Raw genomic sequence first — 57671 nt, forward strand, 5'->3', positions numbered from 1 at the left:
TTCTCTTCAGATGACAATTATGAAGGCAATGAATTTGAGTCAGCAATAGTGGTAAATGCTTCAAGCCAAGAGGAAGAGGATAAATTAAAGAAACAGGCTGAACTTTTTATACATAACAAAATAAAAGAAAACAAGGGTGGATTTGCAAATTACAAAGAGCTTGCAAATGTTTATTTTGGTGCAATTAATCAAGTCAACGATCAAAAGGTCGGGAAGACTGGTACAACATTAATATTAACTTTGGATGGAATTGAAGAGATTGAGCACTGTTAAAAATATATATCAATTGTATCTATAAAATACTTTATCAAACTTTTTATTAGGGAGATTAAAATGAGTTATGTAGATTATAAAAGAATAGAACAACTTGGGGAAGGGGGAAATGGTTGGGTATTTCTAATGTGTGATAACTCAAATTCCGAAGAATTTGCTGTTAAAGTCTCGAAGATTAATGAAGCTACTGGGGAACATTCAAAATTAAAATTAGAAAGATTTAAAACTGAAGCAATGAAAGTTCATGAACTTTATAAAGCTGGGCAAAAAGGAATAATACCTGTACTAAAGTACGAGTTACCTTGTAAGGATTCAGGACAGTATTTCTTTGTAATGCCTAGAGCAATCCCTTTAAAGGAAAAAGTGCAAAGTTGCAAGGAAATTTATGAACTAGTAGAAATATTTGAGAAACTAGCAGAAACATTAGTGGAACTCCATGAAAAGAATATCACACATCGAGATATCAAACCTGAGAATATTTTATATTATGATGGAACATATTGTTTTGGAGATTTTGGGCTTATCGATTTTCCAGAAAAAGAGGATTTAACAAGAGCTAAAGAAGCGCTAGGAAACCGAAAGACTATGGCTCCGGAAATGAGAACACCTAATTTGGTTGATGATTCTAAACCAGCAGATGTATATTCATTTGCAAAAACTTTATGGATTGTACTTACTAATGAAGAGTATGCTTTTGATGGTCAATTTAATTATTTTGAGAATCAAAAATTGCAGAATAGATTTCCTCATCAACATTTCGTTGAATTATATAAACTGCTTTCCGACGCTACAGCTGAAAACCCAATAAAAAGACCTACAATCCAGGTATTTCTTAATAGGTTATTAGAATGGAGAGAAATTACCAAAAATCGAGGAGCGGCTTCAAGAAGTTTATGGAGATTTATTGAAGAAACAGTGGTCCAACAAAATAATCCTAGTACCGTAATATGGAGAAATAAGGAACAAGTTGTTGGGATAGTTAAACAACTATCCAAATTGAATTTTAATCATACTTTTATTCACGGCTCTGGAGGAATGGATTTATATGATATAACAGAAGCTGATTGGGTAAATGAACGAGATATTCTAGCTATAGATTTTGGTTTTAATCATACAGAACTATTCAAATTAAAGCGATTGATTTGGGAAATTCCAAATGATGATCCTGAGTTTAGTTATTTTCGTTTAGAATTCGATCGGTTAGATCCAGTTTATCCTGAAAGGATTGCAGAGCTAGAGAAATGGATGAAATTACAGGATTTTATTGATAATTCACTATTAATAAAAGAAGATTTAATTATAAACGAGGGACAATATGAACCTTACTATGAATCAGATGATATAGCATCTTATGTTACTAGATGGACGGATGGGGTATTTTTAATAGTCCATAAATCGTCTATCTATAATAGAATACAGGCTACATATGATGGAAGACATTCTAAATTAAATACAGAAGAATTCAGAGAGTATATGGTGATATTACAATATATATATAATCATCTGATGCTTAATCCATATTTTTGGAAATTAGCACATGATGATCCCTCAGAAGGCAATGTATTTCAAAAATTAAAAAACCTTGTAAAGTTGAATAACAAACAATTAGAGGAGATACTAGGTAAAAAATAAAAGGTGATGAATAATCGTGTTTGATAAAAATCATTAAAATTAATTATAAGAAAAAAAGGGATGGAAGATTCCCATCCCTTTTTAGTTATTATAGATAAGCAATTGTAACAATTTATGAAAAAGATGTACTTAAGCTACTGGTACTTTAATTAAATAAGGAATCTGGAAACATAAACTAGCAAATTCGCCCCTACTTGGATAATATTTTAAATTGTCATAAGTAAATATTTATTCTAGAATGGAGACTGTAGAGGTTGAGGGAAAACGGTCTAAAAAACTATCAAGAGACTGCCGAGACCCCTTGATATTAATGGGGAATCTGAAGCTGAATGGGGTACTGGTGTCCTCCACAGTCTTCAAAACTGCTTGAGACCTGCGTGCCAGGTCTGGTGGGTTCGATTCCCACGCAGTCCCGCCTATACTGACTTTCTTGTCAAACGAACAATTTCAAACACACACAGTCTTTTGGTCATTTTAAACGAAACTGTGTGAAACCGAGAATACGAAACTGTGTGAGTTCAGAACCTTCAAATACTATTTATTTGGAGGTTTTTTTGTATGAGAAAAGGTGTTAGAAAACATGGTCGTGTTACAGCAACTAGAAAGGTCACGGAGTCGTTTACAATGGTTGAAATGTTTGAAAGGTTCATGTGGTTTAAGAACTCTGAAGGACTAGCTCCAAAAACTGTGGAAGAATACGAAATTCACTTTCAATGGCTGTGTGATTACTTTGGTAAAGACTTATCACGAGAAGAAATCACAACAGAGGCTTTTCTTGGTTGGGTTGACTTCATGGTTCACGAGAAACAACTGAAACCGAACACGGTTAACATAAGAATTAGGACAATGAGAGCTTTCCTTCGATATTGCTTCATGGAGAACTTGATTGACGAGCCAATCCATGAACGCTTTAAACCAATCAAGGTTGCAGAGGAAGTAATTGAAGCTCTTTCCGTTGCAGAAATTAAGAGTCTGTTGAATGCTTTTGACGAGTCAACTTTTGCTGGGTATCGTGATAAGGTAATGACTATGGTCTTACTTGATACAATGGTTCGTATCTCGGAACTACTTGCAATGAAGCGTTCAAATGTAGACTTTAAAGCTGGTACTATCAAACTAGAAGCAATGAACACTAAGACTCGTAAAGCTCGTGAAGTACCACTATCAACAAAGACCATGAAACTCTTAAAGGAGTACATGGACGAGTCCTCGGACTTTGGTGAAGACCTTTTATTCCTAACTTATGACGGACGTGAAATGCTATCGAATACATGGTGAACACGACTTCATGAGGTTGCTGAATTGTCTGGAGTTAAGAAAGCTGTTCGTCCTCACATACTAAGACACACTGGAGCTTTACTTTATATTACAAATGGAGGAGACCCCTTCAGTTTACAAAAGATTTTAGGGCATACAGACATGTCAATGACTCGCAAGTATGTGAACATGACCAACATGGACGTAAAGCGTCAGCATAATTCATTCAGCCCATTAAGACATGTTTTTCGTTAAGCTTTCCCTTGGTGGAGAGCTTTTTTGTATTATGTATTCCTAGCCATGTCATATTATGGAGAATATTTGTAATTTCGTGGTATAATTGTTCTAAAAAAAGTAAGGAGACTAGCCTTGGGGATAATTGATATTTTTTCTAAAAGAAATAACAACAATAAAAAATCTATCTTTAAATACGACGTAATACCTCAACCATTAAGAGTACAAGTGGCTCATATCTGGAGAGACGCAATGGGTCAGTATGACTCTGGGAGATACTATTATAATAGTAGCAGTTCCTCTAACGATACTTGGGACTACATTCATAAGTCATTATGCAAAGAATATGGGTTAACTAGCTTGAGTGAAATGGGACGTAACTCTATCGAGAATTGTTTTGCTTTTTTACAACAAGAGAAGTCAGTCGAAAGAGTACTCGATATTATCGAACTCACTTTCAAAATAATAGATACCGAAATAAGAAGAGAGCGTCGGAACTGGGCTGATAAAGGAATAACTCAATATCCAGACGACGCAATTAACGAACTAAATAAAAGGTTCCAAGAACACGGAATTGGTTATCAATATCTTAATGGGAAGATAGTCCGTGTAGACTCTGACTATATTTATCGAGAAGCCGTTGAACCAGCTGTTGACCTTATGTTCGGAGAAGGCTTTAAGGTAGCTTCAGAGGAGTTTATGAACGCTCACGAACACTTTAAGAAAGGCAGAGATAAGGAAGCTATTGTTGAAGCTGGGAAGGCTTTTGAAAGTGTCTTGAAGTCGATATGCTCTAAAATGAATATCAAGCTCACTGGTAAAGAGACCGCAAACCCATTGATAAAGCTTTTAATTAAAAATCAAGTGATACCAGAGTACCTTGAGAACTCCCTAATGGGTCAACCAGTTTTAAGAAATAAACACGCACACGGTCAAGGAGAAAAAACGGTTCCACTTCCAAGATTCACAGTCGCTTATGGCTTACATTTATGTGCAACCAACATTGTGTTCCTTATTGAAGCTTATAAAACAAAGAAATAACGACAAGCTCTCCGACAAGGGAGCTTTTTCTTTTTGCCAATGTAACACAACGATCGAAACTTGTTCATTCAGAATTACTCCGAAACTTCACTCAATCTCTCTGCTTCAAAAACTCCCTCTCTAAACAAATTCTAAAAACAGCTTCAGACTCAATGTCCTCGCTTGGACTTGGAACTTTCCTCGAACGCTTCCATCAATTCCCGTAAATCTTTGATGGCTAGTTTTACACTCTCTTTTTTATTTTCATGCACTCCAGTTCCTAATAATTCATCGTGTTGAGGGAAGGAATTATTCGCTAAGCTTTTGTAGCCCTCTGGTACTGTGAATATTTCTACAGTAATAGTAAATCCCAGGCTTATATAGATTTTTATAATTTCTAGTTCTTCATTTTTAACTTTTGTTACAATTCTCATACGATAGTCCTCTCCAGATAGAAAGCAATCAAATTCATAATTTAGATTTTATATATTTATATTTACTTAAACTAGTATACGCTTAAATCCTACCCTATTTCCAGTGCCTGTTATGCCCTGATATTTGTTGAAGACTGCAAGTGGCCAGGGTTTTGGTTGTTGATTTAAAGAGATAAGATATTGTTATCTCAAGAAATAGTTTTAGGGAAATAAACTTTCCTAAAAAAAGAAAAACTTTCTGTTGCATTTGTAAATTTGAGGTGTTATGATAGATAAGTTGCTTTTAACGGCGGTTTTAATAGTTAAAAGTGAAAACAAAAAAGTTGTATTATTATATTGACATAGTAATTGAGATTTGATATGATAATAAATGTCGCTTCTGACATGACAGATTGTTCTTTGAAAACTAAACAAACAAAAACGTCAACAAACAATCAATTAATCGTGTTTCTTCTATTAATATTAAGAACACGAGCCAACGTAACAAAATGAGCTAATCAACTTTCTTGGAGAGTTTGATCCTGGCTCAGGACGAACGCTGGCGGCGTGCCTAATACATGCAAGTCGAGCGAATCAATAGGAGCTTGCTCCTGTTGGTTAGCGGCGGACGGGTGAGTAACACGTGGGCAACCTGCCTGTAAGACTGGGATAACACCGGGAAACCGGTGCTAATACCGGATAATCCTTTTCCTCTCATGAGGAAAAGCTGAAAGTCGGTTTCGGCTGACGCTTACAGATGGGCCCGCGGCGCATTAGCTAGTTGGTGAGGTAACGGCTCACCAAGGCGACGATGCGTAGCCGACCTGAGAGGGTGATCGGCCACACTGGGACTGAGACACGGCCCAGACTCCTACGGGAGGCAGCAGTAGGGAATCTTCCACAATGGACGAAAGTCTGATGGAGCAACGCCGCGTGAGCGATGAAGGCCTTCGGGTCGTAAAGCTCTGTTGTTAGGGAAGAACAAGTACCGGAGTAACTGCCGGTACCTTGACGGTACCTAACCAGAAAGCCACGGCTAACTACGTGCCAGCAGCCGCGGTAATACGTAGGTGGCAAGCGTTGTCCGGAATTATTGGGCGTAAAGCGCGCGCAGGCGGTCCTTTAAGTCTGATGTGAAAGCCCACGGCTCAACCGTGGAGGGTCATTGGAAACTGGGGGACTTGAGTGCAGAAGAGGAAAGCGGAATTCCACGTGTAGCGGTGAAATGCGTAGAGATGTGGAGGAACACCAGTGGCGAAGGCGGCTTTCTGGTCTGTAACTGACGCTGAGGCGCGAAAGCGTGGGGAGCAAACAGGATTAGATACCCTGGTAGTCCACGCCGTAAACGATGAGTGCTAAGTGTTAGGGGGTTTCCGCCCCTTAGTGCTGCAGCTAACGCATTAAGCACTCCGCCTGGGGAGTACGGCCGCAAGGCTGAAACTCAAAGGAATTGACGGGGGCCCGCACAAGCGGTGGAGCATGTGGTTTAATTCGAAGCAACGCGAAGAACCTTACCAGGTCTTGACATCCTCTGACACTCCTAGAGATAGGATTTTCCCCTTCGGGGGACAGAGTGACAGGTGGTGCATGGTTGTCGTCAGCTCGTGTCGTGAGATGTTGGGTTAAGTCCCGCAACGAGCGCAACCCTTGATCTTAGTTGCCAGCATTTAGTTGGGCACTCTAAGGTGACTGCCGGTGACAAACCGGAGGAAGGTGGGGATGACGTCAAATCATCATGCCCCTTATGACCTGGGCTACACACGTGCTACAATGGATGGTACAAAGGGCTGCAAGACCGCGAGGTTTAGCCAATCCCATAAAACCATTCTCAGTTCGGATTGCAGGCTGCAACTCGCCTGCATGAAGCCGGAATCGCTAGTAATCGCGGATCAGCATGCCGCGGTGAATACGTTCCCGGGCCTTGTACACACCGCCCGTCACACCACGAGAGTTTGTAACACCCGAAGTCGGTGGGGTAACCGTAAGGAGCCAGCCGCCTAAGGTGGGACAGATGATTGGGGTGAAGTCGTAACAAGGTAGCCGTATCGGAAGGTGCGGCTGGATCACCTCCTTTCTAAGGATAAAGCTGGACCTGTGAGCCAGACAAAACAGTTTGTTTGATCGACGTTTCTTGTTTGTTTAGTTTTGAGAGTGCAATTCTCTCAGAACTTTCGTTCTTTGAAAACTAGATAATCGTAATGAAGAAGTCAATGTAAGAACCGAGTCAATGCCATTTTAGTTTTCTCTCTTATGTAAGTAAGAGAATAACCTTTTAGGTTAAGTTAGAAAGGGCGCACGGTGAATGCCTTGGCACTAGGAGCCGATGAAGGACGGGACTAACACCGATATGCTTCGGGGAGCTGTAAGTAAGCTTTGATCCGGAGATTTCCGAATGGGGGAACCCACTGTTCGTAATGGAACAGTATCTTTACCTGAATATATAGGGTATTGAAGGCATACCCGGGGAACTGAAACATCTAAGTACCCGGAGGAAGAGAAAGCAAACGCGATTCCCTGAGTAGCGGCGAGCGAAACGGGACATAGCCCAAACCAAGAGGCTTGCCTCTTGGGGTTGTAGGACACTCAACATGGAGTTACAAAGGAACGGAGTAGATGAAGCGATCTGGAAAGATCCGTCATAGAAGGTAAAAACCCTGTAGTCGAAACTTCGTTCCCTCCTGAGTGGATCCTGAGTACGGCCGGACACGAGAAATCCGGTCGGAAGCAGGGAGGACCATCTCCCAAGGCTAAATACTCCCTAGTGACCGATAGTGAACCAGTACCGTGAGGGAAAGGTGAAAAGCACCCCGGAAGGGGAGTGAAATAGTTCCTGAAACCGTGTGCCTACAAGTAGTTAGAGCCCGTTAATGGGTGATAGCGTGCCTTTTGTAGAATGAACCGGCGAGTTACGATCCCATGCAAGGTTAAGTTGAAGAGACGGAGCCGCAGCGAAAGCGAGTCTGAATAGGGCGTATGAGTATGTGGTCGTAGACCCGAAACCAGGTGATCTACCCATGTCCAGGGTGAAGTCCAGGTAACACTGGATGGAGGCCCGAACCCACGCACGTTGAAAAGTGCGGGGATGAGGTGTGGGTAGCGGAGAAATTCCAATCGAACTTGGAGATAGCTGGTTCTCTCCGAAATAGCTTTAGGGCTAGCCTCACGTAGTAAGAGTCTTGGAGGTAGAGCACTGTTTGGACTAGGGGCCCTCATCGGGTTACCGAATTCAGACAAACTCCGAATGCCAAAGACTTATCCGTGGGAGTCAGACTGCGAGTGATAAGATCCGTAGTCAAAAGGGAAACAGCCCAGACCACCAGCTAAGGTCCCAAAGTATACGTTAAGTGGAAAAGGATGTGGAGTTGTTTAGACAACCAGGATGTTGGCTTAGAAGCAGCCACCATTTAAAGAGTGCGTAATAGCTCACTGGTCGAATGACTCTGCGCCGAAAATGTACCGGGGCTAAACGTATCACCGAAGCTGTGGATTGACATCTTAGATGTCAGTGGTAGGAGAGCGTTCTAAGGGCGTTGAAGCTAGACCGTAAGGACTGGTGGAGCGCTTAGAAGTGAGAATGCCGGTATGAGTAGCGAAAGATGAGTGAGAATCTCATCCACCGAATGCCTAAGGTTTCCTGAGGAAGGCTCGTCCGCTCAGGGTTAGTCGGGACCTAAGCCGAGGCCGAAAGGCGTAGGCGATGGACAACAGGTTGATATTCCTGTACCACCTCTTTATCGTTTGAGCAATGGGGGGACGCAGGAGGATAGGGTAAGCGCGCTGTTGGATATGCGCGTCTAAGCAGTTAGGCTGAGAAGTAGGCAAATCCGCTTCTCGCGAAGGCTGAGCTGTGATAGCGAGGGAAATTTAGTACCGAAGTTCCTGATTCCACACTGCCAAGAAAAGCCTCTAGCGAGATAAAAGGTGCCCGTACCGCAAACCGACACAGGTAGGCGAGGAGAGAATCCTAAGGTGAGCGAGAGAACTCTCGTTAAGGAACTCGGCAAAATGACCCCGTAACTTCGGGAGAAGGGGTGCTTTTTGAGGTGAATAGCCTCGAAGAGCCGCAGTGAATAGGCCCAGGCGACTGTTTAGCAAAAACACAGGTCTCTGCGAAGCCGCAAGGCGAAGTATAGGGGCTGACGCCTGCCCGGTGCTGGAAGGTTAAGAGGAGGGGTTAGCTCACGCGAAGCTCTGAATCGAAGCCCCAGTAAACGGCGGCCGTAACTATAACGGTCCTAAGGTAGCGAAATTCCTTGTCGGGTAAGTTCCGACCCGCACGAAAGGCGTAACGATCTGGGCACTGTCTCAACGAGAGACTCGGTGAAATTATAGTACCTGTGAAGATGCAGGTTACCCGCGACAGGACGGAAAGACCCCGTGGAGCTTTACTGTAGCCTGATATTGAATTTTGGTACAGCTTGTACAGGATAGGTAGGAGCCTGAGATACGTGAGCGCTAGCTTGCGTGGAGGCGTCGGTGGGATACTACCCTGGCTGTATTGAAATTCTAACCCGCACCCCTGATCGGGGTGGGAGACAGTGTCAGGTGGGCAGTTTGACTGGGGCGGTCGCCTCCTAAAGAGTAACGGAGGCGCCCAAAGGTTCCCTCAGAATGGTTGGAAATCATTCGCAGAGTGTAAAGGCACAAGGGAGCTTGACTGCGAGACCTACAAGTCGAGCAGGGACGAAAGTCGGGCTTAGTGATCCGGTGGTTCCGCATGGAAGGGCCATCGCTCAACGGATAAAAGCTACCCCGGGGATAACAGGCTTATCTCCCCCAAGAGTCCACATCGACGGGGAGGTTTGGCACCTCGATGTCGGCTCATCGCATCCTGGGGCTGTAGTCGGTCCCAAGGGTTGGGCTGTTCGCCCATTAAAGCGGTACGCGAGCTGGGTTCAGAACGTCGTGAGACAGTTCGGTCCCTATCCGTCGTGGGCGCAGGAAATTTGAGAGGAGCTGTCCTTAGTACGAGAGGACCGGGATGGACGCACCGCTGGTGTACCAGTTGTTCTGCCAAGGGCATCGCTGGGTAGCTATGTGCGGACGGGATAAGTGCTGAAAGCATCTAAGCATGAAGCCCCCCTCAAGATGAGATTTCCCATAGCGCAAGCTAGTAAGAACCCTGAAAGATGATCAGGTTGATAGGTCAGAGGTGGAAGCGCGGTGACGTGTGGAGCTGACTGATACTAATCGTTCGAGGACTTAACCAATTTTTAAGGCGAACTTGTTTTTACACACTTCTTCTGCATTATCTAGTTTTGAGGGAATGATTCCTCAATAAAATAGTCTGGCAGCAATGGCGAGAAGGTCACACCCGTTCCCATACCGAACACGGAAGTTAAGCTTCTCAGCGCCGATGGTAGTTGGGACACGCGTCCCTGTGAGAGTAGGACGTTGCCAGGCTAACCCTCTAGGGTTATTTTTTTTGTTAAAATTTGTTATGGCCCCTTGGTCAAGCGGTTAAGACACCGCCCTTTCACGGCGGTAACACGGGTTCGAATCCCGTCATCCTCCACCATTTATTTTTTTTGCTTTTTTGAGCCATTAGCTCAGTCGGTAGAGCATCTGACTTTTAATCAGAGGGTCGAAGGTTCGAGTCCTTCATGGCTCACCATCTTAATATTGCGGGTGTGGCGGAACTGGCAGACGCACAGGACTTAAAATCCTGCGGTAGGTGACTAATGTACCGGTTCGATTCCGGTCCTCGGATACCAATTTATAAATTAATGCGCCCGTAGCTCAATTGGATAGAGCGTCTGACTACGGATCAGAAGGTTATGGGTTCGACTCCTTTCGGGCGCGCCATTATTATTGCGGGAAGTAGCTCAGCTTGGTAGAGCACTTGGTTTGGGACCAAGGGGTCGCAGGTTCGAATCCTGTCTTCCCGACCAGACGAGAGTTTGCATTAATAAAATGGGGCCTTAGCTCAGCTGGGAGAGCGCCTGCTTTGCACGCAGGAGGTCAGCGGTTCGATCCCGCTAGGCTCCATCATTTTTAAAAAATGGCGGTGTAGCTCAGCTGGCTAGAGCGTACGGTTCATACCCGTAAGGTCGGGGGTTCGATCCCCTCCGCCGCTATATATGATATTAATGCTAATGTTGTATTAATGTTAGTGGTATTGGCCCCTTAGCTCAGCTGGATAGAGCATACGCCTTCTAAGCGTACGGTCAGAGGTTCGAATCCTCTAAGGCGCATCTTTAAAAGGGGCGTTAAAGCCCGTCAAATCAACCTTCTAGAACGCTAAATGAAACGGTCAGTGCATCGGTCAAAAGCCGAAATACACCCGATATTTCATTAACGTTTTAGGAGGTTTTTTACATGCCGAAAAAGAAAAGCGTTTTTACTATTACGGAAGATTTGAACAATCTTTTTATTGAGCGTTCTGCACAGAGCAAATCGAATCCTGAGGGATTAACCATGGTTAATGCACTAACGTCTATTACTCGCCAAATGGAGATCAGTGGTAATCGCCCAAGGACAATTAGCGATTATTCTATCCAAGTAAATCATTTTGCTGAGACGACTAAAATTACTTACTTAAGTGACATTACTGTTTTTACATCTGATGTTGGAAATGACCAAGTGTTTGTACGAATTGATTTTATATAAGCAAGTGCTCTTTTATTATCGAGTCTGGGAGATAAATAAACAATGCATCGGATTAGAGAGCTAATGAAGCAATGAAACGTTTGACCATAACCCTATCGAAAAAGCAGAGGAAATTTTTAAAGGATATATCCAAAGCAGCCAAGCGCTTTTTCAAAAAAGCCTTGGCTGTTTGTCATTCTACAACACCACGTGTCGTAACGGTTGATGAAAATCCAGCGTATCCTTTAGCCATTGAACAGTTAAAAGAGGAAAAGCTGATGCCTGAAGGCGTCAAAATCAGGCGAATACGGTATCCTAACAATATAGTGGAGATCATCGTTTCATTAAGAAACGTGTGCGTTCTATGTTGGGATTTAAGTTGTATGAAACAGCCACTTCTATATTGAGTGGCATTGAAGCGATGCATATGATGAAAAAAAGACAACTTCACCAACAGGTGAGGTCTGTTCAAAATGAAGTCAAATTCATACATAAGTTGTTTGGATTGGCATCATAAACTGTCATTGAACAGGTCATTAAGTTCTATGTCTCTATCAAATGATTTTTGCACCAGAACCATCTTTTTGACTATCTTCAATCTAAAACCTCACACCTAGTAAACTTAAAATAATTATATAACAGTTGTTGACTTTTAAAATCTGTTATAATACAATCAATCTAACAAATATATCCACTATTTCAGGAGGTCATGAAAATGTTAACTTTAGAATTCTACCGTAACTTACCGGAAAAAGAATGTCGTGAATGTGGAGACACCATTGAGGAGCAACACGAATCTTATTTATATGAGTGTGAGAGATGCATCGGAAATCATGAAGCCTAAGGTAACGAATATGATTAATCGTGCTAGATGATTGCCCTGTTCCTTTTTCACAACTATAGGTCAGATAGCAGGGGGGCTATCACGGTATACAGCGTAGGTGGGGCTCATACCAAGAACAGGGCATGAAGATAGTGCAAAAACTAGCTTCCTATGAATAATCTTTCAAAAAGTCACAGGTACAGAACGAAAGGAGAACAAGTAAAATGGGAATGTATGAACAAGCCTATAGCAGGTATATGGAGAAATGTGAGGAATTTGGAATTAAGGCCATTGATTTTATTGAGTTTATTCGGAACTTAACGACAGAACAAATTCAAATGATAGTAAGTAACTAATCAGACTTGAACATAGTATCCTCTTATTAGTTTAGTCTATTTAACTAACGCCTACATTCCATAGGTTCCTGTTCCATTTACGGCAGGCTGCCGTACCAAACGAGTCGAAAATCTTAAAGACCTTGGGCTTCTCGCCCAAACCTATCCAACGGTAGCCCGTTGGATCGTATTTACGGCCCCTATTAATCTCCTTCTTTGTTCTATTTATTGTAATCGTTTGCTCATAAGGGCGGTCAAGGGTGCTACGCTAGCGCTTCGCAAAGTTTGTGAACTTTTTTAAGAAGGGCGCTTAAAAAACTTCACAAACTTGAAGCCCGTTGACAGCCCTTTTTGCAAAGATTGGGAGAGGTTAAACAAAAAAGGTGTGATAGAGAATGGAAACAAGTTTTCATGGGTTGAAGGTAGCAAAATCAAGCACAGGTTATTTTGTAGGTAGATTTTGTCAGGAAGATGAGGCTAGCACAAAATTTGTTCGACTAACCGATGAGCAGCAAACAAGAAGCCATCCAGTGGATCGAAGCCATGATGGAAGATGTAGCAGAAAGGAAAGAGGGGTAGATTCATCAAGACTAAAGGTGAAAATTCATTGATTTTAAAAGGCTCTTACATATTAGATATGTATAATATATGCCCTTGACTTTGAACCTTGCAGGGTCGTGTTTCTCTTGGAAAGGGAGCAAGTTGCCTCTACTCCAACACCTATCAAGGTTACACGATCCTTCTTCAAAGTAAAGGGACCGCTAACGCTCATATATTATACATAGTGGACATAATTAATTTGGTCCGTTTAATGTGTAAAAGATGTTGAAATTTCACCAAAAAGGCGTACATATTAAACATAATGTACGCCTTTTTTTATGGTCTAGTTAAAGTTCCTCCCTCTTCTTTGTTATTTTTTATTTTTGTGTGATTTCGTCTTGTTTGGAGGCAGCGAGCCCCAAACAAGACGGCATCATCTATGCTGCGCATGGATGCAGCATAAATAACAATAAAAAGTCGGTTTTAAAATGGTACTGTTCCAGAATCTCATTTTTAATAATTTTAAAGGAGACTGTAAAGTAAAAAAATGTACGCGGATCATTTTTCTAACCCTCGAAGATAAAATATTGTTGAATTATTTGTAAATATTAAATAAAATCGACAAACATTTTACAAATGCTTATATATAATGGGGTTAAGGTGATGTTTTTTGTCCAAAAAGGTTTTCCTACATTTTTATTAGGGGAGATGTGATTAATGGATTTTTATGAAAAGTTACCTGCTGATTTTTTAATTGCTTTTTATGATGAAATGATGAATAACATTGAAAAAGGATTATTAACGAAAAATATGTATTATGAATTAGGTTTACTGATTTCAGTTGCTACTCAAAGGGGCATTACATTAAAGCAACCATGCGACTTTGAACAGATAGTCAATCCAAAGGATCTGGATGATTTCATTCAATTAACGCAAAGCGCAACGTAATTAATGATTTTCGTAACCATCTTGTGCACTTTAAACGATGTAAACTTCAAAAGAAAAATCAAAAAAAATTCCCATATTCATCATGTGACAATACAGGACTTTTAATCAAACTTTTTTATATTGTTCATTTTTACTTATTTGATACATCGTGATGAGATCGTCTAATTTCTGACTGTATCGAAGGGTTTCATTGCTTTTTAAGCCGGTTGCTTTTGCAATTTGGATCAATTCTTCTCTTAATTGATTGATTCGATCTTCTAATTTCTCGATCTCGCTAACCATCATCCATTCCCCTATTTTTCTTTAACTGTTTAATTCGATAAAATCGATTTTCTACGCAATTATTATTATGCGAAAAATTTCACACAATTGGAATACATATGACAAAACAACCTAAAAAGTTACAAAAAATGAAGAACTAAGGACTAAAAAGAAGGAAACGAGAGCCCTTTTTAGTTGGTACTTGTCGGCTTCTAGCGGTTTCCACCTGCGAAAATACTGCCTGTAAGTCTAGTTGCTGTTTAGCGATATATGTCATTCTATTTCGTGCTTTCAAGTGATTATGCAATGCCAATGCTAAGTTATTTCAGCATGAAAGCTGAAGGTAAAATGTAGATTCAAAGGAGAAGGAACCCTCTCCTTTGTTTTTTTCATATTTTGTATGTTTCCTCTTATTTAGAGCATCGATCCCAATAAGACGGCTGCATCTATGCTGTGCATGAATGCAGCATAAAAACAATATATGGACTGTTTTGATGTTGACTAAGTCAACGTTTTATTTTATGATTGTGTTGACTAAGTCAACAGGAGGGGATAGGGTGAAATGCTCCACTAAACGAATCATTGAAACGTTTCCGAAATTTAAAAGTAAGTTAAAAGCTTATGAGAACATCTTATTGGTGGAAGAAGCAATGAAAGGATTAACAGATGTTGAAGCTGTATTCCTCAAATTAGCTTGGTTTTTTGAAGCTCCTGAACAGGAAAGTTTTAATATTGGATTGTTGTATCACCATTTAGAGAATGATTGGCTTGAACTCGCGTTAGAATTAGTGACCCAGTTCTTTCAAGAAGATACGTATTTAATTCAAAAACCTACCCATTCCATTCTTCGAGAAACGCCGGATGATTATTTTAATCAAAAGCAGTTTGCTGATTTCTTATCAGAACATGGCTTGAATTATGATAAACGGAAATTAAATGTGTATTACAGTCGAGGAAAAATACCGAAAGCGGATGTTGAACTTGCAGGTACCCCCTATTGGAGTAAATCTACAGTCGAAACGTATTGCGAACAGGAGAAGAAACGAACGAAAAAGGAATAAGGTAGGAGCTGTTAACAGCAATGTAGCTTGGGTTTCCAAGCTGTTTTTTTCTTTATATTGTATTGTGAATGAGTCGGTGAACTTTTTGTGAATAAACCAGGGATTTCATATACGGTTTACTGTTTGGTAAGGATGAGAATACACAAGTTAAAGTAAAAGACGATATTCCACACTTTTTCTTCAATTATTTCGCAATTCAAAATAAAACCTACATTCTATCTATCTCAATATCCATAATTTTGGTAAAATACTTATAAAAGCTAGTTTGAAAGAATCGTAATTAATATCATCATTATGGGTTCGTCATTTTTGATATTTTGCCAATAGGTTGCATTATCAAAAGGGGATTAATACATGTGGATTTGGATTATTGTTTTTGTTCTGTTTATCGTCCTATTGATCGTGATTAAGGAGGCAGGCTATTATCTTTTTAATCAATATTTATACGGGTCTAAATATGAAAAGCAACTAAAATGGAAGAAAAGAATGATGACCCTTTTCACTTTATTTAAGAAAAAATTACAAATAGATATACATCAAACGAAGAGAGCAAGAGTTCATAAGGAAATCATGTAAGAAAGAAAAAGTAATAGGCTAACTGTACTTTTCTGTGGAGGGGAAAAATGATATTCAAGGCAAAAGAAATAGCAGAAGTGGGAAATCATATTCTTTTTAAGAAAGCAATCAAAGGGATTGTTGAGAAGGTAAATGAAAATTCAGTCATTGTGAATATAACCGAAAATAAGACGGAATTGAAATTTGAAGGAAATAGAACCGTTGTGGCACATAAAAATTACAAGATTTTGGTTGTGCATGATGTGAATGAAAACGTCATATATACTCAATTTTAAATGAATGGATTCCTTTTTTGGACAATAATTCGGTTTTTCCAGAGAAGATAAAGGGAGGATTTTGCCCATTTAAATTAACAGTAAATATATAACTATAAGAAAATTATTCTGAAAATTCAATTTAAATTTGAAAATGTAAGCGTTTTCTATTATAATAAATAGTGGGTTGGATGGCATGCGTGGCCGTCAGCGTATCTGGCGTAGGTGGGGCCGATACTAGGGACAGATGTAGATTGTCCTTATAATAAAATACTTAAATGTTCGTTAAATATGTGGAAAATGGGTGAAGGAGAATAATAAGAAAAACTTCATATCAATAATACGTACTGGATCGATTAAATCGCTATCCAGTTTTTTATTGGGAATTAATACTTCGATATTTCGAAACGACTATTACGACACCGTTCATTCTCTAAAATTTTAAAGATATGAAATGGGAAACGGTTGAAATGATTACCCTCTAATTGTGGATCATATTTGTTATGTTTGCACTCGTACCTATAACAGCCCTTCACAGCTTAAGCGTAGCTGGAAGGGCTAAGTATTTTGAACTAGCGGAAACACTGAAAACTGTTCACCGTTACATTCGTTGTATTTCATTCATTGTTTCGTTTTGTTCCATTTGATTTAATTCACTCCTTGTGTATCTATTGGAGAAAAATAACACTAGGATGAAAAAAATCAAGCAACCACCCATTACCAACAAGAAATATTGCAACCCTAAAACGAGAACTGAAAACTCCATTCAAATCCCCCTCGTATAATGACTTGTCTTCTATGTATTTCTATGAATCTGAAAAAATCCCTTCTATAAAGCGCAATAATGTAAAGGTTTGACCTTTTTATGGTAAGTATTTATTTGACCATTACATTGGTTAAGGAAAAGAAATCAAGATTGATGGTGGATCTCAGTTCATCCTGAATTTGAATTTTTTTCTTTAGAGGATCTATTTTTGTTACAAATCCAACGCGTGAAGTAAAAAAGCCGTTTGTCCATGTGGTAATTTCTAATAGCCTTTTGGTGGCCATGCCTTCAAATAATAGCCGTTCCATCTCTTCAATTTTTGTTTCATCGAGATGTGGCCTAGGAGTTTTTTGATCATCCTCCCAAAGATCCTTCAACATTTTTATGGTTTCGGGCATGAAAAAACCATTCCATTTTTTCATACCACGATCTTTATGATCTCTATTCATTAAAAATTCCTCTCTCTATATATTATAGGAACATTCGTTCTTATTGTTCAAGGGGTATGTTACAAAATTTTAGATATTCCTACATCCCCCTACAGATTTTTGCCAGTCAGGCAGCCTTAAGGCTGCGATTTTTCTTTAGAAATAAGGACTTTATAATCTTAAGGTTAAAAGCATACAGAACGACTTTGGGCGGCAGCACTACGGACTGATCAAAAAGGAAAAAGCACCTTTCTGTCATTCCGTACGTGTCGCTTCGGCATTAAATGGACCGATAACCACGGTCTGTAAGGCTCACGCCTACATTCCGTAGGTTCCTGTTCCATTTACGGCTTAAACCGCCATACCGAACGAGCCGAAAACCGGAAAATCAAAAGATTGAAAGATCAAAAGAATATAAGACAAAAGGAGAGCAGCCGAAACGGCTGCTTTTGTTGTTTATTTTTCCCTTTTGCCTTCCGAATCGTAAAACAGCGCAAGCCTTCTAAGCTTCCAGCCGGCAGGACACCCGAACCTTTCCGGCTAGAAGCTAAGAAGGCTAGTCAATCGGTCAAGGGGCAAAAAACTTTTTTGCATAAAGGAGCTATCGCAACAGCAAAAAACTTTTTGTGCGAAGAGCACCCTTGACCCATTGCCTATGCGTGTTTTTCGTTCTACTTGCAAAAGGGGAAAAATCATCCCCCTTTGGGGAACTTACTCGCTTCGCAAGTCAAAAGGGAAAAGAAAATCATTAGACCAAACATCAAAAATCTAAAATCATTAGCAAATCAAAGGAGGAAAAACAAGATGACAAAAAGCGTGTATGAAATCATTACGGAAAAAATCATCGGAAAATTAGAAAAGTGCGTTGTACCGTGGCGCCAACCATGGACCAATTCAAATGCGGTCAATTGGAAAACACAAAAGCCATACCGGGGAATCAATATTTTCCTAGTGGAACCAGGGGAATATGCTTCCAAAAAACAGATTTTAGATGCGGGTGGACGAATTAAAAAAGAGGAACTAAAAAATTCCCATATCATTGTCTATTGGCTTTGGAAAGAGAAAGAAGACGAAGAAACAGGGGAAAAAAAGACCTTTGCCAAACCCTTTTATTATCGAGTTTGGGAGATTAATAAACAGTGTACCGGCTTAGAAAGTAAAAGAAGCAATGAGTATGACCCTATCGAAAAAGCGGAAGAAATTTTTAAAGGATATATAAACTCACCAGATTACACGTTTCAATCGGGTAAAGCAGTCTATTTCCCGACATAGGATAGAATCAATTGCCCACCTATCAAAGATTTTAACGTTCCGGAGGAATTTTATTGTACTTTATTTCACGAAATGGCGCACAGTACAGGACATCAAAGCCGTTTAGCCCGCCCGGGTATTATGACTGAAGGAGTGGCATTCGGGGATGAGATTTATTCCAAAGAGGAATTAGTAGCGGAAATGGGTACGGCGATGTTGTGCGGAGTGTCCGGAATTGATAACAGTACCATCGAAAATAGCGCGAGCTATATCGATTCATGGTTACGAGCTATAAAGAAAGATAGTCGATTAATTTTACAAGCAGCTGCTCAAGCACAGAAAGCAGCCGATTATATTTTAGGAGAAACAAATGCACATTCGATAGAAGAAAATTAAAAGGAAATAATCACTTATTAAATCATAAGCACAAATTTCACCGGCTGCCAAATCAGCCGGTGAAAGGATAAATCTATATCCATAGTAAACTAATAAAAGGAGTGAATGAATATGAAGGTTTTTCAAGTAGTTTATTTTGCAAAAGGCTTACAAAGGGTATCGATTATCGTTGCCAAAAACCAAGAACAAGCAGAAGAAATGGTTTCTAAAGACCTTGATTTGAAAGATTACGAATTAAATCGTATCAAAGAATGTGAACTGAACGCTAGAAATATTATCCATACGGAAGTGATTGAAGTTATTTGATACAAATATTAAGAACCCAGATTCCCTGGAATACTTGTCATTTTAATCATATAAGAGACCAACACCGGCTATATTGTTGCCGGTATTGGTCACGGATGGAGGAAAAAAACATTCGTTTTTTTCTCTTGATGAAAGCAGGCATCGAGCCCTGCTGGATGGTTGCTGCAGCAACCTAAAACCTTTCGTAGATGATTCGGGGGAGAAGGAGATGTTTGGATGTAGGTTGGGCTGAAATCCTTTAAAATTAAGAGATTAAAAGAATAAAGGGTAACAGGAAAACTGATTATTTTCGTACTGTTACATCTGTTCGTAAATGGAGCAATGGATTTCTCATTGGGGTAGAAAGTTCAAAAACCAGGATCAAAGGAGAGGATCTGTATGAAAACTTGTCCATATTGCGGCAGTCATATCGAAAGAATGGATCATCAATATTACTATTGTGATTTTTGTTGCATGAATATTGATATCAGGATTGTTAAAGAGAATTGCGAAAGACTAGACGTTCGATTTCGTGATTTTGTTTTGGCTGCTCAGATCGATAAGACGACACCTGAAATCATGACATTATCCACCTTTGAGATTCTGTATTTGCTTAAAATGATACGGAAAGAGCGAAATGACATGTATCATTATATGCATGTGTTTCGCCGTGCTGGTGAAGAAAGCAATGATTTTAAAGAAGCTGAAAAGGAATCAGGCCAGGATTACATGTATTTCACAAAAAAGGCGTTCGTCGTGGAAAATATCATTCGGACCCGTTTAGGGTATGTGCCGGAACGGATCACGGAAAATTATCTGGTAAATTATCTGCAAAACATCAAAAATGACAAAAAAACCGGTCCTATGATTATTCGGACACAGCGGAAGGAAAAAAAGGTCAATGAAAAGGGGTAACGGAGCTTTAAATATAGCGGGAAGTCGGGTATACCTATTTTTGTATACAGCCATGCAAAAGTGCCACCTCTGCCATTTTCCAGTGCCACTTCGGACAGATTTTAGAGCCACCTCTGGGATGACGAGAGCCACCCTATGATACGTTGACGGACTAGACGTGCACTTTACATGGAGAGGCGGGCATGATAGCCTTGTTGGCTTAGCCAGCCTTATGAATGCTGGCTTTTTGGCTGGGAATCCATGCCCGTAGAGGCTCCATGTAAAGTGACAATCTGGTACCACTGACTAATTGCAGAACCCTTTTTTATTGGTGGCTGTCCTACTGGCACTTGTGGCTCTCAACTTTGGCATTAGTGGCACCGAGTCATGGCAATATTCAATTTTATAATACTTTTGTACTTGAGTATTGTAGGTTACTGCTATTGCTCTGGCTGATCCCCGTTTCCGTGAATAAAGATATATAAAAAAAGCTGATTCCCTTAGCGTACGAGAAATCAGCTTTTTTTTTCCATTTAGTAATTAGTGTGAGTTGCACGTCAAAATGTTGGAGGTACCCCTAGCGTAAAAAAATCAGGGTTTTATCTTCTGAAAAATGTCTAACATACGATATCCGCGTTTTGTCGGCAGGACTCCTTGTTGGATGACAATAGAGATGTTTCATTACAAATAAAGTTGTTACATTTACAATAAAGGTGTTTAAAAACGCCAGTCATGTTATTCCATTAAAGGGCCATTATATTGAATAAGAGATTGCATAAACTCCATTTTTTTATGCAGCCACCAAGCTTCTGAAGAAGCCGAAAACGTTGATGTATCAACGATGTATAAAAAACATGCATAAACGATAAAAACGAAGTGACGCCAAACCTTTGGTACATATAGGTTTGGCGTTTTTGCGTACTTCTTAAAATTGTGTTTATGTTAACTAGCTTTATATATGATATACATGTTGTTTACCAGCTAAACAAGTTATTTTTAATTATTATCTTTGAAATTTTGTGAGGGAACCATTAGATGAAATTTAGGTTTAATTATGATCACAATAAATTTGTTGATCTTTATCTATACCTTTTATATCTGCATACTTATTACCCCATTCACACATTGTGTTTAATACTGGTACAAATGATCTTCCTAGATCAGTTAAGCTGTATTCTACTTTTGGTGGTACCTCTTTAAATATTTCTCTTCGTACAAGTCCATCTCTTTCTAACTGTTTCAATTGATCTGTTAAGACTTTTTGTGTAATTCCAGGTATTAATTCGTAAAACTCTTTTGTCCTTACTGATTTTTGACTCAAGAAAAAGAGTATTAAACATTTCCATTTTCCACCTGCAATGTTCATAAAAATGTTGATTCCAGTATTATAGTTAACCATGTGCTGTCCCTCCTGAATATGCACTTAAAAGTGGCTATACCACATTTTTGTACGTTATTTTCTTATTTATTATTGCTTACTATAATTAAAGGAGCGATAAATAAAAATTTCGGAGTTGTTATAATGAGTGTAAAAAATATTTTGGAAAAAAGACGTTCAGTTAGACATTATGATTCAAGTTATAAAATAAGTTCAGAAATTCTAACCTCATTAATTGAAAGTGCAAGTAAGTCACCTAACGGAAATAATATTCAAGCAACTCGATACCTAATTATTGATGATCTAGACTTAAGAAATTTATTGCTACCTATAGCTTTTAATCAACAACAAGTGGTAGAAGCTTCAACTTTAATTGTTATGTTGGGTGATTATCAAGCATTTGATAAAGATAATATTATTAAGATACATGAAGAAGGCTTTCAAGCAGGTTTTTTTGATGAATCGCTAAGAGATTATCTAGAGAATGCTGCAATAAAATATTATGAAAATAAATCAAATGAAGATTTAAAGCTAGAATTAACTAGAGATGTAAGTCTTGCGTCAATGTCATTAATTTTGTTAGCAAATGAAGCAGGTTTTGAAACAATTACTATGTCAGGCTATGATTCTAAGAAATTAAAAGCAACCTTAAATATTTCTGAAAGGTATTTAGATGTTATGCTTATAGCTATTGGTAAAGGTGCTAAAGCCGGTCATAATACCGTAAGGCATAATGTAAATAAGGTAATGTATAGAAACAAAATAATTTAGTGTTCTATTATCAGATGTTAAAGATGAATACCAAAAAATATTTATCATTGGGTTTAGTGTAGGGGCAACTGTAGCTTGGTTATGTAGTGAGGAAGAATGTGTCGATGGAATAGTTGGATACTATGGTTCACGTATTCGGGATTATGTAGAATTAACACCACAATGTCCTACTATGCTATTCTTTCCGCAAGAAGAACAATCATTTAATGTGGACGAGTTAATTTTAACTTTAGATAAAAAGAATATCGAATTACATAAATTTAACGGAACGCACGGATTCAGTGACCCCTACTCGCCAAAATATAATGTAAAATCTGCACAAAAAGCATTTAGCGAAATTGGTGAATTTTATTGTGAAACATTAATTAAATTAACTAAGGTGTTATTAAGCTAACGGGTGCAGTTCTACAATGAGAAATTCCAGTTGGACAGAGATTGAACAAATGAAAGTCGTATGGAATATTGTTGATACCGAATTGTTACAAAAGACAAAACCTAGAACACAAGAAAGAAAACGGGTAATTGAAGGCATTGCAAAAAAGTTATTGGTAGATCCTGATTTTAAATAGACTAAAAACAGATGTCCCGGAAAGGACAATTAAACAACATATTGGGGTGTGGATTAGCTATTTAGAGGGTAGATCACCGAGACCGCCTCTAATTAGATAGATAAATCCATGTTGAAGCAGTGACACAATAATAAATTTTGAAACAAAGAGTCCTTTTCCAGGGCTCTTTTTATTTTACCCACAGGAGGTATGGAAAGAATTGGGAGGTCTTTTATTTGACTTCATTAAACCGTAGTTAAACCAACTAGACAAAAAGAAAGGCACGTTATTCGGAAAGCCTAGGCAGCTGAATAATGCACCGAAACGGTTGCTTTTTACGAAGAGGTAAAATTGACGATTGGCATGATATACTTTAATAGGTTTAACTTTTCAATATGAAAGGATGACTTATTAATGTTAAATAATTTTAATCCCGACCAATATCTTTATCATTTTACAACGTATACAACTGCACTTGAGCATATCTTACCGAATCAAACAATTAGGTTTAGTCCTTTTGAAAAAACAAATGATCCAAGAGAAAGCAAAAATTGGAATTTCACTTTGATATGTCCGACCGATACTAATATTGCTAGTAATGAATCTTTCTTTGAATTACAAAAAGAAGCAAACTGCATCTTAAAAGAGAATACTAAATTACTATGTTTTACTCGGGATGTGGTGTTACCCTCGGATCCTTTAAGCTTTATTAGGGGAAATGGTTTTTCACATCCAAGAATGTGGGCTCAATATGCCGGTAACCATAGTGGTATTTGTTTAGTATTTGATAAATCTAAATTAACAAAAATAATTAATGATACTTTTGCTGAAAAAGGAACCATTTATCAAAATCATGTTTCTTATGATTCATTCTCAGAGAAACATGGAATGGCTTTTTATTTGAATTATGATGATGTGGAAAATAATGGAATAAAATTAAGTGTAAAAAACCACTTAGATAAGTATATTAACGAATTGTTTTTTGTGAAAATGCCTGATTGGAAAGATGAATGGGAACTCCGTTATGTTTTATTTTCTAATCAGGATAAAGAATATGAACATGTGAAATATGAAGATGCGTTAGTTAGGATAATTATTGGTGAAGATTTCCCAAATGTTTATGAAACTTTGATTGTCGAATATTGCAGGAAGTATAATATTTCTGCTAGTAAAATGGCCTGGAATAATGGGATTCCTGGATCAGTGGGAATTTATGACCATAAATCTGGCATAAGTAAAATAAGAAATCCATTTTAGAAAAGTATCATGATATATAGAGTCCTTATGGGGCTCTTTTTATTTTACCCACAGGAGGTATGGAATGAATTGGGATGCTTTTTATAAATGGAATAATTACAGTTCAACCTCTTTATATAGCTGATTTTACAAGGGTTTTAAGTGTTGGTCAAATATTAAATGGAGAGATTAATGCAAAGAATTAATTGTCTTTTTTTATGTCAATATAGGTCAAAAGGTGGTATAATTTGGTTGATTATAGTCATTATGGAGGATTGCATGGGAGAAAATATTGAAAAGGACATAATATTTTTTAATTCTAAAGAAGATGCTGAAAATAGTATGAAAGGAATGTGGTTTAGACCAGATGGTTGCCCATTTTGTCAACATTCTATTTCTGCTGAATACATACTGCTGTATAACAAACAATTTTAGGAAAGGATTACTTGGTGGTAAAGAATTACTTTGCAAATGTCCAAGAAATTCATGTGAATCCTTATTTTTTGCTGTTTATGAGTTTGACAATCATCCACATAACTTTAAAGATAATGATGGTAATATTCAAATGGTTTATGTGTATAAGTATAGCTATCCAAAAGGAAAAACAAAAATAAAGTTTCAAGAAGAAATTCAGGATATATCACAACAATTTGTTGATGTATATAACCAAGCAAGTATTGCAGAGCAAGAGGGATTACACCTTATTTGTGGTGTAGGATATAGAAAAGCATTAGAACATTTAATTAAAGATTTTATTATATCTTAAAAGCCTAGTGAGGCTGAAAAGGTAAAGGGAACTCCCTCCATTTCTTTTTGTATTAAGACATATATTGAGAATCAAGACATAAAAGAAATGGCAGAAAGAGCAGTATGGTTAGGTAATGATGAAACTCATTATGTTAGAAAATGGGATGATAAAGATTTAAAAGATTTAAAAAATCTAATAGATTTAACAGTGTATTTTATTAGCATGACAATTAAGGCGAATAAATATAAAGCTGAAATGATTAAAAGCTAATCATCTTATTTTATAGCTTACTATGTTTTATCTTGAATTATGTAGGAGGAGAAATAAATTGAAAAATATGTTTCAAGGTTTTTTTAAATATACACAGGAAGAATTTAATGAACTATGGAGGGATGCAATTTTTGTTGTTGATACAAATGTATTGATAAGTTTTTTTAAATACACAACAAAGGATACTTATAAGACCTTATTTGATATTCTAAAAGACCTAAAAGAAAAAAACAGGCTATTTATACCTCATCAAGTAGCATTAGAGTATTTTCATAACTATGAAGGTAACATGAACAGACAAAAAGATGGTTTAAATCTACTGGCAGGTAAGTTAAAAAAATTAAAAATAGAAGCTAATAAAATCTTTAGTACAGTTGAGAGTGAACATCCCTACATAATAAATAAAAATTTTAAATTTATTCTTAATGATTTGGAGCAATCCAATAAAAAAATAGATGAACAGTTAGCTACTGAAATTGAATCATTGCCAGATGTAAATGAAATACAAGAGAACATACTAGAGCTAATGAATTGTATTATTGGTGAACCATATAAACAAGAAATGATTGATCGCATAGAAAGTATTGGTAAGGAAAGGTACCTTAATGAGGTACCACCAGGCTGGGAAGATGCAAGTGAACCTAAAAAACATACTTTTAGAACATATGGTGGTATAAAGTATCAACAGCTTTATGGAGATTTGATTATGTGGCATCAGATGATGGAAAGAGCTAATAAAGATAAGGATAATCCAAAACCAATTATTTTTATAACAGAGGAAAAGAAAGAAGATTGGTGGGAAAAAGAAGGTACTGCCTTTAAAAGACCTCAACCCCATTTAATACAAGAATTTCTAGAGAAAACATCTCAAAAATTCTACATGTACAGAGTAGATAGATTTGTAAAGTTAGCAAAACAACATTTAGATGCTGATGTTTCTGAAGAACAGATTGAACAATTTACTACTCAGACTGAGCAAATTAGAAAGGAAGATGGACAGTATGAGGTTGATTACAGAATTAATGTAGATATTAATAAGGTAACAGAATACTTAAACTCTGCTGAAAAAGTTGTTTTGGACCAGATGTTTGAATCAGCCTATAGCTTAGACATAGATGGACCAGAGGCTAATTATAAATTTAATAGAGCCATTGAATGGGCAATAAAAGCAGCATTACCTAGAATGGAAAGCACACTTAGAGGACTTGCTCATGAATTAGCCCCTTATAATCCAGCAAATGCTAGAGGAGCTATTTATACTCTTGAAAATTTACCAATTAGAATTGATGTAAAGGCTAAAATTATTTTAAGTTCCATAGAACATGTAAGAGAAAAGCTTGATTTTTATCAGGGTCAAGGATATTAATTCATTCTAAAGGTATATATCTTAATCAATTTTTCCATTTAACACTTATTGTTAGGAGTATTAGCCATGCCAAAACCTCTTCATTTAGTACTCAAGTTTCCTGTGGATTATAAAATTGCTGGAGGTGCCACAGATACAATCACTGAGCACAAGCTAGTTTGTGATAGGAACAATAGATTAATATGGGGACAAGGCTCTCAAAGAACCTCAGAGGGTGTCTCAGATAAGAATAAAAGTAAACTAATTGATCAAATCACTAAAGGTGTTAATACATATACACTCTTCTTGGCAAATAATAAAGGCAATAAAGAGCTGTATGTAGGTAAAATGTTAAATATATATGGTAGAGGAAAAATACCATTTGGCAGTCCCTTAACAAACTTCATCCCAAGTTATTATGCCTCTACAGTAGGAACCCCTGCAGACATAAATAATGTATTTGTGGATGTTTGTACTTTTTTTAGGATTGATGACAAATATATTGGTGATATTACTCTAGAAAAAAATGGTGATAGAGTAATTGATGTAAAAAATTCAAGTTCAGTTTTCTTAGTAAACATTACAGAGGAATTAAAGAATTTTATTTCTGATATGCTCTCCAATCCTGAGACAAACTTTCAGTATCAGGTAGAGCAAGAGGATGTCCCTGATGATGTAACTGTAGAGGACAAACCTAAAGGTAAACCTTCTAAAACATCAGGAAGTGGAACTAGTTCATATAAAAGGGATTCAAAAACATCTAAAACAGCAATTGTTACTGCTAAATATAAATGTGAGATTGATATTACTCATAAGGACTTTATCTCAAGAGTAACAAAGAAAAATTATGTTGAGGCTCACCATCTAATCCCAATGGAGTACCAAGATGATTTTCCAACCAACAGCATTGATGTTGAGGCTAATATAGTTTCATTATGTGTAGGCTGCCACAAAAAACTTCACCATGCTGAATATGCAGTCATTGAGCCATTAATTGAAAAATTATATGATGATAGAATTGACAGACTTAAGGACTGTAATATAGGGCTACCCAAAGCTAAATTGCACAGCTATTATAAATAGTACCATTATAGATATTAAGGATATTATTTGTATTAAGGGTGAATTAAATGATTTTACTATTGATATGATAAATAAGTCCTTATACTTTGGAAAATCAATTACAGTCATAGATAAATAACAAGCAAAGCTATGACCTCAGCCATACAGCATATGCCTGATTGGTTGAAAGAATATAAATTGTTTCTTAACAGGAAAGGGAGCTGAATAAGCTCTCTTTTTCTTGTATATATGGTAAAATATTCTTGTTAGTATATTTCTTGAAATGAGGGGATACCAAATGGCAGTAGTGGGAGAAAGCATTGAGTTGGTAAACATCTTCAAGGTAGGAAATCAGGAAGAATTAGTTATTAGGCTGATGTTTGAACAGCCTGATGAGGTAATCAAAGCAGTTAATAATTTAGCAGTTGAAGAAAGAGACTTTAAATTATATAAGAAACAGCAGGGATTTACTCTTGTTGAGGGTAAGAAAAAGGTAGCAATCATCAGGGATACTACAGGTGAGATAAACTATATTGATGCTGATATTATGGATGCAATAAGAAACCCTTATTTTTAAAATACAGGAGGAGCAATTAAGCTCCTCTTTTTATTTTGTCTTATACTCTTTCAGTGCTTTTCCTAATTGAGATGAAATATCTTGACCAATTGGAATTAAATCCTCTGCTGTTTGGATTGAAATGTATTGACTTGTGATAATAGAATTTATTTGATAATAAAAATACTCCAATTTTAATAAAAGAGATTGTGCCTCCCAAGAAAAATCATTATCATCTTTCTTTTCACTAATATCAAACTTCTCAATAAATTCAATGTTATCACTATGTTTTACCCATTTATCCTGTTTAATTACTAAAGGTATTGGGTGAGTTTTAAAATCCACTTCATCCATAGTAAATTTCTTCATTTTCTTTTTTAAATTTAAGAGCTGAAGAGAGTTATAATCAACCTCTTTCATTACTGAGTTAATAGCTATTCTCTCATTCTTACTTTCCTGTAATTGCTCTCTCCTTCTTTGCTCATTGAATGTTCTGTTGAGGTTAAACCAAGCAACAATACCTCCTACAGTAGCTCCAAGTAATGCAGATGCCATTGGTATATATGTAGTTAATTGAGTTAAAGGGTTAGGGTTAACAGGCATGGTCTTTGCTCTCCATTCACAATAATGTCCATGTAATTATAGCTAATAATACAGAATACTGGAATACATTTACATACAGGTAAAAGAGTAAAAGTTAAAGAGAGGTAGTTTACTGAGAGCTAATGAGGCTCTCTTTTGTTTATTTTCTAAGATACTTTAATTTGATCGCTCAAAGCTCAGCTATATGTAGCTAGATTTTAGCTAATTAAAATCAGGAGGTATCTGCAATGAGTATCAATTACAAATTTAATCAATACAGAGTATCAGGAGAGGCTACAGAGGAAGGGTCTGCTATGGCTTACAGACTTTGCTCTAAGAATGTAACATCTGAGCATATCAGTGGTTATAGAGTAGGTCAGTTTTTGTATCTGCATCATATTAAAGGGATGACAGCTCAGGACATAAAAAAGACTCCTGTAGGCTATGGCATTGCTACAAATATGATTAAGTCCATTCTTAAAGGCTTTGGCAGACAGTCAGGTACAGAGTCTGTAGAGGCATATGAGATTGCTTTGTATATGATTGAGTGTGAGCCTAGATTAAAGATGAGGATGTATCTGCTCTAGTTAAAGCAACTCTAGCAGAGTCTGATTACTTGTATCAGGGTACAGAAAAGACTCAAGGCAGGACTGCTATGTATATGGAGCTAGACCTAGAGGATAGCTTAGTAAGGTTGAAACATGACAGCAGGGATACTGATGTATGGTCTTTGGAATGGAGTTATTAATCCTCAATATGTAGAAATGGCTCAGTCATTAAGAGTCTTAAAGATGGCATCAGGACTGGAGTTAGATACTAAAGTATCCTTAAAAGACTTTGAGGTTATGGATGGAAAGCCTAAGCTTAAAAAGCCTGTTACTGAAAAGCTCAGAAAGGACTTAATAGACTGCTTTGGTCAGGAGGAAGGACATCAGATGTATTTACAACTATTGGCTGCAAAGGCAGATGTAGATGCAAGGACAACTATTACATTACCTCCATATGAGGACATTAGAGCAGATTATGATAAGCATCTGAGATTATTCCCTCAGCTTGAGAAAATGCCTTTAAATATTTTCCTATCTAAATTGGATGGAGATGCAGATAAAAACTATAAAGAAAAATACCAACAATATCTAAATACTAATCAGGAGGAGAATGAATATGAATAAGACAATGATTAAGGAAATGACAGTTAAGGTTAATGAGGTAATGGATGCTAAAGTATCCTTTAATTCTGCTAAGCTAGTATTTACTAAAATGTAGTTATCTACAGTCCTATACAAGAATACTGCTGACTTGTGTGCCTTAAACATCTCCTCAGCCTTATCCTCTAGCTGTCCTTTCATGACATTAACCTTATTAGCTGATACCTGCTTTAATAGCTCCATATCCTCCTCTAGAGCTTTAATCTCAGCCTGAGCTAATCTCATCTCTCCAATATCAGTAACCATCTTTAGAGCCTCCTGCTTAGATACTATCTGCTCCTCTAACTGAGTTATCTGCTCCTGACCTGCTGATACTGTCTCCTCAATCTCATCTAAGAAAGCATTTACTGCATCTTTAGCATCCATATGGAGCTAATGGGAGGCTTTGCTCATTCCTTAAATGGAACTTTTGCATCAGTAAGAGCTATCCTATTAGATGAGCAGATTGTAGCTCAGGCTGACCAAAATAGGATTTACAGAGGCATCCATTTAGGAGCTAGAGGGGTACAGTCTGAGCTTATTAATTTTGAATATGAGGTTAGACCTTATATCCAAAAGTTAAAGTCATAGGTATTGAGATTAAATAAGGATTTAATGAGGAAAGAGAGCCTCTTTAGGAGATGTAGAAAATGGATCAATACTTTTAAGGAGGACTCTGCAAATGCTGATTTTAGAGGTAGTAGCAACAATGATACTAGCTTATAAGGTTATCCCTTTTATGTTTAATGACAAAAAATAAAATTTGCTTGGGAGCTGAGGCTGATGCTTTGGCTCTTTTTTATTTGAGGAGAGGAGGTCAGAAAATGGACAAAAACTTAGCATACAGTAGTTTATATCTATACCATGCTAAAGAATTGAAACTGTCAGAGGTATCTGCAAGGGTAGGACTTAATGAGAGAGTAATTAGAGCAATTGTTAAAGGAGTTAGGATGCCTGAGGTCTGTAATGATTTCTTTGCTGATAGAAAGTCAGGAGACTATAACAGGACATATCCTAAGCCTGAGTATAACAAAATGAGCAAAGCTGATTATATTGCTTTAGAGAGCAGATATATGAGCATAGTTTACAAAGGATTAGTATCTCTAAATGAGGTCAGGTCTTATCTGTTGGAGGATGATGTAGAGCCTACACAAGCATATAAACTGTTTAAGAGCCTGGAGGTTTTCTAGAGGAGAAAAAGTCTGAGATGTTAGATGCAAGGCTTAAAGCTGTATTAGATGTCTTATCAATGCCTACTAAATGGAGGATGACTGATGAGGGATTGCTGACAGTTTATCCTGTACCTGTACTTGATGAGCAGCTCAGAGTCAAAGAGGTTAAGTATCAGGAGCATAGGAGCTTTTATATCCCTGATGAGCTTTGAGTAGATTGACTAAATAAATAGTAAATGATGAGGAGTTTATCTAATGGATAATAAGGGGATTGCAGAGTCTCTGAGAGCAGGATTAAACAAGACTCAGGGTAATAAGTCATCAGGATTATTAAAGCTGACAGAGGCATTTAAAAAAGCTCTCTGAGGCAGAGGCTGATGAAAAAAGAGAATAAAGATAGTGAGTAGGAGATGTCTGAGGCTTTCTCCTGCTTTTTCATTAACTGATTTTCAGGCTTTCATGTCACAGTTTTAAAACCAGCTCTAATTATAGTAATGGATAACTAAATAACTGAGGAGGATATGACCATGGATCAATCAACAAATAAAAAAGAGGTTATTACTTTTAAGACTAAAGAAAAAGTTACAGTTTATGTACATGGTAAGCCTAACTTTAATATGTGGGCAAAGAAAATGATAGAGTTGTACAATCAAAAATTAAATACATCAGCTAGTTAAAAGGAGGAGCAAAAAGGCTTTTCCTTTTTTTTCTTTTTATGCAGAGATAAAATAAATGTAAAAGATAAAACATATTAAGGGGATGATTATTTGTGAGCTTTAACCAACTAAAGGTAAATGATATACAGGAAATTTATTTAAAAATTTATAAAAATGCCTGTGAACTGATTGAGGAAGCAGAAATTTTATATAAGTATGAAAAATATGCAAGAGCTTATTTGTGTGCCCATATTGCAATTGAGGAATTTGGTAAATTACCTATGTTATTTACAGTAGCTTTGAGGGTTTATAATAAAGAAAAAATAAATTGGAAAGAACTAAATAAAAGGTTAAGAAACCATAAGAGCAAGACATCCACAGCCTATGCCTTAATGATGATGATGGAAAATGCTTTTGTAAAAATTGAATTAAGAAAAGAATCAACAGAGGTAAAAGATGAGAGAATTAATATGCCTAATAATGATTTGGAAGAGTTTAAGGCATTTATTGAAAGTGATAACCTAGCAGTTGATTTAAATGAAATGTTTAAGACTTTTGATAGTGCTGATTTTATGGAGGATTTTAAAATAAGAAGTGCATTATCTGAAATGCTAAATGACTATAAAAATCATAGCTTATATGCTGATTATTTTGATAACAAATTTGTTAAGCCTAGTGATGTTATTGATGAGGAAAGAAGTAGAAAAAGAATCATCCTATCTCTAATACAGAAAAAAATAATAGATATATCTGAAATTCCTAAAAATGGATTTAGATTATTTAAATTTGATGAAGGTTATTATAATATACTCCATTCAAAAATATTAGATAAAATGGAATTAGATAAAAAATAAAAAAGAGAGGCTATTACAGCTCTCTCCAATGAATATCTATAGTAGGCTCATTATTAGTCTCAGCAGTCTTAGTAAATACTATCTCCTTAATAATGAGCTTTAATGTAGCATTTTGCTCCTCTAACTCCATCTCCTCAAAGGTATCAATCATTTCAATAATATCTGTTACTTTATCTACCTGAGCAGAGGCATCCATGCTTTCTATTTTACTTTTGATAATACCTATCTCATTTTTAAGAGCAGAAATAGTATCCTCTAATACCTGTTTTTTCTGCTGATATGATTGCTTATCTAATTCCTCATCTAGATATAGGTCTAAAAGTCTTTTAGCTTTCCTCTCCTGCTTAGCTAGGTCAGTCTCTAGTGTCAACAACGGTTTATTTTTCCCCATTTCCAACGGTTAAAAAATCCCCAATTTCAGCGTTCAACCTTGTATTGGTTGAACGCCAGCCCGTTGTTTTTCTCTTAACCTATATGATTGTCCTTTAATATTAAACGTTATTGAATGGTGCAATAAACGGTCGAGAACGGCCGTAGCTAAAACATCATCTCCAAATATTTTCCCCCATTCAACATAGGATTTATTGGACGTAATAATTATAGATCCATGCTCATACCTTTTTGAAATGATTTGAAACAATAGATTAGCACTAAGCTCATCAAATGGAAAATAACCCATTTCGTCAATAATTAATACTTCAGGAACACACAATTTATTAACTAGGCGGGCAGTAGTTCCACGCTTCTCAGCCTTTTTACAAGATAAAATAAAATCATCACATCTGGTGTAATAGGCTGTATTTCCTTGTTCTATTGCTTCAATTGTTAGACCTATTGCTAGGTGAGTTTTCCCTACTCCTGGCGGACCCAGGAGTAAGATGTTTTCTCCATTTTGGATGAAACGACAAGTCATTACCTCTTTTACTCTACGTTCATTGACGCTTGTTTGAAATTCAAAATCAAAGTCCTCAATTTTTTTATAAAATGGTAGTTTAGATTTTTTAAGCCGTCTTTCAAGGTTTTGTCTCTCTTTACTTTCAATTTCTTGTAATAAAACGATGTTAAGAAAGTCAGAATATGATACATTATCTTTAGAGGCATCCTCTAAAATGCCTTCGATTCGATTTGAGGTTAAATGAAAACCTACACTTTTAAGACGTTCAGTTAGAAGGTCAGTGTTCATTCATATTCACCAACCTTTGACTGTTCTTCATACACCAAGAGGGAACGTTGTTCCACTTTTGGACCAGAGAGAGGATTGTGACCGGTCGCCAAACCTTTAGGTGTCACTTTCGTCTCTTCTTTTTTATTTTCTTTGTAATGTTTCAATTGAGCGATTGATTTGGTATTCCCATTGATCATTGGATGTGTCGCAATACAATCTAGTTCATAGTAAACTTCGATATGGTGTTCTAAAGTCTCTTTAATCTTCACTTCTGCTCCCTTATAACGGTAGGGGACAGAGTACAGTTTATTCTCGTAAGAGATATAACCCTGTTGGTCAACTCTAGTAGTTGTCCATCTACTCATTGGGAATAGCGGGCGTTGGTTCCAATTTAGTAATTTCTCTTGTTCCACTTCAAACCGTTCAAACGGTGATTCCTTGGTTGTTTGATTAGGCTTCTTATTAGCTATTTTGTCCAACCATTCTATTAGACTCTCATTCATCTTAACTAGGGATGGCTCCAACTTTCGCTGCATAAAATTTTTCTTCACATATCCAACTGCACTTTCCACTTTACCTTTAGATTGAGGACGAGCTGGTTTACAAGCTTTTGGAACAATGCCATAGTAAGCTAAAAACTCCTCAAATTTTCTATTGAATCTAATTTCAGTCGGGCTATGCTTAATCACTACAGTCTTCATGTTGTCATAAAGAATTTGTGATGGAACACCATTAAAATACGAGAAAGCATTCATGTGACACTTCATCAGTTGTTCCATGTTCATTGTTGTTGTAATCTCCATGTATTTCATTCTTGAATATCCAAGGACGATGACGAATACATAAAGTTTCTGTTTCTTACCGTCAATCTCGTGTTCTCCTAATTCACCCCAATCCATTTGAGCTTGTTTATCTGGAGGAGTTTCAAAACGGATACTTGACTGCTTATTAGGTTTTTCACGAAAGGGACTAATAAACTCCCTTAGTATTGTCATTTGGCCATCATAGCCCATTCCCTGTATCTCCTCTAACAAAACTACACAATTTGTGGTTCCTTCTTTAAGTCTCTTTAACAAATACTCTTTATAGTCATCTAATTTGCTTCCTTTACTTTTTTTATCCCCCTTTCTTTTAGGAAGTTGATTCTGGTTTATGTACTTCCTAATGGTCTTTCTATCAAACCCTGTTTCTTCTGAAATTGCAGTTTGAGTCCATCCTTTCTGATGTAACTCTCTGATCATAAAAAATTCCCCATCCTTTAACATGTTGTCTCTCCACTCAAAAAAATTTTGATGTATCGAGACAATTATCCGTTATTTTTGGGGAATTTTTAACCGTTTATATTGGGGATTTTAACACCGTTTTTCACACTAGACCTTCTAAAGTAGATGTTAGGCTGTTTTCTATGTCTGATGTATCCTCAGCTAATAAACTAACTAAAGACTGCTCTAACTCTTGTTTGTACATCTTTAAAGCATCTAGGACTGCATTTTCTACCTTATAGATAGCTACTCCTCCATTATGGCATTTAGTATCAAAGTCAATCTGATGCCTACATGATCTAATCTGATAAAATGAGTAATTTCTGCCTGTCTTTCTGACTTTATTATTTAGCTGTATGGTCATTCCTTTACCACAAACTCCACAAACTAGGAGCTTATTTACACATGATTTTACTCCTAATGAGTAAAGGTTTTCTTTTGACCTTCTTGACTTGAATAGAGCTTGTATTTGATTAAACTCCTGCTCAGTAATTATTGCCTCATGAGTATCCTTAGCAATAGCCACCTTTTTAAGCCTTTTAGAATTATACTTACTTTCCCCTAAAATTACTATTGTGATTTTTGTTGCATGAATATTGATATCAGGATTGTTAAAGAGAATTGCGAACGACTAGACGTTCGATTTCGTGATTTTGTTTTGGCTGCTCAGATCGATAAGACGACACCGGAAATCATGACATTATCCACCTTTGAGCTTCTGTATTTGCTTAAAATGATACGGAAAGAGCGAAATGACATGTATCATTATATGCATGTGTTTCGCCGTGCTGGTGAAGAAAGCAATGATTTTAAAGAAGCTGAAAAGGAATCAGGCCAGGATTACATGTATTTCACAAAAAAGGCGTTCGTCGTGGAAAATATCATTCGGACCCGTTTAGGGTATGTGCCGGAACGGATTACGGAAAGTTATCTGGTAAAGTATCTGCAAAACATCAAAAATGACAAAAAAACGGGTCCTATGATTATTCGGAAACAGCGGAAGGAAAAAAAGATATATGAAAAGGGGTAATGGAGCTTTAAAGATAGCGGGAAGTCGGTTTATAATACTCTTGTACTTGAGTGTTGTCTGTTATTGCTATTGCTATACCCGTTTCCATGAATAAAGACATATAAAATAAAGCTGATTTCCCTTAAAATACGAGAAATCAGCTTTTCTTTTCCATTTATAATTCTATTTGTTCTTTATAAGTTTTAGGTGTCTTTACTTTAGAGTTGTCTTTTACAGGATCCATTTGCAATTCCTCAAGAAAAAAATGACCCATCTTGGTCCGCAATGTTAAGAGGCGTGATGGGTTCTGATATTATGATAATATATCCTTTAGCTGTTTTCGTCAAAGAATACTAAGAGCTGTAAGGAGATAAGTAAAAAAGATATTATGGACAAAATGCTGAAACTAAAGTTAAGGTTTTATGAAAATTGGGGTAAGCTGCGAGTTGAATAAAATAAGAACTTTGTTTTTTTAATTAACTTTGCGTTAAATCCTTATTTAACGAACAATTAATTAAAGTTAAAACGAAATATGTTATAATAAGGAAGAAAATAAAAATATGGAGGTTTTTAGACTATGATGAAAATATGGATCAAATCATTGTAGAGACATTAACTAAAAAAGTATCTCCATTTTTAATTATTTTATTTGGATCTACTACCAATGGAAACATACATAAAGATAGTGATATCGATATTGCCTTTTTAAGCGATTAAAAAAAGTTAGATAAATATGAGATATTTTTGATTGCTCAAGAAATCGCCACCAAACTTAATCGTGATGTTGACTTAATTGATTTAAGCGAAGCGAGCACAGTATTTCAAGCACAAGTAATCTATACTGGAAGAGTCATTTATTGCATAGATAACAATAAAAAAGCTAAATTTGAACTAAAAACATTAAAAATGTATGCCAAATTAAACGAGGAACGGTCGCCTATATTAAAAAAAGTAGAAGAAAGTGGGTCAATTTATGAAAAATGATGGAGATTAATTTAGGTATTTTACAGAAAATTGTAGAGAACCATTTAATTGACTTCATACAATTCACAAAAACAATTCTCCAATTTTAAATAGCATTTCTATAAAAATATTATGTAAACTATCGATACGCTAAGAAAGGTTGTTGAACAATGCCAGCTCCTTCTAGAGAAAAAATGGTTCATGAACAACGTCTGGAAGCTAAATTAATAGATATGCCCCCTTACGTAGTTGAATATATCAGGGCAAAAAAGCGGGCAAAGTATTCCTCCTCTACCCTGCTTGGCTATGTTCATGAATTTAATAAGTTTTTTCAATGGCTGCAACAAGAAGGGATTTCTGGAGTAGACCATATTAAAAATACCTCTTTAGATACTCTTGAAAAGCTTACCAAGGAAAACGTTGAATTATATAAAGAGTATTTGGAGGAAGAAATTATTCAAGAACGTGATGGAGTTGTAAAAAAACGGTCAAATGGTGCCGTGCTACGAAATATTAATGCTCTGAAGTCCTTGTTTAATTACCTTACCCAAGAAACGGAAAATTCTGATGGCGAATGTTACTTTTATCGCAATGTTTTTAGCAAAGTAAAAGCACCCAAAGAAAAAATAACTGCCAGTCGAAGGGCAAAAAAAATAAGCTCTGTTGTATTTTCTGATCATGAAATAGATGAATTCCTTCATTTTGTGAAGTTTGAATATGAAAAATACCTGAATAAACGTCAAAAGGCTCTTTTTTTACGTGACAAGGAACGTGATATTGCAATCATTAGTTTGTTTTTAGGCAGCGGTATTCGTGTTAGTGAGATTGCTAACTTATTAATCCACGACATTAACTTCAAAAAGGAACAAATTGATATCATTCGGAAAGGAAACAAAGAGGATACAGTATTGGTCCTCCCTTCTGCCCTTGTTGCATTAAAGGATTATCTTCAAATTCGTAATGATCGATATAAGCCAGGGAGTAACGTTTCCTATGTGTTTTTAGCAAAATATAAAGGAAACGCACAGCCTATTTCTGTTCGAGCAATACAAAAATTTGTTGGTAAATATACAAAGACCTTCAACTCTCAGGGTGAAAGTGAGAATTTTGGAAAAGCATTAAGTCCTCATAAATTCAGACATACCTTTGCAAGTGAGTGGATTCGAACGGGAGGAAATTTAGTCTTGTTGCGTGACCAGCTTGGCCATAGTTCAATTGAAACCACATCCAAGTACACTAACTTGTCTGCAGTCGAGAGTAAAAAAGTAATTGATGAAATGGATAAGGCTCGGAAGCAGTAACCTTCCTAGTAAGCAAATCTAAGGTTAGTAGAACCACGATCAGCAAGATTGCTTCTAATGATGAATATCGCTAACTTTGCCTACGATAAAAAAGATAATGAAAATTATTCGAGAGGTAGATCTAGCTACAGGGATTCAATCCAGTTAGGTGAGGGAGGCCAAAATAGACAAGTACTGCATAAAATCTTGTATATTTTGGCTTATTAATTATACTTGCTTATTTCATTAAAGCACCCGTTAGTTAAACAAGGACCTTTTTAAATCTACAAATCTTGAGATAATCGAATCATATCCCTACACTGAATACCGTTTTCGAAAATCTTCTCTTGATAGTGCCTAATGAAAAAATCTTTATCAACTCCAGTAATTCTAAAACCACATTTTTGGTAAAGGGTTAATTGTCCGATACTTGAATTTCCAGTACCGACCTCTATGGTTCTATATCCTTTTAACTTAGCTTCTTCAATTGCATTCATTACTAGTTGTTTCCCCAAGCCTTTGCCGTGTTGAGTTTCTATTACTGCAATATTCACCAACTCCACCGTTTCAGGTCTTGTCGGCAACAGTATATAAACCCCAATAATTTGACCCTCACTTTCGGCTACAAAGCATTCTCCCCTTTGCAAATATTCCTCTACGATTATTCTAGAAGGGTCAGCTAATAACAATAAATTCATTGGAGCCTCTTCATTTATATTTAGTTTACGAATAATCATATTACTCTCCCCTACATAACTGTATTTTCTTTGATTTTACCATTTCTTGTTGAACTCCCTCAGTTTGATACGAATATCTCTCGAATGCTCACTTATTCGCAGGATTTCATAACCCTTGTTATTGGATTTCCGGGTAATTGAAATGAGATCAGATCATTTTGGCTTCGTGAAGGCATAGTTAAATAAAGGAGTCAGCTACCACTCCATATTTTACCATATAATGTACATCTCCACGCCGCCCCTGGAGGCTTTCCCTCCCATGTCTCAACGGGTCAATTGCCCTCTCATTCCTTCGTCATGCCTATCCAAGGGGTGGAGGCCAGTTATGCTAACCTGATGGGTCACAGTGCCCTTTTGTTCAATAAACCTGGTACTCCGTACATATTTGAAATCCTACGAATAAGACAACATTCAAAATAAAGTTTTACTATTTTAATCCATACATTATATATAACTTATGTTTTATTTCTATGCTGCTAAAGGGATTAATACTTGGACTTTATTTGGACAGTAAGACTCGTTTCGTCGTGCTATACCCACAAAAATCCTCGCAAGTTTACCTATCAGTTTCATTATTGACTTCATTTTCTTTATCTTCTTTACTTTCACATTATGGGAATGGACGGCTTTAAACTCAGGGTTATTCATCACAAGGCTCATAGTTGCTAAGTAGAGGAAGCGTCGTAGTCTTGACCTTCCACGCTTTGAAATAACAATCTGACCTTTCCATTTGCCTGAACTTGCTTCAGCTAGGTGTAATCCCGCATGACGTAATAGAGAGTTTCCGTGAGAGAATCCACTTAAATCTCCTGACTCACCTAGTATCCCAGCTAATGAAATTTCACTTATTCCTTTAATCATAAGTAGTTTTTTTGCAAATGGTATTTTATTGAGAACTTCTTTAACTTGTTGTTCAACTCTTTCGAGTTGATTTACAGCGAGGTCATATTCTTCTAATAATTGTTCTAGATGGAATTTATAAGCATCGAGTGCTTGTCCAGTTCCAATAGAAGATTTTGCAAGATTGATCAGTAATTGAGCTTTTTTAGACCCTGGTTGTCTTTTCATTAATGACTTCCACCCCCTCATGACATCTAATGGCTCCATTGAAGATATTTCCTCTGGAGTTGGAAATAAGCGAAGGGTTGCGATGGCTCCTTTGCACGAAACATCTTTAAACACTTGTCGCAGCTCTGGAAAGACAACATCTACCCATCGATTTATTTGATTAATAGACATGACGAGACGTTTAACAATCACATCACGATTAGACATTAGAACTCTAAGCTTCTCAAATGATTCTGATGATGGACGAATAAAGGAATAGTAGCCGTTTTTGACCATATCCGCGATAACGAGCGCATCTTTTTTATCACTCTTAGATTGGGTATTATCACGATTCTCTTTATTCCTTTTTACTAAGTGGGGATTGACTGTTACAACCTCAATGTTTTGGTTATATAACCATTTTGAAAGGTTAATCCAGTAATGGCCTGTAGGCTCCATACCTACTATTGCTGCATCTAAGTTTTTTAATCTTTTTAAATCATGAATCCAGTTTAATAGTTTAAGGAACCCATCTTCATTATTTTCAAATGTAATAGGGTCTCCAACTACAATTCCACGGAAGTTAACTGCTCTTGCAACGTGTAATTGTTGAGCGATATCAACACCAACAATAAGATGTGTATCGGAAATTCTTTCAATTAGTTGATTTTGTTTGTCTTGCATTTTAAAATTCATAGTAGGACTCCTCCTTAAGAATATGAGTTAGATTGGTCTCTATACTCGTATCTTACTGAGGGGTTCTATTTTTTTCAAACCTGAAATTTAAGGATCTACAGGAATGCTAAACTGCCCCGTTAGTTTAAGTGCAATCTTTCACAATCTTTCTATATAGCTTAATTCAACGGTCAATAAAAAATGACTCCCCAATTTGATAGTCATTTCTGTTAGTGTTTCTTAAAATGCTTTCAATGTATCCTCCAAAAACTTCAAATGTCTTAATTAAATTTTCCGACTACTATCATACGACGAAATTAGATGAGTGGTTGTACATAATAGAAAAGATAATTTCGTTTAAATGCAAATCTCCAACGCACTAAAAATTGTAAATTATAAATTTTTCAAAATGCTGCTCGCATTGTTTTTGTATCGTAAGCCTGCCTGAACGTAGCGATCAACCATCTCCCTGGTTTTATGACCTGTTTGTTTCATAATCGCAATTTCTGTCATCCCCATCATGGCAGCACTTGTTGAAAGTCCGCTTCTCAAACTATGTGCAGCAAAGTCATTTATATCCATCCCGAGTTCCCCGATATATTTTTTTATAATAAGTGCTATGGATTTATCACTCAACCTTTCCTTGATATTTCCATGCCGATCAATTGAACGAAACAAAGCACCGGAAGTAATTGTCCCTATCTTAATCCACTCTTGAGTCGCTTTAACTGGACAAAATTCGTTATATGTATAAACAACTCCTTTTATAAGATCATCATTCATTGTTTTAGTTTCTCGAACTCGTACGTCCATACCAAAGTCGTTAATCTGTAAATCTTCTATATTAATAGCCACCAGTTCTGAACGTCGGCTTGCCAGGGCAAAACCTAACAATAGGATCGCCTTATCCCTTACACCAATCAGAGTTGAGGTGTCAATCTTAGCGATTAGGGCAGGAAGGACTTGCAGCATTAGTGCCTTTTTCGGTTCTTGCCGAGTACCGATTTCTCTTTTTATTCCTTCCAATAAGGCTTGAACTTCAACTTGCTTGGCAGGTGGAAGATGATGTTTGAATTTATGCGCCATATTAATAGAAGAAACTCGTCTTCGTATGGTCGAATATTTATATGTCGTTGCCAATTCCGATAAATAAAGGCATAGCGTGCCAGCAGATGCCGGAAGAGGATCTCTTCCATTCAACTCACACCACTCTGTGAAATGCTTCCAGTCCGACGCGTAACTTCTCTGAGTGTTCTTACTTTTAGAGTTTTGTATGTAGAATTTAATTTTTTCCAGTTTTTCTTTGTCAATCTGAAGAAATTTTCCACTTTCAGTTAACATAATATCGAACCTCCTTAACGGCTTGCTTTTCCGGTTTTAAGTTCCGATAACTATATATTATCGGAACTTAGTATTTTCGTAAACAAAATAGAGTAAAATCCATGATTTTACTTCAAATATTAGCAGTGAACCATTCTAAAACGTTAACACCTAATAACCACTTTAATAAATAGTCGAGACTATAATGAAATATAAAATTAATCACATATTAATAGAAGGAACACGTCACGAAAAAGGACAAACATGTGTGCAAGTCAGGAAATTGAATCATAGGATGCCGAATTTCTCATCTCCTTTTTTTCCTAAAGTTTTAAAGCTAAAAAAGAACCATGAACACTTAGAGAAGTGAAATTTGCTGGGCGATACCTACTTTATCGAGGGCACTCATTTTTTGGAGTTCTAATATGAAACTTTGCACATTTAAATGAATACGGATATACAATTAAACCGCATGGTGATGAATATCGAAGCAGGATTCAGGTTATATCTATGCTTAATCATAATAGGAAGCTGTTTCGCATGAGTGCTTAAGGGAAAACTCTTTATCCATTCCTCTAATATCTATTCGTAAATCAATAGTTATAAATCACCAAAGACTTTAAGCTAATATTTACTGTCTAATATTATTAAGATGTTTAAATTTAATATCAGAAGAACCCTTTTTTTAGGATGTTTGAGATTTGAATTCTAGCGCATTTATCTTTTCTTTTATGTACAATCCTTCATGTAATTTCGTTGTAGGTTAATTGTTTCAGAATTCAAGAAAAAAGATTATATATACAAATATTTGTCTCTTCTTTTAAAAGATCTTTTATTGTTAAAGATACACTATCGGCTTACCTTTTAACTCTGAGTTTTAATATTAATATAATATATATTTAAAAGTAATGATGCAAAATACAATATAATCAGATATAAAAACAACTATATAATATATGGAATCATTAACATATATGTCGAAATATATAATATTAATTTTTGAGAAAATTAATATTCCTTCCGTCCCCTAGCTTGAATAGATCAAAGTCAATCGATTGCAAGGAATAAAATTTCTTCGCCAATACAAAAAGTCTCGTAAATAATTTTCGAGACTTTTTTGATCTATTATGAAACAGTAAAATTTTTATAGACACACACAGTTTTGAAGTTAGAGGGAAGGTATCTTTTTTGGTTCCATTCAGTTTAATGTATTGCTGTAAAGTCTTGATTTGATTTACTTTTTTAAAAATCATATATCATTTAGTTTTATCTATTTTAATATAAAAACATCTAGTCTGTGACCAAGTTGTGACCACTGTCAACTTTATGTCAGCAGGAAAATTAGGTGAATCACTCACCGCAACTGCTGAAGAGATAAAGAAAACCCATCGTCTTGGCTGGTATAACATTCGTGTATATAGCAACCAAGAATTGATCGCTACCATGGAAGCGATGGTTTATCGTAAAAATCAGTCCTTTGTTGAAACAGAAGTTTAAGTATTTATTAATGTAAAAAATGATATGAGCCATTATGGCCCATATCATTTTTTTAATTGTTTACCTATTCTCTTAAATATGGATATGACTATACTACTTTATTCTGTTTTACTATCTTGGTATCTTTTTCATCCACATTTTTAAACTTAAAGATGGAAATCAAAAATAGCACCGCTAAAACAACGAGACAAGTAATAATACTCACTCGATTCTGTTCATCTAACAAAAATATTACTGATATGATGCTTAACGTAACGACTGTAATCGCAGTTAAATATGGGAAGCCCCACAATTTAAAGCTTGGTTCTTTAGGATAGGAATTGCGAAGTTTTAAATGTGCTAGACAAATACCAATCCAGACCAACGATACGACAAAACCCGGAACCGCCATTAATAAAGTAAATACCTTTTCCTGCGCAACAAAGGCAATCATGGAGCCGCCGACTAATATAATTGCTGTTAATATTAAACTGTATAATGGAACACCCTTTTTTGATACAAAAGAGAAAGACTTTGGAGCTTCCCCTTCAACCGCTAGGGAATGAAGCATCCGTGTGCAACCGTATATACCGGAGTTGGCTGCAGATAAGACAGCTGTAATTAAAATAAAGTTCATAAGGTGAGCTGCCCCCTTCAGGCCGGCCATGGATAACACCTGGACAAACGGACTCGCATGACTGATGCCAATTTCATTCCAAGGAATTAAACCGCAAATGACCAGAATTGGCAGCGTGTAAAACAAAATAATTCTCCAAACAAAACTTTTAATCACCTTAGGTAAAATCCGTTCTGCATCTTTTACTTCTGTTACTGTTAATCCTATTAATTCAGAACCTCCATAAGAAAACATAACAATTAACAGAGCTGAAAAGATTGACATCCACCCTTTCGGGAAAAAACCGCCTTGCTCTGTAAAATTGTGAAGATAGTTGGATTGATTGCTCGGGATGACTCCAAATAAAATACCTGCTCCTAATATGATAAATACGATAATCATGGTGATTTTAATGCCTGCAAACCAAAATTCAAATTCCCCATAATTTTTAACATTCATCATGTTAATTCCAATAACTAAAGCGGCACAGCCTAAACTTAATTCCCAAAGAGGACTGGATGGAAACCAGTATTGCAAGAAGCTGCCTGCCACGACAATCTCGATGACACATACGGCCAGCCACATGAAACAATACATCCAGCCTATAACAAAGGAAGCGCGCTTACCAAATGCTTTCTGAACAAAGCCTTTCATATTTGTGTTCGGATAGACGATGGCCATTTCTGCTATAGCTCCCATAACAACAAGAAGCAATAGTCCTGCGAACACATATGTAAAGATAACACCTGGTCCTGCTAATGATACGGTTTCTGCACTACCTTTAAAAATCCCTGTCCCTATTGCTCCTCCCATTGCCATCATACTTATATGCCGCGGCAACAACTTCTTTTGCAATGATGCATCTTTCATTAATTAGTCCTCCTAAACTCTTTTAATTAATATACCAGAACGACAAGATCAAAATGAACTATCAACGGGTTTCCTGGATGGTAACGAACTTGTCCAACCGGAAAAATCCTTTAAAGCAAACGCTTACAAATTTTGCTGTTGTTCTTTTTGGAAATTTCTTTCTACCACCCAAGCCTCTGGTGAGGTCCGATTTATTTTCGGGAGATCTGTTTCCACATCTTATCTGCTGTTTAAGATAGGAAGACTTCAACCAATCTATTGGCAATGATAATACTTTACCAAAATGATGTGGAGTCGTCTTCCTAATTTGGTGTCCTATTGTCCCTGAGCTTGACGGGACTTACTAGTTATATTCTTGGAGTTTAGTGGATTTATTGGTTACTATGCAAGTTCTATTGGCCACAACTTAGGGTTTTCAATTAATTGTTTGAAGCGGTTCGTAAAGGCTACTGCTGTAGCACCGTCTGCAACGCGGTGGTCAAACGCCATCGACATGGTCATGATCGAGCGAATCGCAATCTCATCGTTTTCCATAACAACAGGCATTTTTTTCGTCTTATGGAAGGCAATTAACCCTGTTTCCGGATGATTAATAATCGGAGTAGCTCCGATACTTCCTAATGGACCGACATTACTGATGGTAAATGTTCCTCCTTTTAATTCAGCCGACGTCAGCTTCTCCTCTTGCGCTTTTTTCGTTAACTCTTTCAATTTGTCATGAATTTGACGAACAGATAATTGGTCAGCATGATGAATGATAGGTACAATTAAACCATTTTCTGTATCCGTGGCAATTCCAATGTTATATTCCTTTTCTAAACGGATTACTTCGTTTTCTTCATCAAGCTTGGCATTGAATACAGGGAATTGTTTTAATGCCACTGCGATCGCTTTGATAAAGAAAGCAACAGCCGAAACATTGATATTCATTTCTTTTAAATCGTTTCGATAGGTGAGCAGCTCAGTTAGATCTGCTTCTTCAAAATGTGTCACATGAGGAATCGTATAAAGTGATAGGGTCATTTTCTTTGCAATTTGCTTCCGACGGCCTCTAAACGGAATTACTTCTGCATTAGATTCGTTTATGTTCGGAACTTCCTGCTTTTGAATCTCTTGTTTAGGTTCTGTTTTTGCTTCAGTCACTTCGGCGGAAGGCGCTTTCATTTCCTTAGGAGATTGGATTTCATCACGTTTTTTAACAAAGTTGTATATATCTTCCACAGTGATGCGCCCAAATGTTCCAGTACCTGTAATTTCGTTAATATCTACACGAAACTCCCGTGCAATTTTTCTTGTGTAAGGCGCCGCAATGATGAATTTTTTTTCTCCTTTTTGCTCGATCACATCTGTTTGCTGCAGTTGTGATTGTAACGCCTCTGCCTTTTTAGAAGCTGCTTCTGCTTGTTTCTTTTCTGTTTCTACCGCTTTTGCTCCTTCTGTTTCCAGTACCAGAAGAGTAGTACCAACGGAGACCGTATTACCATGGTCCACAACAATTTCCTTTATTTTCCCTGAAGCTGGGGAAGGAAGCTCAGCCACCATTTTATCCGTTTGTACCTCTACAAGAGGCTGGTCCACCTTGACCATATCCCCCACTTTGACGAAATAGTGAATAATTTCTCCCTCTGTCATCCCTTCACCAATATCATGTAGTTTTACTTCAACCAATGTTTTCCCCTCCTAAAAATGCACAACTTTTTCGATTGCGTTGAATACCCGCTTTGGTGTAGGTAAATAATGTTCTTCCAGCGCAAATAATGGTACCGGTACATCAAAACCTGTCACGCGCTCAATCGGAGATTTTATATACAAAAATGATGTATCATTTATAATGGAAACAATATCATTACCCACTCCGCCTGTTGCATGGGCTTCATGAACAATAACCGCACGTCCTGTTTTTTGAACAGATTCTGCAATAATGTCCTTATCAAGAGGATAAAGGGTCCGCAAATCAATTACATCACAGGTAATGCCGTACTTTTCGGCCTGTTCCGCTGCTTTCATGGCTACCGGTACCATCGCACCCCATGCAAAAACAGAAACGTCATCTCCTTCTTTGAGCCTTTTCCCTTTTCCGATTTCAACTATATACTTTCCTTCCGGAACCTCTTCACGGTTAGCACGGTAGATTCTCATTGACTCTAAAAATATGACGGGATCAGGATCTTCGATAGCTGCGATGATCAGACCCTTTGCATCGTATGCAGATGAAGGGCAAACAACTTTTATTCCGGGCATATGAGTAAACAATGCTTCCACACTGTCTGAATGAACTTCCGGAGCACGGATGCCTGCACCGTATGGAGCACGGATGACCATTGGAACTGTATAGCTTCCCATCGTACGCATACGAATGCGTGATACATGTGTCATGATCTGCTCATACGCCGGATAAATAAAACCAAGAAACTGCATCTCCGCTACGGGTTTAAATCCATTGACAGCCATTCCGATAGAGGTTCCGATAATCCCTGCTTCGCTCAGTGGCGTATCAATAACGCGATCTTCCCCAAATTCTTCTTGCAAACCCTCGGTAGCACGGAATACGCCACCGTTTTTACCGATATCTTCACCAAGCAGAAGGACTCGCTCATCCTCTTTTAAAATCGTGCGCAACCCATCTGTTACGGCTTGAACGAGTGTTAGCTCGTTAGTTTTTGTAGTTTGGTCATCTGCCGGTCTGTCTACACTAAAAATCATCAAGCTTCCCTCCCGATCAATTGAAAATATTCTTCTTTTTGTTTCGCAATCGTCCAAGTCGGCTTTTCAAATACATTATCGAATAAATCATTAATATTTGGTTTTGGATAGCTTTCCATATCTTTTACTGCTTGTTCTACTTCGGTTGCGGTTTCTTCTTTGACCTTCATCACCCATTCTGCATCCCAGAAGTTGTTTGCTTTCATAAAGCGTTCTATACGAAGAAGAGGATCTCGATTTTCTCGAATTGTGTCACTTTGGGACTGATCGCGATATTTAGTCGGGTCATCTGCCGTTGTATGAGCTCCATATCTCCATGTCATTGCTTCAATTAAAGTTGGGCCTTCTCCTTGACGGGCACGGTCTAGCCCTTCCATCGTTTGGAAATACACAGCAAAAATATCGTTTCCATCGACACGGACACCCGGCATATCATAAGCGAGTGCTTTTTGGGCAATCGTTTTGGAATTCATTTGTTTTTTAATCGGCACTGAAATCGCAAAGCCGTTATTTTGATTAAAGAAGATAACTGGAGCTTTAAACACACTGGCAAAATTCAATCCTTCATGGAAATCGCCCTCTGAAGTGGCACCGTCTCCAAAATAGGCAATCGCTGCATTTTTCGTACCTTTTCTTTTTTCCGCCATAGCAGCCCCTGCTGCATGCGGGATTTGTGTTGCAATGGGAACGGCTGGTGGGAAAATCTTTTTCCCTTCTTCAGACACGCATCCCTCCACACGCCCATTCCAATATAAATATGTACGGGCCATGCCGGCTCCAAACGTTAACGTGGCACCATGGTCACGATAGGTAGGGAATACCCAGTCATCTTTTTCAAGCGCGAGTGCACTTCCAACTTGAGAAGCTTCCTGACCCTCAAACGGAGCATACGTACCAAGTCTTCCTTGACGTTGCAAACTAATGGCTTTTCGATCAAAGGTACGAATGCGAACCATATTATAGTAGAATTTTTTAACAAGATCTTCGGTTATTTTATCTTTGTAATCCTCATTTATTAATTGGCCGATTTCATCGACAATTTGAAATATTGGAAATTCCGTTAACATGTCATCACCTCATAAACAGAAATTATTATTTACGAATATCCCATTTAGAACGTTTGGTATGAGTGAAAAAGCTATTATGCTTTTTTCGGTCTTCTATTCGTTTTTCACATAGTCGGTTTGCCGCTTGAATGGTCGTGATATCATCCAACCCTGCCTGTCTGTACACTTCCAATAACGATGTGTAAATGGATCTTGTTTTCGATAATACACGCTCTTTATTGTAGCCGTATAGTTCATCTGCTACTTGAATTAGACCGCCAGCATTTACAATGTAATCTGGAGCATATAAAATTCCTTTTTGTTTTAGTACTTCTCCGTGTTTCTCAGTAAGAAGCTGATTGTTTGCCGAACCAGCCACTGCTTTTACTTTTAACAGTTCGATTGTTTCATCGTTAATAATTCCACCAAAAGCACAAGGAACAAATACATCTGCTTCTGCAGAATATACATCATTTCCGCTTACTACACGAGCAATGCTTCCTAATTGTTTTGCACGTTCTTGAATGGCTTTTATGGCTTCTTCATTAATATCACTTACGTATAAATCAGCTCCGGATTCAAGCAATTGTTCGGCTACTTTGAACCCTACTTTTCCAAGACCTTGGATAGTGAAGGTCTTTCCGGAAAGATCATCTGTGCCAAAAACGACTTTATTCGTTGCTTTTATACCATAAATGACTCCAAGCGCAGTCGGAATGGATGAATCACCGCCGCCTCCGTATGCTTCAGGAATTCCTACGATGCAATTTGTCTCTTTTGAGGCATGGATAAAGTCATCCATTGAGGTACCCATATCTGTTCCTGTGTAAAAACGTCCATTTAAAGAATCAACAAACTGACCGAAAGCTCTAAACATAGCCGGTGTTTTATCCGTTGCAGGATCACCGAAGATTACCGCTTTTCCTCCACCGAAATCGACATCGGCAGCAGCGCATTTATATGTCATCCCTTTAGATAAACGGAGTACATCTTCCAAGGCCTCATCCATTGTACGATACGGGCTCATACGGCAGCCCCCCAATGCAGGTCCGAGTGTTGTATTATGGATGGCGATAATCGCTTTCAACCCTGTTGTCGGGTCATTGCAAAAAACAATTTGCTCATGCTCATGCATTTTTTCAATAACTGATTCAGTTTTTTGTACAGAGTGTTCTAACACGTTCATTTAAATTACCTCCATTAGCACTGTGATTATAGTAGAAAAACATTTTAAAAAAAGTGAAAAAACAACGTCTTTTCCTGTGTTAATGATGAAGAAGTTTCATTTTCGACGACTTGCTTGACTCTTTCTTCTCGAATGACCATCTCTAGGTACCTAGCTTTTCCGCTTTGGTAGCGATTACATTTTATTAAATAGAAGCTTGGCAGTAGATATCGTTACAACAAACCCTTCTGCTGTTGATGCGGACAAATTAATCAGCACCTTCCATAAACAATGATCGAGTTCATTGAAATTACCCTGATTTGAGATAATACATAATCTTTTTATTTGTTTAAAAATTAGAAAGATTATGCTTCTATTTAATAATAAGCTATAATATAATTGAAAAACATATCAAAATGCATAAATTTTGGTGATAAGCATTATATTTTGCATAAGATTTTCAATATTTAACTTCATTTTAAAAGGAGAATAATTCTATGGACCAATTAGATATTCGTCTGCTTGAACTTCTTCAAATGGACGGACGGATGACTTTAAGTGAATTATCGAAGAAATTATCCCTTAGTCGTCCAAGCATTACTGAGCGTTTAAAAAGGCTTCAAGATAGGGAAATTATTGAAGGATTCAGTGCCCGGGTATCCCTCGAAGCCATTGGACGGGATGTAATCGTTTATATTCAGGTAAGTGAACTCAAGGTATTATCTTATACAGAATTTGAGAAGCGGATTATCGATGACCCTGACATCGTTGAATGTCATCGGTTAACCGGCTCAGTTAGCTATTTACTTAAGGCTGCCGTTACAGGGATGGATCATCTGAGCAGTCTTATTGACCGGCTAACTCCTTACGGAAATGTAAATACATCAATCGTTTTATCATCACCCGTCTCATTTCGCTGCATCACTCCACATGACGTTAAGGAAGAAATAAAGTAAACCTGGTGCAATGGGTATGAAAAATGGAAAAAGAAAGCAGCTTTTTATAACTGCTTTCTTTTTAACTCATCTAATGTCTTCCCATTTTTATCTTTCCACCTCAATGTTTATTTTACGAATCATGCTAAATAGTTCAGACATGAAGTAGGCGGGTTGCCATTTTTTCATAGATAATTTATACTCGTGCTCCATGAAGTGATTCTACACTTTCACGGAATACCTTTGTATGATGATTGATATCCTCAACAGTTGTCTCGGAAGAAATCAGTGCCATGTTGTGGAAAGGAGTCATTAAAATCCCTCGATTTAGAGCATACAGGTGCATGTAGCGATCCAGATCCAGTTCATAATCAGCTGTTGCAGCGGCTTCCCCACCGTTTTTTGGTGGAGTGTCACGGAACCATTACTATGTACGGCAACCAAGATGTTTAACAATCCACGGGAGGTTATGTTCTTTAATCACTGACTCCACACCATCACAAAAACGTTTGGCTAGAGCAATGTTTCGATCATATGCTTCCGCAGTAAGCACATTTTCCAAGGTGGCACGCATGGCAGCCATTGATAGGGCATTCCCTGCTAGAGTACCTCCAATTCCGCCGACATCGGCTCCTTCAATGTTTATCGTACCACGGATTCGCTGAGCTAGTTCTTCACTGAAACCGTACACAGCTGTTGGAATCCCTAAAGTCGTTTCTGAACGATTAGGTCATTCGACAATCGGAATCACGATAGATATGTATACTCATGTGTTACCAAATATGCAAAAAAGAAGCTGCCCAGTAGTTTGAGCAGCTCAATAAATAACCTATGTAAATTATTTAAAAAGCAATGTTACCAAAATGTGACCTAAGGGAATGTTTTCAGTTGTTGGCCAGCAACTTTCTACTCTATTTAACTTCTCATATAACCCTCAAAAACCCTTATATATCAAGGTTGGCGGGACTGCGTGGGAATCGAAGCCACCAGACCTGGCACGCAGGTCTCAAGCAGTTTTGAAGTTAGAGGAAAGGTGTTATTTCTAGTTATTTTTAAATATCATTAGTTATCCAAAACCCTTGATTTTAAAGGGTTTTCGGGCAAACTTAAAAACTTCGTTATTTGCAATGATCGGTAATTATTTTTAGTTCGTGACCAAAATGTTACCAGAATGCTACCATAGCTATATTTTCATTACCGACAAATCTGTAATCCTTTTTAGGGGTTACAGATGTTTTTTTTTTGACTTTAATTTTTATCTAATCAACGATTCCTGTAGCCTTATAAATAATTAAAATCTATTTAATTGTATAGATATAGGGATTATCTACTGTAACTATTTTACCCGTTGTTTTCAACATGTCAGGTTCAAAAAGAACCAAATTATCACCCTTACCTTTTGTGCTGTTAAAAAGAATGCCTTCAAATTTATGAAGTCTTGCACAATCCGCAACGAAACCGGGAACTAGATATTCTGGTTTTATGTATTCCTTATTTGTCTCTTGACTTATTCTTCCCTCATGAACCAACATATAGTGTAAAATAACGTTATCCATTCCTTTGTCTTCGGAATAAAAATTCACTCTTCTTAAATCAAGAACCTTAATTGGTTTCTGTGTTTTGATTTCAATCATATACTACAAGATCTATGCCATTCTGGGATTACCTCACTAAAAGCAGTTTCTTCATCGTCAGCCATGTATAAAAAACTTTGTCCAAAATGATTATACCTCCCCTCATATACTGCTACTTTATCTGCTGGAGGATTCCACATATTTGCTTCATCATACGGACTTTGATTCTTTAGCTGCCTAGCTCTATAAAATGTTTGTTCACTTAACTCAAACGTCCCCAATTTTTGCAGGTTAGTAAAAATATGCTTACCAAGTTCATTTTCTAAAGAAAGCATTGGAAACTGTACTAAATATTCATAAAGATTATCTATTCTTTGTTTTAAATGAACCAAAATATGAGCATACCAATTTTTAAAGGTTTCGTAGTCTATTAAACCAAATAATAGTTTATTAAGCATTATTCCTATTGCATCATCTGAATATATATTTAAATTTGGTAACCCAAATTGTGCTGTTAAAATAAAATTATAAGGCAGCTTATAATAAGATAATTCATCATTACCATCTAAATCCTCTCTAGTGCTATAATCATAAAAGGTATGACAATCTAAGTTTAATTCTGAGAAGCCATTATCCCATTCTTTATTCCTCTAGATGAATTATTTTACGGTCATCTTAAATGTATAACCAATGAAAGACACGTACTCCATTCCTAACTGCCAGATCATATCCTTTTTCATTCGGAATAAATTCTATATATTGGATATTCGTATTTTGTTCTATGCCTTTAAGTACTTCTTTCGCATCCTTCATTTGAGGTACATATACTGGATGCACAAAAAGAAGTAGCTTCCATTCTTTTAATTTCAGTTTTATTTAAAGAATTAATTAAAGCAATCTTTTGTTCAGTAGGGATAAAACTTTCAAAAAATTATTGATACAAAAATGACGATAAAGGGATGCAAATATCAAAATAGCTTTCCTATAAAAGAAATATCATATCTTTTATTAGCGGGTTTCTTCTAAGATGAAGAGACTTTTATATCATGTTTTTTCATTTTGCGGATTAAAGTCGTATGTGAAACGCCCAATGCCTTGGCTGCTTTGCGAATACTCCCTTCCTGCTGGATCATGCTCTCAATTAGATTTATCTCCACAGACTCAAATAAATTTTTTGCAGTTTTCTCTTTTTTTAGAAGTTTTGATAGATTGACATCTGCATTTTGCTTTGCAATGGGCAGTTCATTAGTTTCTATTACATCGTTTTTGGTGGTTAGAACAAGCCTCTCTATAATGTTAGATAATTCCCTGATGTTACCTGGCCAGTGATATGCACAAAGAAAGTCTATAGCGGCCTTAGAAAGCGATTTATTTTTTTCATATTCCTTATTAAAATTTCGAAGAAAATGACCGATTAACAATGGGATTTCGTCCTTTCGTTCCCTTAATGACGGAATTTGAATTGGGATGACATTCAATCGGTAATAAAGATCTTCCCGAAATTCCCCTCTGGAGACCATAGATTCCAAATCCCTATTGGTTGCTGTGATAATCCTCACATTGCCCTGAATCACCTTCGTTCCGCCGACTCGAGTAAACTGCTGATCTTGAAGGACCCTTAAAAGTTTCGCTTGAAGTTGCAGGGGGAACTCTCCGATTTCATCCAAAAACAATGTTCCTTGATTTGCCAGTTCAAATAACCCCGGCTTCCCTTCTTTCTTCGCCCCGGTAAAGGCACCGGTATCATAGCCGAAGAATTCGGATTCCAAGAGATCCTTTGGTATGGCCCCACAGTTCACTTTAATAAAAGCTCCAGAATCTTTCCGCTTACTTGTCTCATGGATTTCCCTAGCCAAGACATCTTTACCTACCCCAGATTCGCCCAATAGAAGTATCATCGAGTCAGTCTGACCAATATAATGAATAAGCTCGATGATTTCCTCCATTTGCCTGTTAGCGGTGATAATTCCCCGTTTGGAATGGTGCTGTCGAAGTTCCAAAAGTTCCGTATAATATTTGGCGGAAAGCCTTTCAATTTCTTCTACCTTTTTCTTCATATTTATCAGCTCGGTAATATCATGGGTAATGGACAGCATCCGAATTAAACGGTTTTCATCATCAAACATGGGAATTGCTGTAACCAAGACATTAATTCCATTCTGATACTGTTGAAAGTCGGTTATCATTTGTTTTTCCTGTAAGGCTCTTAAGGTGACAGATGGTTTTTGAAAGATTCCACTATCTACAATATCCCGGATATTCCGCCCAGCATAGGCTTCTCGAGGCAGGTGACTTAATTTGAGCATTGCCTGATTGACCAATAAAATTCTTCCTTCCTGATCCATCACCAAAATTCCATCATGGAAATTTTCCACAATCGTCCGATATAATTCTAAGTCAGGCACCCTTGTAAGTCCCATGTCCCCCTCCTAAAATCTAATAGTATATTATTGAAGAGAATATTTTTTGTATTGACTTTTTACATCATAACAAGTCGTTTGTAAATTATGAGACTCTTGCTTTACGATAAGTTAAGCTTTAGTAGAAGTGCTTCCAAGGCTCATAAAAAGCGAAATTCACCCTAAAATACTAATAGTCTGAAAAGAATGATTCTAATCAAAGGAGTTATTGTTATCTTCCTTTAGCGTATCTCCTCAAGGGCAACCCCAAATTTTTTCAATTTATTAAGTACAGTTGTATGGGGTACTCCTATGGCCTTTCCGGTTTTTCGAACTGATCCGTATTTCTTAAGGGCTTGGATTAGCGCTTCCTTTTCCACGTGCTCGAACAGGTTATCTCCTTCTGCCGGATCGTTCCAAAACAGCTTAAGGATATCCAAGTCAGCCTTAGGTTCCTGTTGGATCATCGTATTTTCATCCGCCTTGCTGCATTCGCTTACCTGCTTGGGTAGGTGGCGCGGTTCTAAGACATTCTCACGGTAGGTTAGAACGAGTCGTTCCACTATATTGGACAATTCCCTCACATTCCCAGGATAGTGGTACAATAACAATTGATCCACTGCTTCTTTTGAAAAGCGTTTAGTATATTGATATTTCTTATTAAACTGCTTCAAAAAATAACCAAGCAGCGGGATGATATCATCCTTTCTTTCCCTTAGCGGCGGGATTCTGATTGGCACGATATTTAAGCGATAATAGAGATCCAACCGGAACGCACCTTCCTTCACCATCTTTTCCAGGTTTCGATTAGTTGCAGCGATAATCCTTACATTAACCTTGATCGTTTGTGTCCCACCAACACGCATAATTTCCTGTTCCTGAAGAACCCGCAGCAATTTTACCTGCATTTCCAAAGGCAGCTCTCCGATTTCATCAAGAAAAAGGGTTCCGTTATTGACCAGCTCAAAAATACCTGGCTTTCCTCCTTTTTTCGCCCCAGTAAAAGCACCCTGTTCATATCCGAACAATTCGGATTCTAGCAAATTAGGGGGAATCGCTCCGCAGTTGACTTTCATGAATGAATCTTTTTTTATACGCAGGCTGTTTTCATGCAGCAACTTGGCAATGACTTCTTTTCCAACACCGGATTCTCCTAGTAACAGCACAGTAGAATCGCATGATGCAACATGATAGACAAGGTCAAGAACCTCCTGCATTTCTTGGCTATGGGCAATCATTTTCCCTGACGCATTTATTTTCTCAAAGCGCAACTGTTTGAGTTCGGATTGAGAAAGGGATGTTAACTTTTTGGATTCATCCATTTGTTCCTGAATTCTAGTTAATTCAGAGATATCCCTAACGTTTGCCAGAACCCGGATCAAATCTCCTTTTTGATCGCAAACCGGCGTGGCTGTAACTAAAGTATATAATCTAGTGTTTTTATACTTCTGAATGTTAGTATAAGACTTTCCTAATTCAAGCGTTTTCATCACAACAGAATCATTCAGAAAAAGTCCTTTATCAACTAAATCGGTCATGTTCATCCCGATTATTGCCTCTTTGCTCAGCATAGCTATCTGTTCAAATGCTTTATTGATATGCAGGATACAGCCTTCTCCATCGGTAATCAGGATGCCATCGAAAGAATTATCTATGACCAGCATCAACTGATTCAATTCATCCTGCAGGCAGCGATAAATTTTATCCGATCTAATAATGCCGCAGTAAATTCCGTCCTTTACTACAGGAAGGAATTGATTGGTGAAGGATGGCAAGCGATGAAGCTCGGTCGTACAGTCGATTGTTACACATTTCTTATCGATGTACTCTTCGATAGAACGATCTGAATCTGTATTTAGTAAATCTCTCGCATGAATAATTCCTATGAAATTCTGATCAGACAAAACAGGAAGCTTATCTAATTCTGCAATCTTCATGTATTCAGACACTTTCCAGATAGGATCAGCACTCTGAGCAACAGGAACGGTTTGTTCGATAATATCTGTCCATTTCATGGTACATCACCTTTTTGTCATATTTTTTGCAAGAATCGTATATTTTTGGAACATTTCTAGATGAATAGATGAAAGGAAATCATTTTGTGCTGTTTTAGTATTCATACACTCTTTAATAGAAAATAAAGGTTTGAGAATCTAAAAATAAATAGCTACACGAAATTTAATGAACGTTATTGGTATAAGAACAAAGTTGTCTTAGAAACGATAATTAACTTAAACATTGTTTTATTTAACAACTTAGGTAAAAATCACGATCGATTATACCTTTACTTAAAAGAATTGGCTGAATCCTTTTACATAAATTTGACATGATTTCAGTCTCTCTAAAGTAAGTAATAAGCCATCGTATATTCATTTACGATGGCTTATTACTTACTTTAACTATAGTCAATAGTATAATAAAAAAATGTTTTAATAATTAGGGTAAAAGTTCCTATACCATTTATCTCTTTGTTGTCAAAATTGTCATACTCTTCTTCTTATTAAACAATATACAGTGAACGCTTTCATAACTTAATATATAATAAACCCCTAACATGTATTTTTAAAATTTTATTTAGTTTATTTTAAAAATTTGATTAAGTTAATTTCAGCTAACATGGAACAAGACTCTTTTTTCTATGAATAAAGTCTGCTCAATCAGAAATATCAGTTGTTGGATTATCTTTATAAGGAATCAATTTAGAGGAAACAAGGAATCTATGTTTCTAGTGAGTGGTTTTTGTACCAGAACCATTAATTCTGCTAGAAATCAGTAGGAGTCTCTCATCTGTCAACATTCTTCGTATTTAAACCATCTAAAGTTTTGTTT

At 37.0% G+C, this 57671-nt stretch carries 58 protein-coding genes, 7 tRNA genes, 3 rRNA genes and 4 pseudogenes; 47 read left to right on the plus strand and 25 right to left on the minus strand.

Annotated elements, in window-relative coordinates:
- From QF028_RS00005 to QF028_RS00025, 5 genes and pseudogenes are all read left to right on the plus strand, one after another.
- Nucleotides 1–273 (plus strand): hypothetical protein (locus QF028_RS00005; RefSeq protein ID WP_429463142.1); only part of this gene is annotated, 273 nt, incomplete at its 5' end.
- Between the two features lie 60 nt (nt 274–333).
- Nucleotides 334–1905: a protein kinase domain-containing protein gene (locus tag QF028_RS00010; RefSeq protein ID WP_429463143.1), complete on the plus strand. Its 1572-nt coding sequence runs from the start codon at nt 334–336 to the stop codon at nt 1903–1905.
- Between the two features lie 321 nt (nt 1906–2226).
- A tRNA-Sec gene (locus tag QF028_RS00015) sits at nt 2227–2320 on the plus strand.
- 218 nt (nt 2321–2538) lie between these two features.
- A pseudogene (locus tag QF028_RS00020) lies at nt 2539–3417 on the plus strand (tyrosine-type recombinase/integrase).
- A gap of 114 nt (nt 3418–3531) precedes the next feature.
- Nucleotides 3532–4437, plus strand: coding sequence for an STM4504/CBY_0614 family protein (locus tag QF028_RS00025; protein WP_429463145.1), 906 nt, complete (start codon nt 3532–3534; stop codon nt 4435–4437).
- Nucleotides 4438–4586: 149 nt separating this feature from the next.
- Here QF028_RS00025 and QF028_RS00030 read toward each other — a convergent pair whose 3' ends face one another.
- On the minus strand, nt 4587–4850 hold the full coding sequence (locus tag QF028_RS00030) for a hypothetical protein (RefSeq protein WP_429463147.1): 264 nt from the start codon (nt 4848–4850) through the stop codon (nt 4587–4589).
- Nucleotides 4851–5353: 503 nt separating this feature from the next.
- Between QF028_RS00030 and QF028_RS00035 the strand changes: the two genes are divergently transcribed.
- From QF028_RS00035 to QF028_RS00105, 15 genes and pseudogenes are all read left to right on the plus strand, one after another.
- Nucleotides 5354–6903, plus strand: a 16S ribosomal RNA gene (locus tag QF028_RS00035).
- A 201-nt stretch (nt 6904–7104) separates the two neighbouring features.
- Nucleotides 7105–10039: ribosomal RNA gene (locus QF028_RS00040) — 23S ribosomal RNA — on the plus strand.
- A gap of 76 nt (nt 10040–10115) precedes the next feature.
- Nucleotides 10116–10232: ribosomal RNA gene (gene rrf, locus QF028_RS00045) — 5S ribosomal RNA — on the plus strand.
- Together the 16S, 23S and 5S rRNA genes with 6 tRNA genes alongside form the textbook arrangement of a ribosomal RNA operon.
- Before the next feature lie 135 nt (nt 10233–10367).
- Nucleotides 10368–10443: transfer RNA gene (locus QF028_RS00050), tRNA-Lys, on the plus strand.
- 9 nt (nt 10444–10452) lie between these two features.
- Nucleotides 10453–10539 (plus strand) — tRNA-Leu (locus QF028_RS00055).
- Between the two features lie 18 nt (nt 10540–10557).
- A tRNA-Arg gene (locus tag QF028_RS00060) sits at nt 10558–10634 on the plus strand.
- A 9-nt stretch (nt 10635–10643) separates the two neighbouring features.
- A tRNA-Pro gene (locus tag QF028_RS00065) sits at nt 10644–10720 on the plus strand.
- 24 nt (nt 10721–10744) lie between these two features.
- Nucleotides 10745–10817, plus strand: a tRNA-Ala gene (locus QF028_RS00070).
- A 15-nt stretch (nt 10818–10832) separates the two neighbouring features.
- Nucleotides 10833–10906: transfer RNA gene (locus tag QF028_RS00075), tRNA-Met, on the plus strand.
- Nucleotides 10907–11147: 241 nt separating this feature from the next.
- Entirely contained in the window at nt 11148–11438 is a 291-nt protein-coding gene (locus QF028_RS00080) for a hypothetical protein (RefSeq protein WP_429463149.1), read from the plus strand.
- Between the two features lie 131 nt (nt 11439–11569).
- A pseudogene (locus tag QF028_RS00085) lies at nt 11570–11934 on the plus strand (DDE-type integrase/transposase/recombinase); the annotation flags it as partial.
- A 198-nt stretch (nt 11935–12132) separates the two neighbouring features.
- Nucleotides 12133–12261, plus strand: a complete 129-nt coding sequence (gene yhfH, locus QF028_RS00090; protein ID WP_088090819.1) for a protein YhfH — start codon at nt 12133–12135, stop codon at nt 12259–12261.
- A gap of 203 nt (nt 12262–12464) precedes the next feature.
- Nucleotides 12465–12596 (plus strand): hypothetical protein, encoded by a 132-nt coding sequence (locus QF028_RS00095; protein WP_429463151.1) that lies wholly within the window; start codon nt 12465–12467, stop codon nt 12594–12596.
- A gap of 374 nt (nt 12597–12970) precedes the next feature.
- A complete protein-coding gene (locus QF028_RS00100) occupies nt 12971–13186 on the plus strand; it encodes a hypothetical protein (protein WP_429463153.1) in 216 nt (71 codons plus the stop codon).
- Between the two features lie 646 nt (nt 13187–13832).
- Nucleotides 13833–14063, plus strand: a complete 231-nt coding sequence (locus QF028_RS00105; protein WP_168244600.1) for a hypothetical protein — start codon at nt 13833–13835, stop codon at nt 14061–14063.
- A gap of 105 nt (nt 14064–14168) precedes the next feature.
- Here the strand turns inward: QF028_RS00105 and QF028_RS00110 are convergent, their stop codons facing one another.
- Entirely contained in the window at nt 14169–14348 is a 180-nt protein-coding gene (locus QF028_RS00110) for a Spo0E family sporulation regulatory protein-aspartic acid phosphatase (RefSeq protein ID WP_429463155.1), read from the minus strand.
- 533 nt (nt 14349–14881) lie between these two features.
- Here QF028_RS00110 and QF028_RS00115 point away from each other — a divergent pair.
- The 3 genes from QF028_RS00115 to QF028_RS00125 all read left to right on the plus strand — a co-directional run bounded on the left by QF028_RS00115 (nt 14882) and on the right by QF028_RS00125 (nt 16236).
- Nucleotides 14882–15385, plus strand: a complete 504-nt coding sequence (locus QF028_RS00115) for a hypothetical protein (RefSeq protein WP_429463157.1) — start codon at nt 14882–14884, stop codon at nt 15383–15385.
- A 354-nt stretch (nt 15386–15739) separates the two neighbouring features.
- Nucleotides 15740–15961, plus strand: coding sequence for a hypothetical protein (locus tag QF028_RS00120; RefSeq protein ID WP_429463158.1), 222 nt, complete (start codon nt 15740–15742; stop codon nt 15959–15961).
- 47 nt (nt 15962–16008) lie between these two features.
- Nucleotides 16009–16236, plus strand: a complete 228-nt coding sequence (locus QF028_RS00125; protein ID WP_088090879.1) for a DUF2187 family protein — start codon at nt 16009–16011, stop codon at nt 16234–16236.
- 580 nt (nt 16237–16816) lie between these two features.
- Here the strand turns inward: QF028_RS00125 and QF028_RS00130 are convergent.
- Both QF028_RS00130 and QF028_RS00135 read right to left on the minus strand, forming a co-directional pair.
- Complete coding sequence (locus tag QF028_RS00130) at nt 16817–16981, minus strand: hypothetical protein (protein WP_429463160.1); 165 nt, start codon at nt 16979–16981, stop codon at nt 16817–16819.
- A gap of 110 nt (nt 16982–17091) precedes the next feature.
- Nucleotides 17092–17430 carry a YolD-like family protein gene (locus QF028_RS00135; RefSeq protein WP_429463162.1) on the minus strand — a complete coding sequence of 113 codons (339 nt, stop codon included), beginning with the start codon at nt 17428–17430 and terminating at the stop codon, nt 17092–17094.
- Nucleotides 17431–18213: 783 nt separating this feature from the next.
- Between QF028_RS00135 and QF028_RS00140 the strand changes: the two genes are divergently transcribed.
- From QF028_RS00140 to QF028_RS00155, 4 genes are all read left to right on the plus strand, one after another.
- Complete coding sequence (locus tag QF028_RS00140; protein WP_429463165.1) at nt 18214–18681, plus strand: ArdC-like ssDNA-binding domain-containing protein; 468 nt, start codon at nt 18214–18216, stop codon at nt 18679–18681.
- A 6-nt stretch (nt 18682–18687) separates the two neighbouring features.
- Nucleotides 18688–19056, plus strand: coding sequence for a zincin-like metallopeptidase domain-containing protein (locus QF028_RS00145; protein WP_429463714.1), 369 nt, complete (start codon nt 18688–18690; stop codon nt 19054–19056).
- A 105-nt stretch (nt 19057–19161) separates the two neighbouring features.
- Complete coding sequence (locus tag QF028_RS00150) at nt 19162–19362, plus strand: hypothetical protein (protein ID WP_429463168.1); 201 nt, start codon at nt 19162–19164, stop codon at nt 19360–19362.
- Nucleotides 19363–19740: 378 nt separating this feature from the next.
- Entirely contained in the window at nt 19741–20256 is a 516-nt protein-coding gene (locus tag QF028_RS00155; protein ID WP_429463170.1) for a hypothetical protein, read from the plus strand.
- 1027 nt (nt 20257–21283) lie between these two features.
- Here QF028_RS00155 and QF028_RS00160 read toward each other — a convergent pair.
- A complete protein-coding gene (locus QF028_RS00160) occupies nt 21284–21634 on the minus strand; it encodes a winged helix-turn-helix transcriptional regulator (protein WP_429463172.1) in 351 nt (116 codons plus the stop codon).
- Between the two features lie 123 nt (nt 21635–21757).
- Between QF028_RS00160 and QF028_RS00165 the strand changes: the two genes are divergently transcribed.
- From QF028_RS00165 to QF028_RS00205, 9 genes and pseudogenes are all read left to right on the plus strand, one after another.
- The gene (locus QF028_RS00165; RefSeq protein WP_429463174.1) at nt 21758–22384 is read left to right on the plus strand and encodes a nitroreductase family protein; all 627 of its coding nucleotides are present in this window, start codon (nt 21758–21760) and stop codon (nt 22382–22384) included.
- A 4-nt stretch (nt 22385–22388) separates the two neighbouring features.
- Nucleotides 22389–22778: pseudogene (locus QF028_RS00170) on the plus strand (dienelactone hydrolase family protein); the annotation flags it as partial.
- 16 nt (nt 22779–22794) lie between these two features.
- Nucleotides 22795–22953 (plus strand): hypothetical protein, encoded by a 159-nt coding sequence (locus QF028_RS00175; protein ID WP_429463176.1) that lies wholly within the window; start codon nt 22795–22797, stop codon nt 22951–22953.
- Between the two features lie 393 nt (nt 22954–23346).
- On the plus strand, nt 23347–24189 hold the full coding sequence (locus QF028_RS00180; protein ID WP_429463178.1) for a DUF2971 domain-containing protein: 843 nt from the start codon (nt 23347–23349) through the stop codon (nt 24187–24189).
- Nucleotides 24190–24535: 346 nt separating this feature from the next.
- Nucleotides 24536–24934: a hypothetical protein gene (locus tag QF028_RS00185; protein ID WP_429463180.1), complete on the plus strand. Its 399-nt coding sequence runs from the start codon at nt 24536–24538 to the stop codon at nt 24932–24934.
- An 87-nt stretch (nt 24935–25021) separates the two neighbouring features.
- Nucleotides 25022–25186, plus strand: coding sequence for a hypothetical protein (locus tag QF028_RS00190; protein ID WP_429463181.1), 165 nt, complete (start codon nt 25022–25024; stop codon nt 25184–25186).
- Between the two features lie 67 nt (nt 25187–25253).
- Nucleotides 25254–26552 (plus strand): PIN domain-containing protein, encoded by a 1299-nt coding sequence (locus QF028_RS00195; RefSeq protein WP_429463716.1) that lies wholly within the window; start codon nt 25254–25256, stop codon nt 26550–26552.
- A 66-nt stretch (nt 26553–26618) separates the two neighbouring features.
- The gene (locus QF028_RS00200) at nt 26619–27614 is read left to right on the plus strand and encodes an HNH endonuclease (RefSeq protein WP_429463183.1); all 996 of its coding nucleotides are present in this window, start codon (nt 26619–26621) and stop codon (nt 27612–27614) included.
- Between the two features lie 277 nt (nt 27615–27891).
- Nucleotides 27892–28170, plus strand: coding sequence for a hypothetical protein (locus QF028_RS00205; RefSeq protein ID WP_429463185.1), 279 nt, complete (start codon nt 27892–27894; stop codon nt 28168–28170).
- A gap of 30 nt (nt 28171–28200) precedes the next feature.
- Here the strand turns inward: QF028_RS00205 and QF028_RS00210 are convergent, their stop codons facing one another.
- Nucleotides 28201–28752: a hypothetical protein gene (locus QF028_RS00210; RefSeq protein WP_429463187.1), complete on the minus strand. Its 552-nt coding sequence runs from the start codon at nt 28750–28752 to the stop codon at nt 28201–28203.
- 227 nt (nt 28753–28979) lie between these two features.
- Here QF028_RS00210 and QF028_RS00215 point away from each other — a divergent pair, with 227 nt between their 5' ends.
- Together QF028_RS00215 and QF028_RS00220 are read left to right on the plus strand one after the other, a co-directional pair.
- A complete protein-coding gene (locus tag QF028_RS00215; RefSeq protein WP_429463189.1) occupies nt 28980–29318 on the plus strand; it encodes a hypothetical protein in 339 nt (112 codons plus the stop codon).
- A gap of 114 nt (nt 29319–29432) precedes the next feature.
- Nucleotides 29433–29903 (plus strand): hypothetical protein, encoded by a 471-nt coding sequence (locus tag QF028_RS00220; RefSeq protein ID WP_429463191.1) that lies wholly within the window; start codon nt 29433–29435, stop codon nt 29901–29903.
- Here the strand turns inward: QF028_RS00220 and QF028_RS00225 are convergent.
- A complete protein-coding gene (locus QF028_RS00225) occupies nt 29868–30185 on the minus strand; it encodes a hypothetical protein (protein WP_429463193.1) in 318 nt (105 codons plus the stop codon). The two genes, QF028_RS00220 and QF028_RS00225, sit on opposite strands and share 36 nt — an antisense overlap.
- Nucleotides 30186–30742: 557 nt before the next feature.
- Between QF028_RS00225 and QF028_RS00230 the strand changes: the two genes are divergently transcribed.
- The 4 genes from QF028_RS00230 to QF028_RS00245 all read left to right on the plus strand — a co-directional run bounded on the left by QF028_RS00230 (nt 30743) and on the right by QF028_RS00245 (nt 32600).
- Complete coding sequence (locus QF028_RS00230) at nt 30743–31108, plus strand: hypothetical protein (protein ID WP_429463194.1); 366 nt, start codon at nt 30743–30745, stop codon at nt 31106–31108.
- A 17-nt stretch (nt 31109–31125) separates the two neighbouring features.
- Nucleotides 31126–31302, plus strand: coding sequence for a hypothetical protein (locus QF028_RS00235; protein ID WP_429463196.1), 177 nt, complete (start codon nt 31126–31128; stop codon nt 31300–31302).
- A gap of 315 nt (nt 31303–31617) precedes the next feature.
- Nucleotides 31618–31767, plus strand: coding sequence for a hypothetical protein (locus QF028_RS00240; protein WP_429463198.1), 150 nt, complete (start codon nt 31618–31620; stop codon nt 31765–31767).
- A gap of 92 nt (nt 31768–31859) precedes the next feature.
- Complete coding sequence (locus tag QF028_RS00245; RefSeq protein WP_429463199.1) at nt 31860–32600, plus strand: AbiV family abortive infection protein; 741 nt, start codon at nt 31860–31862, stop codon at nt 32598–32600.
- A gap of 13 nt (nt 32601–32613) precedes the next feature.
- On the opposite strand, the gene QF028_RS00250 is transcribed toward QF028_RS00245, so the two are convergent.
- The 4 genes from QF028_RS00250 to QF028_RS00265 all read right to left on the minus strand — a co-directional run bounded on the left by QF028_RS00250 (nt 32614) and on the right by QF028_RS00265 (nt 35553).
- Entirely contained in the window at nt 32614–32997 is a 384-nt protein-coding gene (locus QF028_RS00250) for a hypothetical protein (protein ID WP_429463201.1), read from the minus strand.
- A gap of 27 nt (nt 32998–33024) precedes the next feature.
- Nucleotides 33025–33783: an IS21-like element helper ATPase IstB gene (gene istB / locus QF028_RS00255; RefSeq protein ID WP_429463203.1), complete on the minus strand. Its 759-nt coding sequence runs from the start codon at nt 33781–33783 to the stop codon at nt 33025–33027.
- Nucleotides 33780–35030: an IS21 family transposase gene (gene istA / locus QF028_RS00260; protein ID WP_429463205.1), complete on the minus strand. Its 1251-nt coding sequence runs from the start codon at nt 35028–35030 to the stop codon at nt 33780–33782. Before istA ends, istB begins: the two co-directional genes overlap by 4 nt.
- A gap of 100 nt (nt 35031–35130) precedes the next feature.
- A complete protein-coding gene (locus QF028_RS00265; RefSeq protein WP_429463206.1) occupies nt 35131–35553 on the minus strand; it encodes a recombinase zinc beta ribbon domain-containing protein in 423 nt (140 codons plus the stop codon).
- Between the two features lie 63 nt (nt 35554–35616).
- On the opposite strand from QF028_RS00265, the gene QF028_RS00270 reads away from it, so the two are divergent.
- The 3 genes and pseudogenes from QF028_RS00270 to xerS all read left to right on the plus strand — a co-directional run bounded on the left by QF028_RS00270 (nt 35617) and on the right by xerS (nt 38300).
- Nucleotides 35617–36057: a hypothetical protein gene (locus QF028_RS00270; RefSeq protein WP_429463208.1), complete on the plus strand. Its 441-nt coding sequence runs from the start codon at nt 35617–35619 to the stop codon at nt 36055–36057.
- Nucleotides 36058–36624: 567 nt separating this feature from the next.
- Nucleotides 36625–37020, plus strand: a pseudogene (gene mntA / locus QF028_RS00275) (type VII toxin-antitoxin system MntA family adenylyltransferase antitoxin).
- Between the two features lie 149 nt (nt 37021–37169).
- Nucleotides 37170–38300 (plus strand): tyrosine recombinase XerS, encoded by a 1131-nt coding sequence (gene xerS, locus QF028_RS00280; protein ID WP_429463210.1) that lies wholly within the window; start codon nt 37170–37172, stop codon nt 38298–38300.
- A gap of 263 nt (nt 38301–38563) precedes the next feature.
- Here the strand turns inward: xerS and QF028_RS00285 are convergent, their stop codons facing one another.
- The 3 genes from QF028_RS00285 to QF028_RS00295 form a co-directional block, all read right to left on the minus strand.
- Complete coding sequence (locus QF028_RS00285) at nt 38564–39016, minus strand: GNAT family N-acetyltransferase (protein WP_429463212.1); 453 nt, start codon at nt 39014–39016, stop codon at nt 38564–38566.
- A gap of 468 nt (nt 39017–39484) precedes the next feature.
- Nucleotides 39485–40759, minus strand: a complete 1275-nt coding sequence (locus tag QF028_RS00290) for an IS110 family transposase (protein ID WP_429463214.1) — start codon at nt 40757–40759, stop codon at nt 39485–39487.
- 372 nt (nt 40760–41131) lie between these two features.
- Entirely contained in the window at nt 41132–42079 is a 948-nt protein-coding gene (locus QF028_RS00295) for a site-specific integrase (protein ID WP_429463216.1), read from the minus strand.
- A gap of 1287 nt (nt 42080–43366) precedes the next feature.
- Between QF028_RS00295 and QF028_RS00300 the strand changes: the two genes are divergently transcribed.
- Nucleotides 43367–43555 (plus strand): PaaI family thioesterase, encoded by a 189-nt coding sequence (locus tag QF028_RS00300; protein WP_429463218.1) that lies wholly within the window; start codon nt 43367–43369, stop codon nt 43553–43555.
- Nucleotides 43556–43643: 88 nt separating this feature from the next.
- Here QF028_RS00300 and QF028_RS00305 read toward each other — a convergent pair whose 3' ends face one another.
- From QF028_RS00305 to QF028_RS00325, 5 genes are all read right to left on the minus strand, one after another.
- Complete coding sequence (locus QF028_RS00305) at nt 43644–45020, minus strand: amino acid permease (protein WP_429463220.1); 1377 nt, start codon at nt 45018–45020, stop codon at nt 43644–43646.
- Nucleotides 45021–45401: 381 nt separating this feature from the next.
- Nucleotides 45402–46688, minus strand: coding sequence for a dihydrolipoamide acetyltransferase family protein (locus QF028_RS00310; RefSeq protein WP_429463222.1), 1287 nt, complete (start codon nt 46686–46688; stop codon nt 45402–45404).
- A gap of 12 nt (nt 46689–46700) precedes the next feature.
- A complete protein-coding gene (locus QF028_RS00315) occupies nt 46701–47723 on the minus strand; it encodes an alpha-ketoacid dehydrogenase subunit beta (RefSeq protein WP_429463718.1) in 1023 nt (340 codons plus the stop codon).
- Nucleotides 47723–48790, minus strand: coding sequence for a pyruvate dehydrogenase (acetyl-transferring) E1 component subunit alpha (gene pdhA, locus QF028_RS00320; RefSeq protein ID WP_429463224.1), 1068 nt, complete (start codon nt 48788–48790; stop codon nt 47723–47725). Before pdhA ends, QF028_RS00315 begins: the two co-directional genes overlap by 1 nt.
- A 25-nt stretch (nt 48791–48815) precedes the next feature.
- Entirely contained in the window at nt 48816–49955 is a 1140-nt protein-coding gene (locus QF028_RS00325) for a Leu/Phe/Val dehydrogenase (protein ID WP_429463226.1), read from the minus strand.
- A gap of 476 nt (nt 49956–50431) precedes the next feature.
- Between QF028_RS00325 and QF028_RS00330 the strand changes: the two genes are divergently transcribed.
- Complete coding sequence (locus QF028_RS00330) at nt 50432–50890, plus strand: Lrp/AsnC family transcriptional regulator (protein WP_429463229.1); 459 nt, start codon at nt 50432–50434, stop codon at nt 50888–50890.
- Between the two features lie 406 nt (nt 50891–51296).
- On the opposite strand, the gene QF028_RS00335 is transcribed toward QF028_RS00330, so the two are convergent.
- The 6 genes from QF028_RS00335 to QF028_RS00360 form a co-directional block, all read right to left on the minus strand.
- Complete coding sequence (locus QF028_RS00335) at nt 51297–51560, minus strand: hypothetical protein (RefSeq protein ID WP_429463230.1); 264 nt, start codon at nt 51558–51560, stop codon at nt 51297–51299.
- Between the two features lie 607 nt (nt 51561–52167).
- Nucleotides 52168–52503: a hypothetical protein gene (locus QF028_RS00340; protein ID WP_429463231.1), complete on the minus strand. Its 336-nt coding sequence runs from the start codon at nt 52501–52503 to the stop codon at nt 52168–52170.
- A complete protein-coding gene (locus QF028_RS00345) occupies nt 52500–52901 on the minus strand; it encodes an RES family NAD+ phosphorylase (protein WP_429463233.1) in 402 nt (133 codons plus the stop codon). Before QF028_RS00345 ends, QF028_RS00340 begins: the two co-directional genes overlap by 4 nt.
- A 217-nt stretch (nt 52902–53118) precedes the next feature.
- The gene (locus QF028_RS00350; protein WP_429463235.1) at nt 53119–53280 is read right to left on the minus strand and encodes a hypothetical protein; all 162 of its coding nucleotides are present in this window, start codon (nt 53278–53280) and stop codon (nt 53119–53121) included.
- Nucleotides 53281–53465: 185 nt separating this feature from the next.
- Nucleotides 53466–54863: a sigma-54 interaction domain-containing protein gene (locus QF028_RS00355; RefSeq protein ID WP_429463236.1), complete on the minus strand. Its 1398-nt coding sequence runs from the start codon at nt 54861–54863 to the stop codon at nt 53466–53468.
- A gap of 221 nt (nt 54864–55084) precedes the next feature.
- Nucleotides 55085–56857: a sigma 54-interacting transcriptional regulator gene (locus QF028_RS00360; protein WP_429463238.1), complete on the minus strand. Its 1773-nt coding sequence runs from the start codon at nt 56855–56857 to the stop codon at nt 55085–55087.
- Nucleotides 56858–57671 lie beyond the last annotated feature (814 nt).

Source organism: Neobacillus sp. B4I6, assembly GCF_050434045.1.
Lineage (GTDB): Bacteria > Bacillota > Bacilli > Bacillales > Cytobacillaceae > Neobacillus.

Coding starts and splice junctions, on each gene's coding strand:
- QF028_RS00095 (WP_429463151.1), top strand. CDS start 12,465: ATGGGAATGTATGAACAAGCCTATAGCAGGTATATGGAGAAATGTGAG.
- QF028_RS00165 (WP_429463174.1), top strand. CDS start 21,758: ATGAGTGTAAAAAATATTTTGGAAAAAAGACGTTCAGTTAGACATTAT.
- QF028_RS00355 (WP_429463236.1), bottom strand. CDS start 54,863: ATGGGACTTACAAGGGTGCCTGACTTAGAATTATATCGGACGATTGTG.
- pdhA (WP_429463224.1), bottom strand. CDS start 48,790: ATGTTAACGGAATTTCCAATATTTCAAATTGTCGATGAAATCGGCCAA.
- QF028_RS00360 (WP_429463238.1), bottom strand. CDS start 56,857: ATGAAATGGACAGATATTATCGAACAAACCGTTCCTGTTGCTCAGAGT.
- QF028_RS00225 (WP_429463193.1), bottom strand. CDS start 30,185: ATGGTTACTGATATTGGAGAGATGAGATTAGCTCAGGCTGAGATTAAA.
- QF028_RS00180 (WP_429463178.1), top strand. CDS start 23,347: ATGTTAAATAATTTTAATCCCGACCAATATCTTTATCATTTTACAACG.
- QF028_RS00125 (WP_088090879.1), top strand. CDS start 16,009: ATGATATTCAAGGCAAAAGAAATAGCAGAAGTGGGAAATCATATTCTT.
- QF028_RS00150 (WP_429463168.1), top strand. CDS start 19,162: ATGAATATGAAGGTTTTTCAAGTAGTTTATTTTGCAAAAGGCTTACAA.
- yhfH (WP_088090819.1), top strand. CDS start 12,133: ATGTTAACTTTAGAATTCTACCGTAACTTACCGGAAAAAGAATGTCGT.
- QF028_RS00290 (WP_429463214.1), bottom strand. CDS start 40,759: ATGAATTTTAAAATGCAAGACAAACAAAATCAACTAATTGAAAGAATT.
- QF028_RS00345 (WP_429463233.1), bottom strand. CDS start 52,901: ATGCTTAATAAACTATTATTTGGTTTAATAGACTACGAAACCTTTAAA.
- QF028_RS00200 (WP_429463183.1), top strand. CDS start 26,619: ATGCCAAAACCTCTTCATTTAGTACTCAAGTTTCCTGTGGATTATAAA.
- QF028_RS00155 (WP_429463170.1), top strand. CDS start 19,741: ATGAAAACTTGTCCATATTGCGGCAGTCATATCGAAAGAATGGATCAT.
- QF028_RS00175 (WP_429463176.1), top strand. CDS start 22,795: ATGAGAAATTCCAGTTGGACAGAGATTGAACAAATGAAAGTCGTATGG.
- QF028_RS00240 (WP_429463198.1), top strand. CDS start 31,618: ATGGATCAATCAACAAATAAAAAAGAGGTTATTACTTTTAAGACTAAA.
- QF028_RS00330 (WP_429463229.1), top strand. CDS start 50,432: ATGGACCAATTAGATATTCGTCTGCTTGAACTTCTTCAAATGGACGGA.
- QF028_RS00135 (WP_429463162.1), bottom strand. CDS start 17,430: ATGAATAGAGATCATAAAGATCGTGGTATGAAAAAATGGAATGGTTTT.
- QF028_RS00205 (WP_429463185.1), top strand. CDS start 27,892: ATGGCAGTAGTGGGAGAAAGCATTGAGTTGGTAAACATCTTCAAGGTA.
- QF028_RS00030 (WP_429463147.1), bottom strand. CDS start 4,850: ATGAGAATTGTAACAAAAGTTAAAAATGAAGAACTAGAAATTATAAAA.
- QF028_RS00080 (WP_429463149.1), top strand. CDS start 11,148: ATGCCGAAAAAGAAAAGCGTTTTTACTATTACGGAAGATTTGAACAAT.
- QF028_RS00285 (WP_429463212.1), bottom strand. CDS start 39,016: ATGATTATTCGTAAACTAAATATAAATGAAGAGGCTCCAATGAATTTA.
- QF028_RS00160 (WP_429463172.1), bottom strand. CDS start 21,634: ATGGTTAACTATAATACTGGAATCAACATTTTTATGAACATTGCAGGT.
- QF028_RS00315 (WP_429463718.1), bottom strand. CDS start 47,723: ATGATTTTTAGTGTAGACAGACCGGCAGATGACCAAACTACAAAAACT.
- istB (WP_429463203.1), bottom strand. CDS start 33,783: ATGAACACTGACCTTCTAACTGAACGTCTTAAAAGTGTAGGTTTTCAT.
- QF028_RS00230 (WP_429463194.1), top strand. CDS start 30,743: ATGGACAAAAACTTAGCATACAGTAGTTTATATCTATACCATGCTAAA.
- QF028_RS00120 (WP_429463158.1), top strand. CDS start 15,740: ATGTGGATTTGGATTATTGTTTTTGTTCTGTTTATCGTCCTATTGATC.
- QF028_RS00110 (WP_429463155.1), bottom strand. CDS start 14,348: ATGATGGTTAGCGAGATCGAGAAATTAGAAGATCGAATCAATCAATTA.
- QF028_RS00010 (WP_429463143.1), top strand. CDS start 334: ATGAGTTATGTAGATTATAAAAGAATAGAACAACTTGGGGAAGGGGGA.
- QF028_RS00105 (WP_168244600.1), top strand. CDS start 13,833: ATGGATTTTTATGAAAAGTTACCTGCTGATTTTTTAATTGCTTTTTAT.
- xerS (WP_429463210.1), top strand. CDS start 37,170: ATGCCAGCTCCTTCTAGAGAAAAAATGGTTCATGAACAACGTCTGGAA.
- QF028_RS00235 (WP_429463196.1), top strand. CDS start 31,126: ATGTTAGATGCAAGGCTTAAAGCTGTATTAGATGTCTTATCAATGCCT.
- QF028_RS00215 (WP_429463189.1), top strand. CDS start 28,980: ATGAGTATCAATTACAAATTTAATCAATACAGAGTATCAGGAGAGGCT.
- QF028_RS00325 (WP_429463226.1), bottom strand. CDS start 49,955: ATGAACGTGTTAGAACACTCTGTACAAAAAACTGAATCAGTTATTGAA.
- QF028_RS00140 (WP_429463165.1), top strand. CDS start 18,214: ATGACAAAAAGCGTGTATGAAATCATTACGGAAAAAATCATCGGAAAA.
- QF028_RS00185 (WP_429463180.1), top strand. CDS start 24,536: ATGGTTGCCCATTTTGTCAACATTCTATTTCTGCTGAATACATACTGC.
- QF028_RS00195 (WP_429463716.1), top strand. CDS start 25,254: ATGTTTCAAGGTTTTTTTAAATATACACAGGAAGAATTTAATGAACTA.
- QF028_RS00210 (WP_429463187.1), bottom strand. CDS start 28,752: ATGCCTGTTAACCCTAACCCTTTAACTCAATTAACTACATATATACCA.
- QF028_RS00295 (WP_429463216.1), bottom strand. CDS start 42,079: ATGTTAACTGAAAGTGGAAAATTTCTTCAGATTGACAAAGAAAAACTG.
- QF028_RS00190 (WP_429463181.1), top strand. CDS start 25,022: ATGGCAGAAAGAGCAGTATGGTTAGGTAATGATGAAACTCATTATGTT.
- istA (WP_429463205.1), bottom strand. CDS start 35,030: ATGTTAAAGGATGGGGAATTTTTTATGATCAGAGAGTTACATCAGAAA.
- QF028_RS00305 (WP_429463220.1), bottom strand. CDS start 45,020: ATGAAAGATGCATCATTGCAAAAGAAGTTGTTGCCGCGGCATATAAGT.
- QF028_RS00130 (WP_429463160.1), bottom strand. CDS start 16,981: ATGGAGTTTTCAGTTCTCGTTTTAGGGTTGCAATATTTCTTGTTGGTA.
- QF028_RS00270 (WP_429463208.1), top strand. CDS start 35,617: ATGAATATTGATATCAGGATTGTTAAAGAGAATTGCGAACGACTAGAC.
- QF028_RS00100 (WP_429463153.1), top strand. CDS start 12,971: ATGGAAACAAGTTTTCATGGGTTGAAGGTAGCAAAATCAAGCACAGGT.
- QF028_RS00220 (WP_429463191.1), top strand. CDS start 29,433: ATGACAGCAGGGATACTGATGTATGGTCTTTGGAATGGAGTTATTAAT.
- QF028_RS00340 (WP_429463231.1), bottom strand. CDS start 52,503: ATGATTGAAATCAAAACACAGAAACCAATTAAGGTTCTTGATTTAAGA.